The organism is Leucobacter fengyongliangi, from assembly GCF_050971685.1.
Taxonomy (GTDB): domain Bacteria; phylum Actinomycetota; class Actinomycetes; order Actinomycetales; family Microbacteriaceae; genus Leucobacter.
In genome coordinates this window covers 1-57,287 of record NZ_JBPCEU010000017.1, presented here as the reverse complement: position 1 = coordinate 57,287, position 57,287 = coordinate 1, and the positions used below count along the sequence as shown (strand labels likewise).

46 protein-coding genes and 1 pseudogene are annotated in these 57,287 nt (G+C 63.2%); 28 read left to right on the top strand and 19 right to left on the bottom strand.

Translation table 11 applies throughout. From position 1 onward, the window contains the following. Positions 1–81: 81 nt before the first annotated feature. The 5 genes from ACR0R4_RS12165 (at position 82) to moaA (ending at position 5,617) form a co-directional block, all read left to right on the top strand. Entirely contained in the window at positions 82–1,359 is a 1,278-nt protein-coding gene (locus tag ACR0R4_RS12165; RefSeq protein WP_433645643.1) for an integrase catalytic domain-containing protein, read from the top strand. Between the two features lie 142 nt (positions 1,360–1,501). Beyond that, the gene (gene modA / locus ACR0R4_RS12160; RefSeq protein WP_433647697.1) at positions 1,502–2,347 is read left to right on the top strand and encodes a molybdate ABC transporter substrate-binding protein; all 846 of its coding nucleotides are present in this window, start codon (positions 1,502–1,504) and stop codon (positions 2,345–2,347) included. A 383-nt stretch (positions 2,348–2,730) separates the two neighbouring features. Beyond that, the gene (locus ACR0R4_RS12155) at positions 2,731–3,144 is read left to right on the top strand and encodes a molybdate ABC transporter permease subunit (protein WP_433647700.1); all 414 of its coding nucleotides are present in this window, start codon (positions 2,731–2,733) and stop codon (positions 3,142–3,144) included. Next, entirely contained in the window at positions 3,141–4,271 is a 1,131-nt protein-coding gene (locus tag ACR0R4_RS12150) for a sulfate/molybdate ABC transporter ATP-binding protein (RefSeq protein WP_433647696.1), read from the top strand. Before ACR0R4_RS12155 ends, ACR0R4_RS12150 begins: the two co-directional genes overlap by 4 nt. Positions 4,272–4,432: 161 nt before the next feature. After that, the gene (gene moaA, locus ACR0R4_RS12145; RefSeq protein ID WP_433647699.1) at positions 4,433–5,617 is read left to right on the top strand and encodes a GTP 3',8-cyclase MoaA; all 1,185 of its coding nucleotides are present in this window, start codon (positions 4,433–4,435) and stop codon (positions 5,615–5,617) included. An 18-nt stretch (positions 5,618–5,635) separates the two neighbouring features. Here moaA and ACR0R4_RS12140 read toward each other — a convergent pair whose 3' ends face one another. Beyond that, positions 5,636–6,043 carry a molybdenum cofactor biosynthesis protein MoaE gene (locus ACR0R4_RS12140; RefSeq protein ID WP_433647695.1) on the bottom strand — a complete coding sequence of 136 codons (408 nt, stop codon included), beginning with the start codon at positions 6,041–6,043 and terminating at the stop codon, positions 5,636–5,638. Beyond that, positions 6,040–7,254, bottom strand: coding sequence for a ThiF family adenylyltransferase (locus ACR0R4_RS12135; RefSeq protein ID WP_433647694.1), 1,215 nt, complete (start codon positions 7,252–7,254; stop codon positions 6,040–6,042). Before ACR0R4_RS12135 ends, ACR0R4_RS12140 begins: the two co-directional genes overlap by 4 nt. Before the next feature lie 78 nt (positions 7,255–7,332). On the opposite strand from ACR0R4_RS12135, the gene ACR0R4_RS12130 reads away from it, so the two are divergent. The 7 genes and pseudogenes from ACR0R4_RS12130 to ACR0R4_RS12100 all read left to right on the top strand — a co-directional run bounded on the left by ACR0R4_RS12130 (position 7,333) and on the right by ACR0R4_RS12100 (position 12,196). Further along, entirely contained in the window at positions 7,333–7,581 is a 249-nt protein-coding gene (locus tag ACR0R4_RS12130; RefSeq protein WP_433647693.1) for a MoaD/ThiS family protein, read from the top strand. 2 nt (positions 7,582–7,583) lie between these two features. Further along, positions 7,584–8,855 carry a molybdopterin molybdotransferase MoeA gene (locus ACR0R4_RS12125; protein ID WP_433647692.1) on the top strand — a complete coding sequence of 424 codons (1,272 nt, stop codon included), beginning with the start codon at positions 7,584–7,586 and terminating at the stop codon, positions 8,853–8,855. Then, positions 8,848–9,336 (top strand): annotated as a pseudogene (moaC, locus tag ACR0R4_RS12120) (cyclic pyranopterin monophosphate synthase MoaC). Before ACR0R4_RS12125 ends, moaC begins: the two are co-directional and overlap by 8 nt. After that, positions 9,333–9,842: a MogA/MoaB family molybdenum cofactor biosynthesis protein gene (locus tag ACR0R4_RS12115; RefSeq protein ID WP_433647691.1), complete on the top strand. Its 510-nt coding sequence runs from the start codon at positions 9,333–9,335 to the stop codon at positions 9,840–9,842. Before moaC ends, ACR0R4_RS12115 begins: the two are co-directional and overlap by 4 nt. Positions 9,843–9,904: 62 nt before the next feature. Continuing rightward, on the top strand, positions 9,905–10,984 hold the full coding sequence (locus ACR0R4_RS12110) for a permease (RefSeq protein ID WP_433647690.1): 1,080 nt from the start codon (positions 9,905–9,907) through the stop codon (positions 10,982–10,984). Positions 10,985–11,041: 57 nt separating this feature from the next. Beyond that, complete coding sequence (locus ACR0R4_RS12105) at positions 11,042–11,281, top strand: thioredoxin family protein (protein ID WP_433647689.1); 240 nt, start codon at positions 11,042–11,044, stop codon at positions 11,279–11,281. Positions 11,282–11,344: 63 nt separating this feature from the next. Further along, entirely contained in the window at positions 11,345–12,196 is an 852-nt protein-coding gene (locus ACR0R4_RS12100; protein WP_433647688.1) for a phosphatase PAP2 family protein, read from the top strand. 1 nt (position 12,197) lies between these two features. On the opposite strand, the gene ACR0R4_RS12095 is transcribed toward ACR0R4_RS12100, so the two are convergent. Both ACR0R4_RS12095 and gap read right to left on the bottom strand, forming a co-directional pair. Continuing rightward, positions 12,198–12,779 (bottom strand): NADPH-dependent FMN reductase, encoded by a 582-nt coding sequence (locus ACR0R4_RS12095; protein ID WP_433647687.1) that lies wholly within the window; start codon positions 12,777–12,779, stop codon positions 12,198–12,200. 129 nt (positions 12,780–12,908) lie between these two features. Further along, complete coding sequence (gap, locus tag ACR0R4_RS12090; protein WP_433647686.1) at positions 12,909–13,919, bottom strand: type I glyceraldehyde-3-phosphate dehydrogenase; 1,011 nt, start codon at positions 13,917–13,919, stop codon at positions 12,909–12,911. A gap of 200 nt (positions 13,920–14,119) precedes the next feature. Between gap and ACR0R4_RS12085 the strand changes: the two genes are divergently transcribed. The 6 genes from ACR0R4_RS12085 (at position 14,120) to ACR0R4_RS12060 (ending at position 25,532) form a co-directional block, all read left to right on the top strand. Then, positions 14,120–16,573, top strand: a complete 2,454-nt coding sequence (locus ACR0R4_RS12085; RefSeq protein ID WP_433647685.1) for a glycogen/starch/alpha-glucan phosphorylase — start codon at positions 14,120–14,122, stop codon at positions 16,571–16,573. Between the two features lie 113 nt (positions 16,574–16,686). Continuing rightward, positions 16,687–18,879 (top strand): 1,4-alpha-glucan branching protein GlgB, encoded by a 2,193-nt coding sequence (gene glgB, locus ACR0R4_RS12080; RefSeq protein ID WP_433647684.1) that lies wholly within the window; start codon positions 16,687–16,689, stop codon positions 18,877–18,879. Further along, complete coding sequence (gene glgC, locus ACR0R4_RS12075) at positions 18,876–20,171, top strand: glucose-1-phosphate adenylyltransferase (protein WP_433647683.1); 1,296 nt, start codon at positions 18,876–18,878, stop codon at positions 20,169–20,171. The genes glgB and glgC overlap by 4 nt, the downstream gene beginning before the upstream one ends. Positions 20,172–20,218: 47 nt before the next feature. Further along, positions 20,219–21,667: a glycogen synthase GlgA gene (glgA, locus tag ACR0R4_RS12070; protein WP_433647682.1), complete on the top strand. Its 1,449-nt coding sequence runs from the start codon at positions 20,219–20,221 to the stop codon at positions 21,665–21,667. Beyond that, entirely contained in the window at positions 21,664–23,844 is a 2,181-nt protein-coding gene (gene glgX / locus ACR0R4_RS12065) for a glycogen debranching protein GlgX (RefSeq protein ID WP_433647681.1), read from the top strand. Before glgA ends, glgX begins: the two co-directional genes overlap by 4 nt. Next, entirely contained in the window at positions 23,841–25,532 is a 1,692-nt protein-coding gene (locus tag ACR0R4_RS12060) for a glycoside hydrolase family 13 protein (RefSeq protein WP_433647680.1), read from the top strand. The genes glgX and ACR0R4_RS12060 overlap by 4 nt, the downstream gene beginning before the upstream one ends. 68 nt (positions 25,533–25,600) lie before the next feature. On the opposite strand, the gene ACR0R4_RS12055 is transcribed toward ACR0R4_RS12060, so the two are convergent. Further along, positions 25,601–25,969: a RidA family protein gene (locus ACR0R4_RS12055; RefSeq protein WP_433647679.1), complete on the bottom strand. Its 369-nt coding sequence runs from the start codon at positions 25,967–25,969 to the stop codon at positions 25,601–25,603. 228 nt (positions 25,970–26,197) lie between these two features. After that, on the bottom strand, positions 26,198–27,535 hold the full coding sequence (locus tag ACR0R4_RS12050; RefSeq protein ID WP_433647678.1) for an MFS transporter: 1,338 nt from the start codon (positions 27,533–27,535) through the stop codon (positions 26,198–26,200). 274 nt (positions 27,536–27,809) lie between these two features. Between ACR0R4_RS12050 and ACR0R4_RS12045 the strand changes: the two genes are divergently transcribed. Continuing rightward, complete coding sequence (locus tag ACR0R4_RS12045) at positions 27,810–28,112, top strand: helix-turn-helix domain-containing protein (RefSeq protein WP_079941015.1); 303 nt, start codon at positions 27,810–27,812, stop codon at positions 28,110–28,112. A gap of 51 nt (positions 28,113–28,163) precedes the next feature. Here the strand turns inward: ACR0R4_RS12045 and ACR0R4_RS12040 are convergent, their stop codons facing one another. Together ACR0R4_RS12040 and ACR0R4_RS12035 are read right to left on the bottom strand one after the other, a co-directional pair. Next, positions 28,164–30,227, bottom strand: coding sequence for an ATP-binding protein (locus ACR0R4_RS12040; RefSeq protein ID WP_079941016.1), 2,064 nt, complete (start codon positions 30,225–30,227; stop codon positions 28,164–28,166). Next, complete coding sequence (locus tag ACR0R4_RS12035; protein ID WP_079941017.1) at positions 30,220–31,593, bottom strand: SIR2 family protein; 1,374 nt, start codon at positions 31,591–31,593, stop codon at positions 30,220–30,222. The genes ACR0R4_RS12040 and ACR0R4_RS12035 overlap by 8 nt, the downstream gene beginning before the upstream one ends. Positions 31,594–31,783: 190 nt before the next feature. Between ACR0R4_RS12035 and ACR0R4_RS12030 the strand changes: the two genes are divergently transcribed. The 3 genes from ACR0R4_RS12030 (at position 31,784) to ACR0R4_RS12020 (ending at position 34,044) form a co-directional block, all read left to right on the top strand. Then, positions 31,784–32,782, top strand: a complete 999-nt coding sequence (locus tag ACR0R4_RS12030) for a DNA-processing protein DprA (protein WP_200769278.1) — start codon at positions 31,784–31,786, stop codon at positions 32,780–32,782. 28 nt (positions 32,783–32,810) lie between these two features. Continuing rightward, entirely contained in the window at positions 32,811–33,581 is a 771-nt protein-coding gene (locus ACR0R4_RS12025) for a DUF6349 family protein (protein WP_079941020.1), read from the top strand. A gap of 88 nt (positions 33,582–33,669) precedes the next feature. Next, positions 33,670–34,044, top strand: coding sequence for a hypothetical protein (locus ACR0R4_RS12020; RefSeq protein WP_079941021.1), 375 nt, complete (start codon positions 33,670–33,672; stop codon positions 34,042–34,044). A 13-nt stretch (positions 34,045–34,057) separates the two neighbouring features. On the opposite strand, the gene ACR0R4_RS12015 is transcribed toward ACR0R4_RS12020, so the two are convergent. From ACR0R4_RS12015 to ACR0R4_RS11990, 6 genes are all read right to left on the bottom strand, one after another. Beyond that, positions 34,058–34,504, bottom strand: a complete 447-nt coding sequence (locus ACR0R4_RS12015) for a hypothetical protein (RefSeq protein ID WP_079941022.1) — start codon at positions 34,502–34,504, stop codon at positions 34,058–34,060. 62 nt (positions 34,505–34,566) lie between these two features. Beyond that, positions 34,567–38,145 carry a MobF family relaxase gene (gene mobF, locus ACR0R4_RS12010; protein ID WP_079941024.1) on the bottom strand — a complete coding sequence of 1,193 codons (3,579 nt, stop codon included), beginning with the start codon at positions 38,143–38,145 and terminating at the stop codon, positions 34,567–34,569. Positions 38,146–38,540: 395 nt separating this feature from the next. Further along, entirely contained in the window at positions 38,541–39,710 is a 1,170-nt protein-coding gene (locus ACR0R4_RS12005; RefSeq protein ID WP_433647677.1) for a thiolase family protein, read from the bottom strand. Between the two features lie 35 nt (positions 39,711–39,745). Then, the gene (locus ACR0R4_RS12000) at positions 39,746–40,900 is read right to left on the bottom strand and encodes an FAD-dependent oxidoreductase (RefSeq protein WP_079941027.1); all 1,155 of its coding nucleotides are present in this window, start codon (positions 40,898–40,900) and stop codon (positions 39,746–39,748) included. A gap of 12 nt (positions 40,901–40,912) precedes the next feature. After that, a complete protein-coding gene (locus tag ACR0R4_RS11995) occupies positions 40,913–42,115 on the bottom strand; it encodes an acyl-CoA dehydrogenase family protein (protein ID WP_079941028.1) in 1,203 nt (400 codons plus the stop codon). Next, positions 42,112–43,332: a CaiB/BaiF CoA transferase family protein gene (locus ACR0R4_RS11990; protein WP_433647676.1), complete on the bottom strand. Its 1,221-nt coding sequence runs from the start codon at positions 43,330–43,332 to the stop codon at positions 42,112–42,114. Before ACR0R4_RS11990 ends, ACR0R4_RS11995 begins: the two co-directional genes overlap by 4 nt. Before the next feature lie 199 nt (positions 43,333–43,531). On the opposite strand from ACR0R4_RS11990, the gene ACR0R4_RS11985 reads away from it, so the two are divergent. Then, a complete protein-coding gene (locus ACR0R4_RS11985) occupies positions 43,532–44,416 on the top strand; it encodes a LysR family transcriptional regulator (protein WP_079941030.1) in 885 nt (294 codons plus the stop codon). 183 nt (positions 44,417–44,599) lie between these two features. Here ACR0R4_RS11985 and ACR0R4_RS11980 read toward each other — a convergent pair whose 3' ends face one another. From ACR0R4_RS11980 to ACR0R4_RS11965, 4 genes are all read right to left on the bottom strand, one after another. Further along, entirely contained in the window at positions 44,600–44,848 is a 249-nt protein-coding gene (locus ACR0R4_RS11980; RefSeq protein WP_228145539.1) for a hypothetical protein, read from the bottom strand. A 126-nt stretch (positions 44,849–44,974) separates the two neighbouring features. Then, entirely contained in the window at positions 44,975–46,228 is a 1,254-nt protein-coding gene (locus ACR0R4_RS11975; protein ID WP_253035956.1) for an aminotransferase family protein, read from the bottom strand. A gap of 68 nt (positions 46,229–46,296) precedes the next feature. Then, a complete protein-coding gene (locus ACR0R4_RS11970) occupies positions 46,297–47,145 on the bottom strand; it encodes a 3-hydroxyacyl-CoA dehydrogenase family protein (RefSeq protein ID WP_079941037.1) in 849 nt (282 codons plus the stop codon). 4 nt (positions 47,146–47,149) lie between these two features. Then, entirely contained in the window at positions 47,150–47,908 is a 759-nt protein-coding gene (locus tag ACR0R4_RS11965; RefSeq protein ID WP_228145543.1) for an enoyl-CoA hydratase/isomerase family protein, read from the bottom strand. A gap of 311 nt (positions 47,909–48,219) precedes the next feature. Between ACR0R4_RS11965 and ACR0R4_RS11960 the strand changes: the two genes are divergently transcribed. Next, the gene (locus ACR0R4_RS11960; protein ID WP_079941038.1) at positions 48,220–49,602 is read left to right on the top strand and encodes an NAD-dependent succinate-semialdehyde dehydrogenase; all 1,383 of its coding nucleotides are present in this window, start codon (positions 48,220–48,222) and stop codon (positions 49,600–49,602) included. A gap of 586 nt (positions 49,603–50,188) precedes the next feature. On the opposite strand, the gene ACR0R4_RS11955 is transcribed toward ACR0R4_RS11960, so the two are convergent. Then, entirely contained in the window at positions 50,189–51,325 is a 1,137-nt protein-coding gene (locus ACR0R4_RS11955; protein WP_079941039.1) for a tyramine oxidase subunit B, read from the bottom strand. A 237-nt stretch (positions 51,326–51,562) separates the two neighbouring features. Between ACR0R4_RS11955 and solA the strand changes: the two genes are divergently transcribed. The 4 genes from solA (at position 51,563) to ACR0R4_RS11935 (ending at position 57,246) form a co-directional block, all read left to right on the top strand. Continuing rightward, positions 51,563–52,723 carry an N-methyl-L-tryptophan oxidase gene (gene solA, locus ACR0R4_RS11950; RefSeq protein WP_079941043.1) on the top strand — a complete coding sequence of 387 codons (1,161 nt, stop codon included), beginning with the start codon at positions 51,563–51,565 and terminating at the stop codon, positions 52,721–52,723. A gap of 99 nt (positions 52,724–52,822) precedes the next feature. Next, complete coding sequence (locus tag ACR0R4_RS11945) at positions 52,823–54,205, top strand: flavin monoamine oxidase family protein (protein ID WP_375237648.1); 1,383 nt, start codon at positions 52,823–52,825, stop codon at positions 54,203–54,205. After that, positions 54,202–55,854: an APC family permease gene (locus tag ACR0R4_RS11940; protein ID WP_433647675.1), complete on the top strand. Its 1,653-nt coding sequence runs from the start codon at positions 54,202–54,204 to the stop codon at positions 55,852–55,854. The genes ACR0R4_RS11945 and ACR0R4_RS11940 overlap by 4 nt, the downstream gene beginning before the upstream one ends. Before the next feature lie 135 nt (positions 55,855–55,989). Continuing rightward, the gene (locus ACR0R4_RS11935) at positions 55,990–57,246 is read left to right on the top strand and encodes an integrase catalytic domain-containing protein (protein WP_433645266.1); all 1,257 of its coding nucleotides are present in this window, start codon (positions 55,990–55,992) and stop codon (positions 57,244–57,246) included. Positions 57,247–57,287 lie beyond the last annotated feature (41 nt).

Below are 57,287 nucleotides of genomic sequence, written 5' to 3'. Positions count from 1 at the left end.
CGGCGTACCTTACGTATATTGATCGCGTAGCCCGAGTCGTGCCTCACATACTTTGATCGCATACTCTTACGCTGAACCGGTATGAACAAGGGTGTGGTGTCAGTGCCGACACGAATCGAAGTCACCAAACAACTCAAACAGGCCTATAAGACCGCGAGCAGGTCCGAGAAATCGAAGATTCTGGATCAGTTCTGCGCAACCACCGGTCTGTCTCGGGTGTCAGCCAGGCGTTATCTCACCAGACCGCATTTGGGCGTGAAGAATGTCTCCCAGCTCGATCGTCGCCGTCACCGCCCAACGACGTACTCTGCAGCATCGAAACGGGTGCTGGTGTGGCTGTGGAAGGTCATGATGTACCCGTGCGGGAAATATATGCACGAGATGATCCCCGCGTGGATCCCCCAGCTCGAAGCCCATGGTGAGCTCCGCAATGGTAAGCACGACTACAGTCCCGAGGTGCGTGCCGAGCTCTTACGCATGTCCGCCGCGACGATCGATCGCTACCTGCAAGAGCACCGGCGAGCACTCGATCTGAAAGGGATCTCGGCCACCCGCTCTGGCGCGCTGCTACGTACCTCGATCACGATCCGGAAAGCGGGCGACGAGGCAGAACACGAGCCGGGATTCATGGAGTGCGACACGGTCGCGCATTGCGGCCCAACACTGAAAGGCGAGTTCGCGAGGACCCTCACCGCGACCTGCGTGCACACCGGGTGGACGCACCTGGAAGTGTTGCGGAACAACGCGCGCGTGCACATGATCACAGCTCTCGAGCGTCTCGAGGCTGCGTTACCGTTCGCGATTGCCGGGTTGGACTGCGATAACGGGAGCGAGTTCATCAACGACAAAGTCGTTGAATGGGCCCGCGGCCGAAAGATCTTCTTCACGAGGTCTCGGCCATACAAGAAGAACGATCAAGCGGTCGTGGAATCAAAGAACAACCACATCGTCCGTAAGTACGGCTTCTACTACCGTTACGACACCACCGACGAACGAGAAGTCCTCGAACGGCTTTGGCATGTCGTGATGCTGAAGATGAACTTCTTCACGCCCACGAAGAAACCAGTGGGGTGGGAAGCTGATGGGCAAGGGCGTAGGCGGCGAGTGTATGACGCTCCCCGGACCCCGTATGAGCGGTTACTCGAGTCCGGCATACTTTCCCTGCAGCAAACGCGAGAGCTAGAAAAGACGTATGCGAAGCTCAACCCGGTCGAGCTGAGCCGTGACATTGTCAGGTATCAGGGCATGCTCATGACCAAAGCCGGGTGGAAGACCGAGGTCCTGACGGCCGAGGTCGAAGAATCGAAGAGACGACGGCGCGGGCGACAGTCGGGCGGGGTGAAACTCCGCTCGGCTTGAACGCGGGGTTACGCGATCAATCTATGTGAGGCACAAGATGAACTACGCGATCATCTTGACATGAGGCACTACGGAGTTAGAGTCACAGTGACAAGTGTCCCGCTTGTCACAAGTGGTGACGCAATCAGCTGGAGAAGAATCCATGAAACGCACTGCGGGTGTTCAGGTGTTTGCACGGCTCGGCCCCTTGACACTGATTCTTGGCGCGCTCCTTCCGCTCTCTGCCTGCTCAGCGTCCTCGTCAGAGACGGGTCCTACGTCGCTCCCCTCGGCATCATCGTCGACGCAGGAGTCGACGGTACAGGGTGAGATCACCGTTTACGCAGCCGCATCTCTCACTGCGGCCTTCAACGTGCTCACAACAGAGTTCATGGAGTCTCACCCGGGTGTCACCTTCACACCCACCGTTTTCGACGGTTCTTCGACGCTCGCAACTCAGATTGTCGCGGGCGCACCGGCAGATATTTTCGCCTCAGCTGACGAGCGCACCATGAGCACGGTGGCTGATGCGGGACTCGTGGCTCATGGGCCATCGCTGTTTGCCACGAATGAACTCGTGATTGCCGTTGCGCCCGAGAACCCGCTCGGTATCGACTCACTTGCCGATCTTTCGGACACTGAGAGTGGCGCTCCACTTGTGGTGTTGTGCGCCGCGGAAGTCCCGTGCGGCAACGCATCTCGGTCACTTCTTCGTCGCGCAAATGTGTCGGTCACTCCAGTCAGTGAAGAACAGTCAGTCAGTGCGGTACTCTCCAAGGTACGAAACCTCGAGGCCGACGCTGGCCTGGTATACCGAACTGATGTTCTGAGTGCTGCGGGAGAAGTCGAGGGCATCACTATTGCAGGCGCGGAGAATAACCTGAATCACTACCAGATCGGCGTGGTGCAAGGCGCAGCGTCTTCCGAGGCTGCGCTCGCATTCACTGCATTCGTGCTATCTGCCGACGGCAAACGAATCCTCGCCGAATTTGGCTTCGGCACGCCGTGAACACTGGGCAGACGCGCTTCCCAGTATTTTTGTGGATCCCCGCGACTATCGCACTTGCAGTGCTTGTCTTGCCACTCCTGGCCATTTTGTTGCGCATCAACTGGGCTGAGGTTCCGCGCTCTCTCCAGGCTCCGGAAGCGCTTTCTGCTTTGCAACTCTCCCTCACCACCGCGGCCTGCGCCACGATGCTGTGCATCGTTCTTGGGGTGCCCTTAGCTCTGCTATTGGTTCGACTGAGCGGGCTTCCCGCGGCCGTGCTCCGGGCGCTCGTCATGCTGCCCCTGGTGCTCCCCCCCGCTCGTAGGTGGTATGGCACTGCTGCTCCTGCTCGGCCGCAACGGAGTACTGGGTGACGCGCTCGCCGTGCTCGGGCTGCGAATCCCATTCACCACCGCGGCCGTAGTGATTGCACAAACATTTGTTGCTTTGCCGTTCCTCGTCATTTCCGTCGAGGGGCCCTCCGGAGTGCCGATACCGGGTTCGAGCGTGTCGCCGAGAGCCTTGGCGCCAGCCCGTTCATGGTGTTGCGAAAAGTTACCCTTCCACTCATTGCACCAGCACTCATCGCCGGAACCGTATTGAGTTTCACCCGCGCACTCGGCGAGTTCGGAGCAACAGCCCTGTTCGCTGGAAACGCCGCCGGAACAACACAGACAATCCCCCTCGCGATCTACACCGCGTTTAATGGCTCAGGCGTCGGGCAAGACACCGCCCTGGCACTTGCACTTCTGCTCATTGTGCTCGCTATCGCGGCTCTGGTGTTCCTGCGCAGCAGAAGGATGCCGGTGACGCAGTGAGTGCGATTGATCGAGATATGAACCCTGGAGATTCCTTCCAGGCAGAGATCACGCTTTCTCGCGGTTCCTTTTCGCTCTCGGCAGCGCTCGAAGCACCACCAGGCAAGACCGTGGGCATCATCGGCCCCAACGGCGCCGGTAAGTCGAGCCTGCTCAAAGCTATCGCAGGGGACATCACAATCCGCAGTGGATCGGTGCGTATCGGAGAGCGAATCCTTTCACAGGCTGGTGAGCGAATACGCAGCCAGCATCTCCCCCGCGCGCAGCGAAAACTCGGGTACCTTGACCAGCGCGCCCGCTTGTTTCCCCACCTCTCGGCTCAGGAAAACATCGCTTTCGGGCCTCGAGCCGCTGGAGTCTCCCGCCGACACGCGTTTGCGTTGGCAGACCAATGGCTCGAGCGCGTGGGGCTCCCTGGGAGAGGGGCAGCCCGCGCGCATGAACTTTCCGGTGGTCAGCAACAACGAGTGGCCATCGCCCGCACACTTGCTGCGAAACCTGCAGCGGTGCTGCTTGATGAGCCGTTTGCAGCGCTCGACGCGAGTACCGCGGGCAGCATTCGTGGTCTGATTGCCGCCGAACTCTCCAGGCTTCAGATTCCAGCGCTCCTCGTGACTCACAACGCTGTTGACCTGCTGGAGCTTGCCCAAGAAGTCTGTGTGCTTGAGCACGGTCGTATCACTCAGCAGGGTCCGGTTCACGAGATCCTCAGCACGCCACGCACCGATTTCGCGGCCAGGTTTTCAGGTCGCGTGCTCATTCGCGGATCCGCATCGGCGCGAGGAACACTTCAGCTGGCACGGGCGCCGCTACCAGAACTCCGAGGTGTCGGAGACCTTCCCTGCCCGTCAGGCGATGCCGTCGCCTCGTTTGACCCGAGAGATGTGCGCGTATCGCCGCAGGGCGACAGGCAAGCTGAGGGCAGCATTCAATCGTGGACAGATGATGTCGGAGAGCTCACAGTCACTGGCTCAGGGGTGCGCGTCACAGGCAGAAACTGGACGGGGTCGGTCGCCGAGGTTCCGCTTTCTCGCGCGCACACCTTTGGGTTGAGTCCAGGCCAGACGCTCATTTTTGAGCTTCCTCCCCACGCTGTCAGTTTCGCACCCGGCACGGAAGCCCGATAACACGAGACCCGGGTCACGCGCAGGCTGACTTTCCAGCAGTCCGCGCGATTCTAGCCTGTTAGGGTGGACGCACTAAGGGAGGGTCCATGCATGTCTCGGAAGACTCACCACACGAGTGGATCCCAGCCTCTCCCGAGAAGGTACTGGATCCTGCTCAATCAGTGACGCACGCGAAATCGACTATTCGCCAGCTCAAAGGGCAAGCTCCCGCGGTGTCGACACGTATTCAGCGCCTGCCGGCACTGGGCTTACGTGATACGCGGAACCGGCCACTGCGCGATCTGCGGATCTCGGTCACAGACCGGTGCAATTTTCGCTGCGTGTACTGCATGCCTAAAGAAATTTTCGGGCGCGACTACCAGTTTCTCGAACGCAGAGAACTGCTGACCTTTGAAGAAATCACTCGGCTCGCCAGTGTCGCCGCACAGCTCGGAGTCGAGAAGATCCGCTTAACAGGTGGGGAGCCACTGTTGAGACGAGGTATTGAGACACTGATCGAGATGCTCTCAGCACTGCGCACGCCGAGCGGACGCCCTCTGGATTTGGCCCTCACCACGAATGGTTCGGCGTTACCCGTAAAGGCTGCGGCGTTGCGTGCAGCTGGGCTCAATCGAGTCACCGTATCGCTCGATTCCTTGAACGACGCTAAGTTTCAACAGATGAACGATGTCCGCTTCCCCGTATCGCGCGTGCTTGCTGGCATCGATGCGGCGCAGCAAGCCGGATTACACCCGGTTAAGGTCAATGCGGTCATCAAGCGAAGTGTGAATGATGATGAGATTCTGACACTCGCCCGGCACTTTCGAGGGAGCGGGCACATCCTCCGATTTATCGAATATATGGACGTTGGTTCGACGAACGGCTGGGTACTTGATGATGTGGTTCCCTCCGCCGAGGTAATCGCGCGTATCCACGCGGTGTATCCCCTGGAGCCGTTCCCTGCCACCAGCGAAGGTGAGACCGCGAAACGCTGGAGGTACCAGGACGGTGCTGGCGAGATCGGCGTGATCTCAAGTGTGACAGAGGCGTTTTGCGGTAACTGCACGCGTGCACGCGTTTCTGCCGAAGGTCAGCTCTTTACCTGCTTATTCGCCACTGAGGGGGTGAATCTTCGAGACCTCATGCGCACCGACCCTGAGGGTCAAGACGGCGATAGCGCCCTGACCCAAGCACTCGCAAAAACTTGGAACCGTCGTGACGATCATTACTCAGACCAACGGGCTCAGAACGCTCACCCTCACTCGGGTGAGCACAAACCAGACGCGTCGGGATCCACAGTGAAGGAAGGTGAGACCGCTCAGATTTCCGGTAGGCGCCGAATCGAGATGTCGTATATCGGGGGGTGAACTCGCGAACAGAACCAGCTAAACACCCACCCACTCTGAGAGTCCATCTGAAAATTCCTGCCGTTTCCAAATGGGAACTTCGTGCTTAATACGGTCGACGAGTTGTTCGACCGCCGCGAAAGCCTCGCCGCGATGCGCGGATGCCGCCGCGGCAATGAGCGCCACCTCTCCGACTTTCAATTGGCCGATCCGATGCACCGCCGCAAGCGAGAGCCCCGTGCGCTGCTCCTCCGCTCCGACACATTCCGCAAGAAATCGCTCGGCATCAGGGTGTGCGTGGTATTCGAGTGCGAGCACTCCCCGGTCGTCATCGTGGTTTCTCACCACGCCATGAAACACCACGAGGGCACCGCAGTCGGGAGACATCACGCTTGTATGCAGTGAAAACTCTGAAATGGGCTGATCGGTGATGCGAGCGAAACTCATCGTTTTTCGTCCTTGGTGAGGTACTGATTATTGGTGGAGGGTGCGCTTCGGGCTGAGGGTTCGGAGCCGGACTGCAGCAGGTCTGGGGCATGGGCCGCGAAGGCGCGAATCCCACCCGCGAGGAACCACGCTTCAGTTCCACCTCGTTCCCGCAGAATCTGAGCCGCGCGTATCGATCGAGGACCGTTCTCGCAGTAGAGGATCACCGGTTCCTGGAGCGAAAACTCCGACGCTTCAAGATCGGTAAGTGTCAGTGATTCTGACGAAATGATGTGTCTCAGCGATCGCTCTACATCGGTACGTACATCGAGAAGCCGGGTCTTGGCACCCGACCGTAATCGTGCGGCGAGATCAGTCGCCTCGATGCTGGGGGGAAGCTCGGCTGGTCCCGCGCAGAAAACCTCATAGTCGACGAGTTCAAGCACTGGTTGCCGATCGGGGTGACGCTGAAACGGCAACTCCGACATCCGCGCACTCAATGCGTCATAGATCAACACGCGCCCGAGGAGAGGATCACCCAACCCGGTAATCAACTTCAGGGCTTCGGTGGCAAGCAAAGAACCGATCGTGCCGCACAGGCTCGGCAGAACACCCCCCTCGCCACAGTTCAGCACGTCTCCGGGCGCTGGTGGCACCGGAAACAGGTCACGGTATCCGGGGCCGTGCGGCTGCCACGCAACGCTCACTTGACCGAAGGTTTGAAAAATTGCGCCCCATACGAGGGGAAGGGCGAGCAGCTCGGAGGCATCGCTCACCAGGTACCGGGTGGGGAAATTATCGCTGCCGTCGATGACCAGGTCGTAGTCGCGAAAGAGGCGGAGTGCATTTTCCGAATTCAACCTGAGCTGGTGTGTCTGCAACCGTACGCCAGGATTCAATGCGTGCACCGCGTCAGCAAACGACGCGGTTTTTGCCCGGCCTACATCTTTCGTTCCGTGCAGAACCTGGCGGTGCAGATTCGACAGTTCGACCACATCGTTATCGACCACTCCGATGGTTCCTACCCCTGCGCCAGCAAGGTAAGGCACGCAGGCACTCCCCAGTCCGCCCGCACCGATCACGAGTACGCGCGCATTCGCCAATCGTCGTTGTGCGATTTCACCGAAGCCCGGCAAGATCATTTGGCGCTGCGCACGAGCGGCCTGGTCGTCGGTGAGCTCTGCACTGGGCTCTACCAACGACCCGGGGTGGTGGGGCCGGACATCACTCATGTGATTGATTCTAGGGTCGTTCGGTGCGAAGGGGCCTGCGACCAAAAGTTCTCCCGAAGTCCGGCTAACATGACAGCTATGACCGACTTCACCGTTCGATATTTTGCCGCTGCGGCCGAGGTCGCTGGAGTCGACGCCGAACAGTGGGATTCCGAATTCGTGTCGTCTCTCGCATCGCTCCGAGTTGCTCTGTGTGAGCGGCATGGCGATCAGATGACGCGCATCGTGCGTTCCGGAACTTTCCTCGTCAATGGTGTTTCCAGGGAAGAGACTGAGCTTGAGAATGGGTTCGTGGTCGACGTCCTTCCCCCCTTCGCGGGCGGCTAAGGATGGCACGAAGTGTCGCCGAGCACCTGGTCGAAGTCCGCGCGCTGCTCGCGCCAGTTGTTGCTCGAATCGAGCAGGATCCGCCCGAATTTGTGCGCATCTCCGACCCTGACCTGCTAGATCGGGTGACCGCCAACGCCCTCTCTTCCTCGTTCCCACTTCCTCCCTTTGACAATTCGCAAATGGACGGGTACGCGGTGCGGCTGGAAGACATCATCGGCGCACATATCGAGCAACCGATCTCGCTTCCCCTGGGCGTCGCGACCGCAGCGGGCGATCCGCCCCTTCGTCACCAACCCGGAACCGCCTCGCCCGTGATGACCGGAGCGGCGATCCCTGAGGGCGCCGACACTGTTATTCCCGTTGAGCACTGCCAGCCCGCATCGTTTCCGCCCCTTGTGCGAGCGAATGATGGAAACCCATCTGGTGAGATCCACATCGTCAAGACCCCACCCATTGGGCAGTTCGTTCGGCGACAGGGTGAGGATCTCCCATCGAACAGTGAACTGGTCGGGGCTGGGGTGCGCCTGACCCCCGCTCTCATCGGTTCACTCGCTTCAGCGGGGATCGTCAAAATTCCCGTGCGCAGAAGGCTTCGTGTGTTGCTGTGCGCGACCGGCGACGAACTTTCACGCGCAGGAGAGACGCTGTCACGCGGCCGCATCCACGATGCGAACACGCCGATGTTGGCAGCGGCGCTTCGTGCGACCGGTGCTGAAGTACGCACGGCACGTTTAGGCGACCACAAAGAAGACCTGTACGCGCTCCTCGATCACGAGGCCGCCGGGGTAGATCTGCTGGTCACCTCGGGTGGGATTAGTGCTGGGGCGTTTGAGGTCGTGCGAGAGGCCTTCAACCCGCTGGGTGCTCAATTCGTCGGGGTAGCCATGCAACCCGGAGGCCCACAGGGCCTCGGCACTGTCGCACCGCCTTCGGGTGGTCCCACAGTAGTCGCACTGTGTTTTCCGGGAAACCCGGTGAGTTCATTCTTGTCAGCTGAGCTGTTTTTGTTGCCGACGCTGCGCCGTCTCGCAGGCAGAGCGCCTGACAGAACCCGTGTGCTCCGAACGCTCGCCGAAGATGTGCACTCACCCGAGCACAAGCTGCAGTTACGCCGTGGTCGGGTCCTCGCTGATGGCACCGTTACCGTGTCGCCCCCGGGCTCACACCTACTCAGCGATCTTGCCGGGGCTGACCTGATTGCCGAAATTCCCGACGGGGTCGCGTTCGCACCCGCGGGTTCTCAAGTGAATACCTGGAGCATTCATGAATGACAACTTGCCCCCTTCCGAACTCACCCACATACGTGCAGACGGAAGCGCGCACATGGTCGACGTGACCGACAAACCAATCACGCGCCGTTCCGCACGGGCGCAGGCCGTCCTCGAGACCCAGCCAGAGGTGATCCAGCTCTTGGTCACCGGCGCGCTACCCTAGGGCGAGTCGCTCGGTACGGCTCGGATCGCGGGCATCATGGGCGCAAAACGCACGGCTGAACTCATTCCGCTGTGCCATCCGCTCCCCCTCACAAAGCTTTCTATCGATTTTGAGCCCGAGCATGATCGAGTGCGCGTGATAGCTTCGGTCACCACACAGGGCGTCACAGGTGTGGAGATGGAGGCACTTACCGCCGCCAGCATCGCCGCGCTGACTCTCTATGACATGATCAAGGCAGTCGACCGACATGCCCGCATCACTGATATTCAGGTGCTCGCGAAGTCTGGCGGGAAGAGCGGCGACTGGGAGCTTTCGTGAGTTCCTCCGAGCCTCGCAGCGGCGCAGTGATTGTTGCGTCAACCTCGGCCGCCGCGGGTGTGGCTCTCGACACCACCGGCCCGGTGATTGCGCGGTGGCTGAACGATTACGGGTACCACACAGGCACTCCACATGTCGTGGCTGATGGGACTGAAGTGGGACAGGCGCTGAAGGCGGCGCTCGTCGGCACCCCCAGTGTGATCATTACCACGGGCGGTACCGGAGTTTCACCCGACGACACGACGCCCGAAGAGACGGTTGTTCTGCTCGACATCCAGATTCCCGGCATCATCGAGGAAATCCGGCGTCGCGGTGTCGGCGTCACCCCGATCGCGATCCTGACACGTGGAGTTGCGGGCTTCGCTGGCAACACATTGATCGTCAATCTCCCCGGTTCGCCAGGCGGTGTCGACGACGGGCTCGCTGTTCTTGCACCCGTATTGGATCACCTCGTTCAGCAACGCACAGGCCGAAAGGGCCACTCGGGTCGGGCAAATCATTCATAGCTGACCACGCTCAAATTCTGCATCGATTAGAATCGAATCAGACACGACGAGAGGAGTGGGCAGTGACGCTCGGCACGACCCCCACCTCGCCCGCCTCTCGGACTCAGCGCTCGCGAGACGATCTGCGCGTATGGGCATTTCTCGGTGCACTCGCCGCAGCCTGGGGCGTGATATTCGCGGCGAATGAAGTGCTGTGGCCATGGCTGCTGGGCGATGTGTTGCGCGTGGATCTGGTCTCGACGCTCGGCGCCGCGGTCGAGTTTTTCCTATACGACACCGTCAAGATCTCGCTCCTGCTGCTCGGCCTGCTGTTTCTCGTGGGCCTCGTCAACACGCAGATTTCACCCGAAAAGGTGCGCGGAGTGCTCGCTGGCAAGGGGCTAATCGTAGGAATTCTACTCGCGGTGGTGCTCGGTGCGATCACTCCGTTCTGTTCCTGCAGCTCGATCCCGATCTTCATCGGCCTTGTCGCCGCCGGCGTGCCGCTCTCGGTAACGCTCGCCTTCCTCGTCTCGTCACCACTCATCAGCGAGACCGGCATCATTTTGATGGGCGGTACCTTCGGGTGGGATATTGCGGCAGGGTGGGCGCTCGCTGGTGCCCTGGTTTCGATCGCGGTCGGGCTTGTGCTCTCGCGTTTCAAGCTCGAGAAGTGGATCGAGCCATTCGTATTCACTAGCCGCACCGCGCAGCTCGCGACAGCTGGCACGAGACCCTCTATGCGCGACCGGGTCTCGGCCTCGTGGGACGAAACCCGCGACATGCTGAAGAAGATCCTCCCGTTCCTCCTGCTCGGGGTGCTGATCGGGGCCGCGATCCACGGCTGGGTACCTGACGAGTTCTTCGCGACCGTCGCGGGGCCAGATAATCCCTTCTCGCTCCTCATTGCCACATTCGCCGGTGCCCCGCTCTACGCGAACCCGGCCGCCGTCGTGCCGCTCGCCTCCGCGCTCTACGCGAAGGGGGTCGCCCTCGGCACCACAATGGCATTCATGATGAGCCTCGTCGCCCTCTCTATCCCGTCGCTCATCATGCTGCGCCGGGTGATGAAGTTGCCGCTCCTCGCAATCTTCACCGGGGTCGTGCTCGCCGCGATCTACCTGATCGGTTTCATCTTTAACCTGATCCCCCTAGCCCGCTAGAAGGCCAGTTTGGCTTCTCAGCGTATGGCTGGCTGATCCTCATCGAAAGGTATGCACATGGAAATCAAGATTCTCGGGCCCGGGTGCCGAAACTGCGCCACCCTCGAAAAGCGCACCAAGGAGGCCCTCACCGAGTTGGGGCAGGATGCTACGGTGTCGAAGGTGACCGACTACGCCGAGATCGCCGCCTACGGGGTGATGCAGACTCCCGCGCTGGTGATTGACGAGCAGGTGGTGGTTTCGGGCAAGGTGCCCCTGACTCGCGCGATCCGCGAGCTCATCGTCGTGGCCAAGTAGCTTTCGCGGCGTCCCGACCCAGGTAACTCACCCGTACGTCTACCCTTGAGTCATGGAGCGCACATGACGAAGCCCGACTCGCCAAACGTCCACGGCACGCCAGACAGTCTCGGCGAGCGAGGCAAACCAGACAAGGGTGTCTCGGGCGAACTCGCCAACGACCGGCAGACACCACCGGCACCCGCGGCAACACTCTGGGCGCGCATCGCTGACACCACGACCGCGCTGAGCCGACGGCTCGGCCCCAACGGCATGCTGCTCATCATTCTGGGCATCGGCCTGGCCGTATTCTTCGCCCTGAGCGTGGCCGCGGCGGAGGTCTACGACGCGGTCACCGACGAAGACGGTGTGGCGGGCCTCGACCGGCCGATGCTCGACCTCGCGATTTCGCTCCGATCACCCGGGGCCGATGCCGCCCTCACCTGGTACACGAACATCGCCGGCACCTTCGGCATGCCACTGATCGCCGTCGCTGCGATCCTCATTTTCTCACTGCGTCGCAGGTCATGGACACCCGCGATCCTCATCGTCGCCGCGGGCTCAGGATCGCTGCTCATGACCGTGGCGGGCAAGCTCATCTTCGGCCGCGACCGCCCCCCGCTTACCGACGCCGTGCCCCCCTACGAACACTCGGCGTCGTTCCCGAGCGGCCACACGCTCAACGCCGTCGCGATCATCGGCATCATCGCGTATCTCGTAGTTCTGCGCCAGAAACGCCGATGGGCCCGGGTGATCACGCTGAGCGTCGCCACTCTGTTCGTGATCACCACGGGCCTCACCCGGGTATTTCTCGGCCACCACTGGTTCACCGATGTGCTATTCGCGTGGATCCTGGGCCTCGCCTGGCTCGTGGCGGTTATCACCGCCCACCAGTTGTACCTCGCGGTGCGCGCCCGGCGCGAACAGCCAGACTGACCTACGCCGAGGCGCCGACCAGCGCACCTGCGCGCACGGCCTCAAGCGCGCGGGTCCACACGACGAGCTGATCCAGCATCGGAGCGACGGACTCAGCCTGCAGTTCAGTCGGTGCGAAGGTGGAGAAGTTCTCGAAGTCGGTGAAGAGCGAGAACATGCCGGTCTTCTGCACGTGCGCAATCTGCAGCTCGGAGAGGATGCCGCGCAGGTGCTCAACCGCGCGCACACCGAAGGCCGAGCCGTAGCCGACGATTCCGGCGGCCTTATTCGCCCACTCGGCGTTCAGGTATGACAGCGCGTTGGAGAGCGCAGGGACCACGGTGTGGTTGTACTCGCCGGCGATAAACACAAAACCATCAAACTCGGCGATCTTCGCCGACCAAGCCTTGGTGTGGTCGTTGCTGTACTGCTGGTATGCAGCCGGCATGGCCTCATCGAGCAACGGCAGATTGAAGTCGGCGATGTCGACCAGCTCGTAATCTGCGTCACCGCGCTGCTGCGCCTGAGCCAACACCCACTCGGCAACGCCGACGTTGTTGCGGCCGGGACGGGTCGAACCGGTGATGATCGCGATCTTGGTCATGTAGTGCTCCTCGAATGTTCTGTGACAAGTGGCGGCGGATCCGGCCTCCCGAAATCCCCCGCGCGCATGTGGCGCTATCGAGTACAACAACTTGACGATTCAACTATTCCCAGGAGTGTAAAGGTATTTTTAGCCGGCGAGCAGCGCCAGGGTCTCCGCCGCGCGGTGTGAGAAGCCCCACTCGTTGTCGTACCAGGCCGAGACCTTGACCTGCCGACCCAAGACCCGCACGAGCCCAGAATCAAAGATGGAGGACGCGGGGTCGCCCACTATGTCGGACGAGACCAGCGGCGCCTCTGAGTACACGAGCACCCTGGCGAGTTCACCGGCGGCTGCCTCGCGGTAGGCAGCAAGTACCTGCTCGACGGTCACCTCGCGGCTCACCAGTGCGGTGAGCTCGACGATCGAGCCGACGGGCACAGGCACGCGAAGCGCATCGCCGGCGAGTCTCCCCTCGAGCTCGGGCAGAACCAGGCCTATGGCTTTGGCTGCGCCGGTCGAGGTGGGCACAATGTTCAGCGCGGCGGCTCGTGCCCGGCGCAGATCGCGGTGCGGTCCGTCCACCAAGTTCTGATCCTGCGTGTAGGCGTGCACGGTCGACACGAACCCCTGTTCGATCACTGCCAGATCGTGCAGCACCTTCGCGAGCGGGGCAAGCGCATTCGTGGTGCACGACGCGGTCGAGACGATCCGGTGCGCGACCGGATCGTAGCTGCCCCAATTCACTCCCCTCACCAGCGTGGCATCCGCGCCCGAGGCGGGCGCGCTCACGAGTACCCGCTCGGCACCGGCATCGAGGTGCGCCCGGGCAGCTTCTGCCTTCGCGAAACGACCGGTCGATTCAAGCACCGTTCCCACCTGCAGCGCGGCCCAGGGCAGGAGAGATGGGTCTGGCTGTGTGAAGAGGCGGATCCGCCGCTCCCCCACCACCAGCTCCTCGCCATCCGCACCGCGTTCGACACGCGCGGCCTGGGGCGCCCGACCGTAGACCGAGTCAAAATTGAAGAGTTGCGCGAGGGTTTCGCCATCGGTGAGGTCATTAATGGCGACCAGGTCAAGTTCGCTCTCCTCCTCGAGGAGCACGCGCAGCACGCTACGACCGACCCGACCAAAGCCGTTGATTGCAATTCGCTTGTTCATTGTGAGTTCACCCTCCGCAAACGAGTTCGGCACGAGCCATCCCGAGCCTTCGACAACAGTCTCGCCTTTAAGCGAAGCTTCTCACGATCACGTGACAACTGCGTGACAAGTGTGTGACATTTACGGAACGTGCGGCCGGGGCGTCGGGTTCCCTAGGATGAGAACTGACGCGTCCAAGGCACACGACCTCCAGGAGTTCCATGCTCGAGAGCCCCGAGGCCCATCGCTTCGAGATCACCGATCCATCGACGGGTGCACCCACACCGGAACGCTTCCGCGACTGGTTGTTGCACCATGTGAAGTACACGGTCGGCACCGACCCCGATCATGCTTCCATTTTTGATTGGCGCACGGCCCTGTCGCACACGATCCGCGACTTCGCCCTCACCCCCTGGTTCGCAGCAACCCGGCGCACCTGGGCCGAGGATCGCAAGCGCGTCTACTACCTCTCGATGGAGTTCCTCATCGGGCGGTTGCTGGAGGACACGGCGATCAACCTCGGCCTGCGCGATGTCGCCGCTGAAGCTCTCGCAGAGCTCGGCCAGAGCTTCGACATCATCGCCGAAGACGAGCCGGATGCCGCCCTTGGCAATGGTGGCCTCGGCAGGCTCGCCGCCTGCTACCTCGAATCCATGTCCACGCTCGGCTGCCCCGCATACGGTTATGGCATTCGTTACGAGCACGGTCTGTTTACCCAGCGCTTTGAGCACGGGCAACAGGTCGAGTCACCCGAAGACTGGCTCACAACCGAAAACCCATGGAACTTCACGCGACCCGAGTCAGCGTATGACATCGGTTTCCGCGGCGAGGTGAGCGTGGAAGAGGGTCGCAGCGTCTGGCGCCCCCGCATGCAGGTGGTCGCGGCTGCACACGACACCCCGATTGTTGGATACGGAGGAAAGTGGGCGAACACTCTGCGTCTCTGGGCCGCGCTTCCCGACGCAAGGCTCTTCGATCTCGATCGTTTTAACGCGGGTGACTTCACCGCCGCCGCCGAACCCGAGGCCTGGGCCCGCACGATCAGCCGCGTGCTGTACCCCAACGACACGACCGATCGCGGCAAGGAGCTTCGCCTCGCGCAGGAGTATTTCCTTACCTCCGCCTCAGTGCAAGACATTCTGCGCCGCCACCTGAAGTCGCACGAAGACCTCAGCACGCTGCCCCAGCACGTCGCCATCCAAATGAACGACACTCACCCGGCGATCGCTGGGCCCGAGCTGATCCGGCTGCTCGTCGACAATCACGACTTTGGCTTCGATGCGGCGGCCACTCTCGCGACCAAGGTGCTCGGCTACACCAACCACACCCTGCTGCCCGAGGCGCTCGAGCAGTGGTCCGTCGGGCTCATGCGCAAGGTGTTGCCCAGGCATCTGCAGATCATCGAACAGCTCGACACGCAACTCGTCGAGCTGCACGGCGAGCTCTCCGCAGACGTGCGGCTGATCCACCATGATCACGTCAAGATGGGCAATCTGGCGTTCGTGACGAGTCACAAAGTCAACGGCGTGTCGGCCCTGCACACCGAGCTGGTGAAACAAGACCTCTTTCCCGAGCTCGACCGGGCATTCCCCGAACGCATCGTCAACATTACGAACGGCGTCACACCCAGGCGGTGGATCAAACTCGCCAATCCTCCGCTGGCAAGGCTCATCACCGCAGCGGTCGGTGAGGGGTGGGAGACCGACCTTGAGCGTCTCCACGCTCTGGAGGATTTCGCCGACGATGCGGGGTTCCGCGACGCGTTCGGAACCACGAAGCGTGCGGCCAAAGAGCGGCTGATCACCTGGCTGGGCGAAGAACATGGCATCAGCGCGCCGGTCGATGCCCTCTTCGACGTTCACGTCAAGCGGCAGCACGAATACAAGCGCCAACTCCTCAATATCTTCTGGACCATCGCCCAGTGGCAGCGCATCAAACAGAATCCGGGCGGCGACTGGGTGCCGCGCGTGAAGGTGTTCGGCGGCAAGGCTGCACCGAGTTACCACACCGCGAAAGAGATCATCCGACTCATCAACGATGTCGGGGAGGTCATCAATCACGACCCCGACACCCGCGATCACCTCCGACTCGTGTACCCGCCCAACTACAACGTGTCGATGGCGCAGAAGCTCATTCCCGCGGCGGATTTGTCGGAGCAGATTTCGACCGCCGGCATGGAGGCCTCGGGCACCGGCAACATGAAGTTCGCCCTGAACGGTGCCCTCACCATCGGCACGCTGGATGGCGCGAACGTCGAGATCCGCGAACGGGTAGGGGCCGAGAACTTCTTCCTCTTCGGCCTCACTGCCGAAGAGGTCGCCACCCGCCGCGCAGAACCAGATCACGCGCGCACGGCGATCGAACAGAGCCCAGCGATGCTCGGGGTGCTGCAGGCCATCGCCGAGGGAACGTTCAGCCCGGGCGATCCGCACCGATACGGCGCGATAGTGGATCAGATGTGGAACAGCGACTGGTTCCTCGTCGCGTCCGACTTCGACACCTACGATGCCGCGCAGGCCGAGGTCGACCGCACCTACGTCGACGCCGAGACGTGGCAACGCAAGGCGATCCTCAACATCGCCCGGATGGGGTATTTCAGTTCCGATCGGTCGATCCGCGAGTATATGGATCAAATATGGGATATCACCCCAGCCCTGCCGGATCCTGCCCGGTAGCAGACACGCGTCGACGTGTCAGTTGAAGAGGAGGGAAACTCGCGCGATGCGCGTCACCCGACGAGCCTGGATTGTGCTTGGATAGCGGTAAAGGCTTCGTGAAGGAGGCTCGTTTGGCAGTTGAAGGCGCGACACCATCGGTGCTGAGCGCCGGAGAAGCCATACAGCTCTCGCACGGTCTGCACCCGGATCCCTTTTCCGCGCTCGGCCCGACCAGCGACGGTCGCCATGTCGTCGCGCACCTGCCCGGTGCCGAGTGCGTCTGGGTGGTGAATGACACCGACGAGGCCCCGTTGCAGCGTCACCCGGTCAGCGAGGCCCTCTTTGTCGGCGCGATTCTGCCGCACTACCGACTTCGCATCCGGTGGCACAGCGGGTTCGTCGAAGAGCGGGAGGATCCGTACCGGTTCGGCCCGGTGATCGGCAGTATCGACGAGTACCTCATTGGTGAGGGCACGCATCGCCGCCTGTGGGAGGCGCTCGGCGCCCACCCCATCACTCACGAGTTGGTTGACGGGGTGCACTTCGCCGTCTGGGCGCCGAACGCACAGCGGGTGTCCGTCGTCGGCGACTTCAACAGCTGGAACCCCACCGCTCACCCCATGCGCGCGCGGGGAGCCACAGGGGTCTGGGAGATCTTCCTCCCGGGCCTTACCGAGGGCACCGTCTACAAATACGACATTCTGGGTGCCAGCGGCGAGCGCCTCCCACCCAAAGCCGATCCGGTCGGTTTCGGCAGCGAGCATCCTCCGGCGACCGCCTCGGTGGTGCGCCGTCTCGGCCAGCACGTGTGGCAAGACCAGGCCTGGGTTCAACACCGCAGCCAAACCAACGCGGCCGAGTCACCCATGAGCGTCTACGAGGTGCACCTCGGATCTTGGCGGCACGCGGCCGGCGGCGAGCGCCACCTGTCGTACCGGGAGCTGGCCGTCGAGTTGGTCGAGTACGCGGCCGATTTGGGCTTCACCCACATCGAGGTGATGCCCATCAGCGAGCATCCGTTCGACGGTTCGTGGGGCTACCAGCCGATCGGCCTGTTCGCCCCGACGATCCGTTACGGAACCCCGGAGGAGTTCGCGGCGTTCGTCGACGCCGCACACGCCCTCGGCCTCGGCGTCATCGCCGATTGGGTTCCCGGACACTTCCCCACCGACCAACACGGGCTTGGCCACTTCGACGGCACGGCCCTGTACGAACACCTCGACCCCCGCGAGGGTTTCCACCCCGACTGGAACACCCTGATCTTCAACTATGGGCGCCCGGAGGTGCTGAACTACCTGGTCTCTAACGCGCTGTATTGGCTTGAGGAATACCACCTCGACGGGCTGCGCGTCGATGCCGTCGCCTCGATGATCTACCGCGACTACTCGCGTGAGGCTGGCAGCTGGATCCCCAATCGCGACGGGGGTCGCGAGAACTACGAAGCCATCGCGCTTCTTCGCGAGACCAACGCCGTGGCCGCCGAGGAATACCCGGGCACCGCGATCATCGCCGAGGAGTCCACCGCGTTCCCGGGCGTGACCCGGCCGGTCGACCAGGGCGGGCTCGGCTTCGACTACAAGTGGAACCTCGGGTGGATGAACGATTCGCTGCGATACTTCGGCAAGGATCCGATCTACCGCAAGCATCACCACAACGAGCTGACCTTCGGGATCACCTACGCGTTCTCGGAAAAATTCATGCTGCCCATCAGCCACGACGAGGTCGTGCACGGCAAGGGTTCGATGTATGGGCGCATGCCGGGCACTCACGCCGACAAACTCGGCAACCTGCGGGCCTTCTACGGATACATGTGGGGCTATCCCGGGAAGAAGCTGCTCTTCATGGGCCAGGAGTTTGGGCAGCCGAGCGAGTGGAACCACAACGCCGAACTCGACTGGGGCGTGCTTCAGGATCCCGGTCATCTCGGCGTGCAATCTGTCGTGCGCGACCTCAACCGGTTGTACCGCGAGCAACCCGCGCTACACAGGGGCGACAGCCGCGGCAACAGATTCCAATGGCTGCTGGTTGACGCGGTCGACGACCAGGTCTTCGCCTGGGTGCGCCGCGGCGATCCCGGTGACCCCCACGTGGTCGTCGTGCTGAACCTCACCCCTGTCGCGCGCACCGGCTACCGGGTCGGCTTCCCGATGCCCGGCCGCTGGCGTGAGGCGCTCAACACCGACTCGGCACTCTACGGCGGTGGCGACCGCGGCAACACCGGCGCCATCGAGACCGAGCCGGTTCCCGCCGGTACCGAGGCGCAGTCGGCCATGCTTACACTCCCCCCGCTCTCGGCAATCTACTTTGTGGAGGATCTGACATGATGCACCCACCTCGTTCCGCACCGCCAGCCGCCCCCGGCGAGCGCTTAGCTGGTCAGGCCATGGCTTTTGTACTGGCCGGCGGCCGCGGGAGCCGGCTCGAAGAGTTGACCGACCGACGCGCGAAACCCGCGGTGCACTTCGGCGGCAAATCCCGCATCATCGACTTTCCCCTCTCGAACGCGCTCAACTCCGGGGTGCGCAAGATGGCGGTCGCGACCCAGTACAAGGCACACTCACTGATTCGCCATATGCAACGCGGCTGGGGGTTCTTTCGCGCCGAGCGCAACGAGTACCTCGACATCCTTCCGGCCAGCCAACGGGTGAACGAGGGCAAGTGGTACCTGGGCACCGCCGACGCGGTGACGCAGAACATCGACATCGTCGACGACTACCAGGTGAAGTACGTCATCGTGCTGGCCGGCGATCACGTCTACAAGATGGACTACGAAATCATGCTGCGTCAGCACGTCGAGACGGGTGCCGATGTCACCGTCGGGTGCCTCACCGTGCCGCGGGAGGAGGCCTCGGCGTTTGGTGTGATGCACGTAAACGAGACCGGCCGCATCGTCGACTTCCTCGAGAAGCCGGCCGATCCACCCGCCATGCCCGGCGACCCAGACAACTCGCTCGCGTCGATGGGCATCTACGTCTTCGACTGGGCATTCCTGCGCGATCTACTGCTCGCCGATGCCGAAGACCCAGATTCCCGGCACGACTTCGGCCACGACATCATTCCGGCGCTCGTGCGGGGTGGCAGCGCCTACGCGCACAAGTTCGCCGATTCGTGCGTCATGAGCGGGCTCGAGACTGAGCCGTACTGGCGCGATGTCGGCACGGTTGATTCCTTCTGGCAGGCCAACATCGACCTCACCGAGTTCGTGCCCCCGCTCGACCTGTACGACAACGCCTGGCCCATCTGGACCTATGCCGAGCTCACGCCTCCGGCGAAGTTCATTCACGATGACGATGGTCGGCGTGGGCAGGCCATTCAGTCGCTCATCTCCGGCGACTGCATCATCAGTGGATCCGACGTGCGCAACTCGCTGCTCTTCACGGGCGGGCGGATCCACTCCTACTCCTCGCTCGACTACGTCGTGTCGCTGCCCTACGTCGAGGTCGCTCGGAACGCCCAGCTCACCAAGTGCGTACTCGACCGCGGGGTCCGCATACCCGAAGGGCTCATCGTCGGCGAAGATCCCGCAGAGGATGCGCGGTGGTTCCGACGCACGGAGGGTGGGGTGGTGCTCATCACCCAGCCGATGCTCGATCGACGCGCCGCCGCCCTGGAATAGGCGGAGCCTCGCCCGAGACGACACTCCCGCAGAGAAGAGATTGAGCCATGGCCCGAATTCCCCGTCGCATCCTCTCGGTGGCCTCCGAGTGCGCTCCGCTGGTGAAAACCGGCGGGCTCGCCGATGTGGTGGGCGCGCTCCCGGGTGCGCTGCAGCCTCTGGGCTGGCGCACGCGGATCCTCATGCCCGCTTACCCCGGACTCATCGAGCGGGTGGGCAAGACCCGACGGATCTGGCGAGACGATGACCTCTTCGGCGGCCCCGCCGTGATCCACTACGGAACCTATCAGGGGCTTGACCTGCTGCTGCTCGATGCGCCGCACCTGTTCGACCGGCCCGGCGACCCCTACAGCGACGGCGGTCAGGAGTATCCCGACAATCACGTGCGCTTCGCCGCACTGTCCTGGGTCGCCGCGCGGCTCGCGATCGAGGGTACGAGCGATCGCTGGCGGCCCGATATCGTCCACGCCCACGATTGGCACGCCGGCCTGGTGCCCTCGTACCTGAAATACGCGGGCGAGCGGGTGCCGAGCGTGATGACGATCCACAACATCGCCTTTCAGGGCATCTTCGGCCCCGACCAGCTCGATCGGCTGCGCCTGCCGACCTGGGATTTTCACCCCGAGGCCCTCGAGTACCACGGCCTGGTGAGCTCCCTCAAGGCTGGCCTGATGCACGCGACCCGGGTAACCACGGTCAGCCCTACCTACGCCGAGGAGTTGACCACGCCGGAGTTCGGGTTTGGCCTCGAGGGGGTGATCGCGGCCCGGCGCGACCGCGGTGAACTGACGGGCGTCATCAACGGCATCGACACCACCGTGTGGAATCCGGCGAGCGACCCGCACGTGCTCGCCTACTCCGCCGATAAGCCCGGCGCCAAGGATCGCAATCGGCGTGCGCTCCTCGATGAATTCTCGCTCGAATCCCCAACTGGCCCGCTGGCCGTCGTCGTCACGCGACTCACGCATCAGAAGGGGGTGGATCTGCTCCTCGAGGCGCTGCCGCAGTTCCTCGAGGCAGGTGGCGCCGTCATCGTGCTCGGATCGGGAGACGCGGGCTACGAACACGGCCTGCGCGAGCTGGCATCCAGGTACCCGAGTCGCATGGGCGTGCGGATCGGCTACGACGAATCGCTCAGCCATCGGATGTATGCCGGCGGCGACCTCGTGCTCGTGCCGTCGCGCTTTGAGCCGTGCGGGCTGACCCAGTTGTACGGGCTGCGGTATGGCGCGCTGCCGCTCGTCGCCTCGACCGGGGGGTTGCGCGACACGGTCGTCGATGCCTCACCCGAGCACCTCGCAGACCGCACCGCCACTGGCTTCACCTTCACAGACATCGACGCGGCCGGGTTGGGCTGGGCGCTCACGCGCGCCCGCGAGTTATATGCGGATCGCCCGGCCTGGCTGAGGCTCCGCGACCAGGCCATGCGCACGCCCGTGGGCTGGGAGCCGTCGGCGGCCCGCTATGCCGAACTGTTTTCGGATCTGGTGCGATGACTGGCACAACCATTCGCACCGTCGCCCCGGGTCGGCCCTGGCCTATGGGTGTGACGCTGGAATCCGGCGGGGTCAACGTCGCCGTGTGGGCGCCCGAGGCCACGCTGCTCGAGTTTTGCCTCTTCGACGCGAACGATGCCGAGGAGCGGATCGCGCTTCCCGCGCGCGACGGCGGGATCTGGCACGCGCACGTCTCGGGCGTCGGCCCAGGTGCCCGGTATGGGCTGCGTGCCACAGGCCCGTATCTGCCGGCCGAGGGGCTCAGATTCAACCCGAACAAGCTACTCATCGACCCGTATGCGCGTGCGCTCGACGGCACGCTGACCTGGGATCCGCTGCTCGCCGGGTACGACGCCGCTGATGGCTCCGATCTCACCTTTGACACGCGCGACAGCGCCACGGTCGTGCCCAAGTGCGTGGTGACCGACGCTCATCCGGGCAGAACGACCGCGCCCGATCCCGCATCGAACCGGCCTCACCACGCGCCCCACGACCTCGTGATGTATGAGACGCACGTCAAGGGCATCTCGGCGGCGCATCCCGGCGTGCCCGAGCACCTGCGCGGCACTTACGCCGGCATGGCTCATCCCGTGATCATCGAGCATCTCGTGTCGCTCGGGGTGAACGCGGTTGAACTGATGCCTGTACAGGCATTCTTCGACGACCAATTCGTGGTCGAGCGAGGCTTGAAGAATTACTGGGGGTACCAGCCGATTACCTGGTTCGCGCCTGAACCACGCTACGCGCACCGCGATGCCGAGGCCGAGCTGCGCCACCTGATCCACACCCTGCACGAGGCGGGAATTGAGGTGATCATCGATGTGGTGTTCAATCACACCGGCGAGGGCGACGAGCTCGGCCCGACGCTCAGCTACCGCGGCCTCCACAATCGGGGGTACTACAGGCTGCTCGATCAGGGGCGTCACTACGTCAATGACACGGGCACCGGCAACACCCTGGCCGTGGATCAGCCGATGGTGCTGCGCCTGGTGCTCGATAGTCTGCGCCACTGGGCCCAGCACTATGGAGTTGATGGATTTCGGTTTGACCTGGCCGCAACCCTTGGCCGCACCGCGCACGGGTTCGATTCCGCAGGCGCTTTCTTCCAGTCGGTGCAGCAGGATCCCGTGCTCTCCACGGTCAGGCTTATCGCCGAGCCGTGGGATCTGGGGCCAGGCGGGTTTCAGCTTGGCCACTTTCCTCTCCCGTGGGCGGAATGGAACAGCCATTTTCGCGACGGCGTGCGCCGCGCCTGGAAGGGTGATCCACTCGGGCAGGTCAACCTCGGGTCGATACTGCTCGGCTCCGCCATCCTCTTCGACCATTCGGGGCGTGACACCGCTGCATCGGTGAACTTCATCACCGCGCACGACGGATTCACCTTGGCCGATCTGGTCTCGTATTCCGAGAAGCGCAACGAGGCGAACCTGGAGGAGAATCGCGACGGCCACGACGCGAACCACTCCGACAACCTCGGCTTCGAGGGGCCGAGCGACGACCACACCGTGGTCTCGGCGCGGGCGCGACGTGTGCGCGGAATGCTCGCGACCCTGTTGCTCTCGCAAGGGGTGCCGATGCTGCTCGCCGGTGACGAGATCGGCAACGTCCAGGGTGGAAACAACAACGCCTACCCGCAAGATAACGAGCTGGGATGGGTCGACTGGGCCTCGCCCGACACCGAGCTGCTCGACCTGGTACGGCGCCTGACTGAGGTGCGGCGCCGGCTCCCGGTGCTGCGTCAGCGCCACTACCTGCACGGTGCCCTGCGTCAGGATGGGCATCAAGACGTGGTGTGGCGCCTGGCGGACGGCAGCGAGCCCGGGCCAGAGGACTGGAATGATCCGGAGTGCCGGTTGATGGCCGCAGAATTGCGCGGAGCGGCCGGCCATGCGCACGGTGAGTCGCTCACCGACGCGGTGTTCCTGATCGTCAACGTGGGGGGCGCGAGCGAGGTGCACCTGCCGCCAGCTGGCGCTGGTCTGAGTTGGCACCTCGAAATCGATACGGCTCGGCCCTTGGCGATGGATGCCGCGACGAGCACCCCATCGGGCAGCTACCCGACACTCGCGCAGTCGGTCGTGCTGTTCTCCACGGTGCCTGGCGTCAGTTCCGACCAAAGCCAAGACACGAGTCACCGCACCCACACCGCCCCCACCACCCGAAAGGTCACTCCGTGAGCGAGTCCCACCCCCCGCGACCACCCGCGCGTTCACCGGTGCACGCGGCCGCCGCAACCGATGAGTGGTGGCGCAGCGCTGTCATCTACCAGGTGTACCCGCGCTCGTTCGCCGATTCCGATGGCGATGGGGTCGGCGACCTGCCGGGCATCACCTCCCGGCTGTCGTACCTGGGGGAGCTCGGCGCAGACGCGGTGTGGATCAGCCCGTTCTTTGTCTCGCCGCAGGCCGACGGCGGATACGACGTCGCCGACTACTGTGATGTGGATCCCGTCTTCGGAACCCTCGCCGATGCCGACGCGCTCATCGCACGCGCCCATGAGCTGGGGCTGCGCGTGCTCGTCGATCTCGTGCCAAACCACACGAGCGACAAGCACCCCTGGTTTCTCGCGGCGCTCGCCGCCACACCGGGCTCCCCCGAGCGCGACTGGTACATCTTCCGCGATCCAGACCCCGCCGACCCGGAGCGACTCCCCAACAACTGGCCCTCGGTGTTTGGCGGGCCGGCGTGGTCGAAGGCGCCCGATGGGCAGTGGTACCTGCACCTATTCGATTCCGGACAGCCCGATCTCAATTGGGAGAATCCCCGCGTGCGGGCGGCGTTCCTCGATATTCTGCGCTTCTGGCTGGACCGCGGGGTGGATGGATTCCGCGTCGACGTCGCCCACGGCATGATCAAGGCTCCGGGGCTCCCGGATTTCGCGCACACCGCAGAGGATCTGCAGGCCGGCGTGATCCCCACGCACGCTGCCCCCTTCTGGGATCAGGATCGCGTGCACGAGATCTACCGGTCGTGGCGCCAGCTGCTTGAGAGCTACCCGGGCGAACGCGCCATGGTGGCAGAAGCGTGGGTGCAGCCGCACGACCGGCTGGCACGCTACGTGCGACCCGACGAGCATCACCAGGCGTTCAACTTCGCGATTCTCAGTTCGGCCTGGAGCGCGGATGCGCTGCGCACGAGCATCACCGATTCCTTCCGCGCGAACGATTCGGTCGGTGCCCCCACGACGTGGGTGCTCTCGAATCACGATGTGATCCGCCACGCTACCCGGCTCGGGTGGGTGGGCGATGAAGCGACACCGCAGCTCGGCACCCGCGTGCCGACTCCGAACCCCGAGCTCGGCCTGCGGCGTGCGCGTGCGGCAACCACGCTGCTGCTCGCGCTTCCCGGCGGCGCATACCTGTATCAAGGCGAGGAACTCGGTTTGCCCGAGGTGCTCGAACTCGATGCGCACGTGCGGCAGGATCCGACATTTCGCAGAACGGAGGGCGCAGTGCTCGGGCGGGACGGGTGCCGCGTGCCGATCCCGTGGGAACGACACGCACCGGCCTTTGGCTTCAGCCCATCGGGACAGTCCTGGCTCCCCCAGCCGACGGGTTTCGGCGAGCTTGCGATGGATCAGCAGGAGGGGGTCAGCGGATCCACCCTGGAGCTGTATCGCGCTCTGCTCGCCACGCGCCGCTCTCGGAGCCTCGGCACGGGAGCGCTGGCGTTCGTCGAACTCGGCGAGCAGGTCGTCGCATTCGACATCACGAGTGAGGTGGGCGTGACCCACGTGGTGCTGAACCTCGGCGTGGCAGATTGGCCGATCCCCGCGCACTTGCAGATCCTCGTGTCGAGTTCGCCGACGGTGACGGACCGCCTGCCCACCGACTGCGCGGTGTGGCTCGCCGACCACTCCGCGTGAACGAGTTACGGCTCCGCTGCACTCACTGTGTCGTCACTCACTGTGTCGCCGCGTGTAGTTGCCTGAGCTCAGATCAGCGCGTCGGCTTCGATCTCCACCTTGAGACCGGGAGCTGCAAGGCCCACCACCGCGAGAATCACGATTGACGGGCGGATCTCGCCAAACACTTCGCCGTGCACGTCGCCGACGGCATCGAAATCCGCGATATCTGCGAGGTAGACGCGGGTGCGCACCACATCACTCAATGAGGCACCGGCTTGCTCGAGCGCGGCGCCGATGCGGCGGAATACCTCGCGAGCCTGATCCGCCGCGTTCTCACCCACATCACCGGCCGTAGTGCCCGAGACGAATACGAAGTCGCCCTTTCTGACAGCGCGGGAGTAGCCCATCTGCGCTTCGTAGGGTGAGCCGGAGGAGATATTGATGCGATCAGACATGCACGTGCTTTCTGGTGAGGAACGATTCAGCGGGGTTTCGCTGGTTCCTATTTTGGCGGATCCGCGGCGCATCGTTTGACACTCACACTCCTCGCTCCTCGTGCTTCACCTCTCGTGTCGAAGATCGCGAATGCGCGACTGTGTGCCTCGGGACTAACGTGGCATTCTTCACTGCACCGCGGTCGCGGTTCCTTCATCTGCAGATACCACGAAGTCGGTGGATTTGGATCACTTCGACCAGGATTCCTCAGAGGGTCTCTGGGAGTTCTCCGGTTTTCCGGGGCGCCAGGTCGACCAGGCGAGCAACGCAGCGACAAGACCAAGAGCAGCAAGCGTGAGTGCGGTCAGCGGAAGCCCGAAAGCCGCACCCATCGCGCCTGCGAGTGGATAGGTGAGGATGAAACACGCGTGAGACAGGGAGAACTGTGCGGCAAAAACGGCGGGACGATCGACTTCGACTGAGTTACGCCTGAGAAGTCGGGCCGACGGCGTAAGGATCATTGATGTGGCCATGCCAAGAATCGCCCACACAGCAAGCATTCCAGCCCAGACGGCAGCGCTCGGTTGGATGTTGATCAGTGCGCCTGATGCGAGGAGGCCCACGGGGAGGATGAGCGCACCGGCGATCATTACCGGCCGATCTGCAAACTTGTCCAGTACAGGTGGGAGTGCGAGCGCTACCATCATCGACCCCGCCCCGTAGAAAGCAAGCATCACCGCCACGTCAACTTGAGGGCGTGCGAGCACACCCTGCACAAGCACGACGGTGTTGACGATCACCATCGCGGTCGAGGCTGCGACAACGAGGTTCATCGCGAGCAGCGCGCGAAGTTCTCGGGAAAGCCAAAAGATTCGTGCACCTCGCGTGAGCCGGTCGATGAATCGTGTCGGCGGAACAAACGCCATTTTTGGGAACGGAGTGAACGACACCAGGAGGGTTGAAGCAAGGAAACCAATGATGGTTCCAACGAAGAGGTTGTTGTAGGTCGTCACGGTGAGCAGAGCTGCGGCAATCATCGGACTGAGCAACGATTCCAAATCATAGGCGAGACGAGATAGCGAGAGGGCTCGCGTGTACTCACGTTCGTCGGGCAGGACCTCGGGAATCACCGCTTGAAACGCGGGCGTAAACGTCGCTGACGCAGCTTGGAGCAAGAAAATCAGAATGTAGATCTGCCACGCGTCGGTCACAAACGGGAGCCCAATGGCGACCGCGGCTCGCACCAAGTCTGCAGTGATGAGCACCGCTTTTCGCGGCACATGCGCGGTGACGGCGGCAACAACTGGCGACACGGCCACATATGCGACCATCTTGATAGTCAGCGCGGTACCGAGAACGATTCCCGCATTTCCACCAGCAATATCGAATGCAAGCAATCCCAACGCCACGGTGAGGAGACCGGTACCGAGCAGCGCAATAACCTGCGCGGAGAAGAGCTTTGCGTAGCTCCCGTTTCGCAGCACGCTAAGCACGACACTGCCCAAGCTGGGTGATTGCACGCGGGCGAACCCTGTGATGATGCGCTTGCCGCGCAGCTCCCGAGCGACTCGCCCGATGCGGTGCATCGGTGACCATATGACACACGTTAGCAGCCGCGTCCGCCACGACCGGGCTCCCGGAGCCGGGATTTTCAAGCCCAACGCCATCCACTATTTCTGTCCTAAAAGCCAAAAAGAACATCCCCGCATGAGCGGGGATGTTCAGCGAGTGGAAGTAAGGGGAATACTGTCGAAAAGTGCCCCGCCCTTGCGCCGCATAGTGAGTACCCATCATCTCATCCGACAGCGACCTCTGCTACAGCGTCGCCACGGCCGGAAACTCCCCACTCATCTCCCGCCTTTGAGCGAGGAGAAGCTGGTCATCGCTGAAGCTCGATACGAAGCAGGCGCGACTCTCAAGGCGATTGCTTCAGACCTTGGAATCAGCCGCCAGTCACTTGCGCACCAGCTACGCAAGCGCGGGTTGAAACTCCGAGGCCGTGCTCCTGAGCCGCACGAGGTCGATGAGATGCGTCGCCGATACGAGGCTGGCGACTCGCTTGAAACGGTCGGCAGCAGACTTGGGTTCTCGGCGGGCACAGTGCGCACCTGGCTCATCGACTCAGGAGTCGCAATGCGCGATACCCACGGTCGCAGCAAATAAATCGTCCACTGCACGTGAATACTCCGGGATAGGTCGCCTGTCCGAGCCTAATTAGGCGTGGCCTTGCCAGTCCACTACGACCCGGTCAATGTGCTGAGGTAGCTCGGCAATCCTCTCCTCATCAGTCCAACTTGCGATGAAATCGGGGTCGTTGCTCTTAGGGGCGTCCACAACATCTCGAATACGCACCGCTACTGGCACTCCGGTACTCACCCCGGTAACCAGAGCATGTTGCTGAGCAAGGCCCGGCAGTTGATCGAGAAGGGCACGAGAACTCAGCGCAGTGGCGTGACGAAGCAGTGCTTGATCTGACTCGTGGGTAAGTCTGTGCGCGATTACTGTGCCACACTGCGCAACGACAGTCTCACTCAGCTCACTCGGACGCTGGCTCGCGAGCAGAAGGGATATTCCGAACTTTCTGCCTTCTTTTGCGATGCGTTCGAAGACGGCAGTTGAGCGGCTTCCGCCTCCGTTGCTGTCATGGCGAGCCGGGATGAAGCGGTGTGCTTCTTCGAGCACCAGCAGCAATGGGTGTCTCGCGCGAGGATCACTGCGCACAGCAAAGTCGAAGAGGATACGACCAAGCAGCGCCGTTACGTTCTCAAGTACATCACTGGCGATAAGGCTCAGGTCGAAGATAGTAACCGACGGGCCAGAATCGTGGTTCTTCGTTTGCTCTCGATAATTTGCGGCGGCGGGCCAATCTGATGAATCGTTGTCCTTCGTCGGGTCGGCTCCCATCACTGCACGCAGATAGGTACCAAGGGGGTCATCGTGTTTCTCGACCCTGGTCATGAAGTCGTATCTGCCATCGGCAAGGAGGCGGCTGAGGCGCATCTGCAGTGTCGCGACGTATCCAGCGATCTTGTTGTCATTAGCCTGTTCCAGCTGGATACGGTTCGGCATGAAGAAGTCACAGAGCTGTTGCAGATCATAGAACACCGGAGCGTCGAAGTCTGCACCGGTCGCACCGCTGCCGAGACCAAGTTCACTCAATGCAGTGGTTATGTGCTGTTTGAGTTCACGGACGAGTTTCCCGACTATCTCTCGATGTTTTGGCGTGAGCGCTGCCCACTTCGGATTATTGGTCAGTCCAGAGTCGGCTATAGCTTTAGTGACGAGAGGAGCCATTGCCTCCCAATGTGACTTAATCGGCGAGGCCTGTTTTGCCTGGAACTCAACAAGTCGAGAAAGATCGGTGAGCTGACGGAAGGTCGGCCCTTCCGCATCCTTGTCGTTCGAGAATTGCGCCTCAACTATCGCGAGAGTATTCCGCACGTTGTCGAGCCGATCTGCTTCGACGTGGGAGGTGGCACCGGCGATTCTTGCGTCTGCAACCGCGCGCTGAAGCACTGGAGCCTGTACGCCTTCGCTGGCGCGCAGGAGAGCTAGGTGCTCTTCGTTGTTCATGAACCAATGCGGCAAGAACAGACCCGACTCAGTACCTGGCTCAGGGCCGAGGACAATGGTGCGCGTTTTCTGCCCACGAGAGCTGTCGTTCGCAAAGGACTGAGCGTACTCTCCGTTGATATCGAAGATGACTATGTGGCCGCTGCTGATCTGATTATCGAGAAGGCCGTCGATTAGTGCGGTGACTGTGCACGATTTCCCTGATCCAGTGGATCCGACAACAGCGCAGTGGTGCCCAAGAAGGAGATTGGCATCGAGATAAACGTCTTGTTCTGAAGCAATTGCTGACGAGCCTAAACGGACTGAAGGCACCTCCTTGGGAAGAAATATGTTCTTGACCTCGGCAGGAGTCGCCGTCCTGACCGGCGCGTGAAGCGACGGATAGGCAGTCAGCCCCGATTTGAACTTCTCCCCTTCGAAACGACCAACCACCGACGCCTCAAGCTCATAAGAAGCTTGGTCGTCCTCGCTGAGCAGTCCGCGACCAGGCGCTATCTCATTGCGCCTCACGATGGAAACACCTGTAATGATCGCTACTACCCGATGAGCACCGGCCGGTGCGGTCACATATGAGTTGACAACTCCCACAGTCTGAAGACCGTCAGGCCCTACTTTGGTGAAACCTTTCGAACCAATATCCAGCGACACTTTCAGAGTCGTGCTCTGCACGGCCGTCACCCGGCCGATAACACCTACCTCACTCATCGCCTGAAGAGTCTTCCTTCTTCTGCGCGGAGGTGAAGTTCTCGAGCGATTCAATAAGGTTCATGATCGCAGCTGGGGCGTTGACCTGCAGATCGAGTCCCGACTCGGGCAGCAGGTCAACCATGTGAATGAACTCTCCGGCTTTGCCAGTCAAGACGGCGATACGCGAGTCATCTCCGGCAGCCAGAGCAGCCAGCGGAGTGTCCTTCGTCTCAATTCCCTGCGTCGCCAGGGTTGTACCTACGAGGTCATCGTCGAGGACAGCTTTCAGCAGCGATTCCTGTTCCAAAATGGCACAGGGATCGACCGCCAGAACATTGATCGCTGGGTTGATCGCCAAGCTGCGCAGGAGAATCCGGTTGATGTGAGGGTCACCAAATCCATAGCCGATCGTCACTACCGCGGTGTCATTCTGTTGAACTGCATCGCTCAGCAAGCGCATGAGATCGGAATACGGATATGAAAGGGAATCGCCTTCTTTTGCGGCCGTGGGATAGATAAGTACGGGCTCTTGTATCGAAGCGCTGCCCTCTGGAACCTGCACGACCTCGAGCGTCGTGACTCCGGTCTCAGCGCTGATGCGTGGCTTCCAGTTCAAACTGCCGTGGATCTTGTGTAAATAGAGCGCGCTGTCGGCTCGGGCGACCACTTGTTGCGAAGTTGTCTCGACGCGGTGGAAGTCCAGTCCGTAGTAAGCAAGGTTCAGACGCCGTTCGACCGTGCCACTGAACCCGTCAATATAGGGGTATCCCAGTTCATCGAGTGACCGTTCGAGAACGAGATCATAGTTCGTCGTGAACAGCTTGGGCCTTGGGAGGTTGGCTCGTCGGCTTCGAACGATCCGCGAGAGGAACTGCCGATGAGCCGCGAGGGGATCTTCAAGATGGCAGTCTGAGGTAGGGAGTTCACAGGCATGAGCAAAAGCAACGTTGATCTTGCCCTTGAGCTGTTCGATTTGCTCCTTGGTGAAACTCTTTACATTGTCTCCGCTGCTAAAAGTCACCTCCGCGAGTCCGGTTTGATCGGCAAGCGAGGCTCCCAGTTGTAGCCCGTTGAGCAGCTTCTCCAGGTCTCCGTCATCTTTGGGATTGAGGAAAGCTAGAAGATCTGTGTCCGTCTTGTCCAGCTGTTCCCCGGCGTCTTCAATGAGTGATTGCACTGCATCGTTATTGAGATTACGCGTTTGCGGCGACCCCAGATGGAATGATGCGCCCGAGCCGATAAGCAATACAAGGTTTTGAACCTGTAACAGTGAGGCAATGTGGTCTTGCACGACGTGCCGGTCTTGGTCGGTAAGCCGTGACTTCACGGTGCCGCCGACAAGAAATAGCCCTGGAACTGAATTTCCCGGATCGAAACTACTCATGCCAGCCCTGTCTCTTCACTCAATGCCCCGATGGGCATGGCTCCTCACCGTCACGTTATCAGTTTGTAGAGCGCGGATCGTCTGCCCTGAGCAGGTGCCCTTCTGGTCTGCTCTGGGCAGACAACGCCTCAGTTGCTCGTCACCGTTGTCGTACCTTCCCGACACACTATCCGTGTATCAGGAGGGCGACATGGCCGATATGACGTTTGAGAACGTAACCGATGAGCGAACCGCGCGGGCGGTGATCGCGTCAGTAACCGAAACCGGCGATTTTCAGACCAACACCGTGCTTCGGCTCGCTGGGAACGGTCTCGATACACTCCGGCTTGCCCTGAGCAACGAGTTGATCGTCGGGATGCAGCGCGCTGACTTGCACCTGTGGCGGCGACGATTCGATGTCGCCGACCCCGTGCAGGTGTTTGAAGGAATCGAGCAAAGCGAACGGCTCGGGCAGCATATTCTGATCCCCGGCGATCCTCATTGGCCTGCTGCGCTTGATCCTCTCGATCACCGCACGCCGCTCGCGCTCTGGACGCAGGGAGACACGACCTTGCTCGCAGACTCGTTGGCGAGCCGCGCCGCGCTTATTGGCACCCCCAACCCATCTCTATATGGACTGCAGATGGCCACAGCACTGGCCGCTGATCTCGCCGCAGATGGGCGCACTATCGTTTCGTTCCCCGATGACGGCATCGCTGAGGCCGCAATCACCTCCGCACTCAAGCACAACGACCGCGTGATTCTCGTCATGCCCGATCCGATCAATCAATCACAGATCGAAAACTACGACTGGCTGGAGCAGGCCGCAACGACCAGCCTGCTCGTCACTGATCGCCCGCCGAGCGACATACGACATACCAGCGCGTTGACCGCGAACGGTCTCCTTGCTGCGCTCTCCGGCATGACGACCGTTGTTGAGGAACAGGCCGGCTGGGATTACCGCTGGACTGGCGCCCCGTTCCATGCGGCAGCCTATGGCAGACCTGTTGGCGCGGTGCCGGGGCGTGCAACCGATGTTGCTAGCCACGGCACCAACGCGCTCATCCGCGAGGGTCGCGCGACCCTCGTGCAAAGTCACACCGACATCACCGAACTCTTAGATGCATCGCCGCGTGGTCTTCTCACGGCGACACTTGCGCAGAATACCCCGCAACACACCGTTGCTCGTGAGTACAGTCTCACCAGATAGTCCAGGCTCCGAGTGGTGGTAATAGACGTTGAACAACGACAGTCAGCTTGCGTTCGATCTTGACGAGCTCGTGCGTGAGGATCTCCGCGCGAACCCACCCGAGTGGCAGGGCGCGCCACTGCACTTCACCACCGACTACTTCTCGCCGGGCGAGCTACAGGCCGCGTTTGAGCATTGGCAGCTTCTCAATGGCCGTTTCGGGTCGATCCCGCATAGCCGTATGTGGCACACCGGATACGGATGGCTCAATGGTGGCACCGAGTACGGCGATCACCGCCTCGTCATGTTCTCAGCTGACCTGCGCCCCGAGCCGAAGTGCGAGGGGCCGGGCGACCTCATGTATCTCGCGGTCTGCGAACCATGCGAGTGGCATCAGGTCAGCGACTCGGAAATCGATAGCGTCGAGGGGTGGCACAATCACGCGATCCCGAACTGGCGTGAGCTACCAGTCGTGCCCGCGCAGATTCGGGTGCGCGATGGCGGCGGCTTCACCAAGTTAGGCCGCAAATGGATCGCAGCGCACTACCCGGCCGAGATGCAAGTGTCTGGTGCACCGATCATCACCGAGCGCGCACGCTACGCGACTCGACACGTCGCCGAATACTCGCCCCGGGGCGGCTATGACCTCTCATCAACCGCTCTTGATCGACCCTTGCCTGAGCCGAGTACTGAGGCCCCCGCTGCACATCTCAAGAGTGCTGCGCCTGTGCATACACCGAGGCACAGGGTCTCAGCCGTTCCTGAACATGCTGTGCTTTTCAGGCCTTCAGGCGTACAGTTAGGAGCACACGGCAAATAAGCCCCGCCTGGGGAATGACGGAGCAGCCTGAGCTGCGAAGTGCTTTTACACGAATCTGACCGCCGGTAGATCTGTAAAGGACTCCGTCATGCTCACTATCATCTGGCATCTCAGTAGCTTCGCGAACGATCTGTTGCAGCGGTACGCTCCGACGAACCGGCTGATCTGGTTCCTGCACCGCCGCGAAAATCTCCGCTACGGTGTACCGGCGATGCTGCTCTCGATCCCCTACCTGTTGATCGCACGCGGCGCTCTCGCTCTGATCGAGGTGAGTGCTCCCGAGTGGCTGTATCTCGTGTTCATTCTCTGCATCTGGAACGCGATCAAGTTCCTCGTGTGGGGGCCGATCAGCCTGACGGTACTCGGCAAAGCGAGGTTGCGCGAGGCGCGCGAGCTGAAGCGCATGGCGCAAGAGACAGTTATTGACGAGTGCGGCGCCGAGCCTGCGACTTCTCGTCGGTAGCGGGGCCGTCTACTCAGAACAGTGTCGGGCCGTCGTACTTTGGTGCGGCGGCTCGACGCGCGCCGGATGCCGTTCGAGCGGTTCGCGCGGCACGCGCGGTCTGAGGTTCGGATGGGTTCAAGCGTTCGGCGAGCACGGCTTTCACGTCGCTCCAGATGTCGGGCCGTTCAGTATGGCGGTCTCGGTCGCACGAGCGGCGCAGGTCAGTGAGGAACCTGGTGCGCCGCTCTGGTGTGGAGAGTTGCTCGTAGTAGAACCCTGCACGGTCGTAGTGGGCGATGAACCCGAAGTAGCCCGAGTTGTAGAGGCCCTCGTAGAGCTGGTTCGTGAATCTGTCCTCCGGGTAATCGTCTGCGATGAATCGGAGTAGCGCGTTCACGAATCGTGCTTTGCGCGCTGCAGTTCCTGACGGATAGCCAGAGTCGAGGAACTTGTCGACGGGTGCTCGCTTCACGGCCATCGCTCACTCCTCGCTCACGGCTCTCGGGATGAGAACGAGGTGCGCTTGACTGACCGTGTTCGCTATCGTGTCGGGCCTCGATGCTCGCGCCCGGCTGTCGGCCTCGGCGCGTCAGACTGCGCTGTTTGGCGGGCGATCTGTTGGGCACGGATGAGCGCCACCCCGGCGCGTTCGTAGTCGATGCGTTGCCCGATGCTCTCCGGCTCGGCTCCGAGCGGCTGCGCCTCCCTGGGGTCGATGCTGTGCCGGTCTCGGTATGCGGCGATGGTCATCAGCCCTGATCGCCAGCGCGCCCGATCCTGCTCATTCTCCGGCGCGGCACCGACAGCGATCACCCACTGTTCGCCGCGTTCGAGGGCGGTGTCGATGATCGCGGCGGCGCGCGCTTCGATGAGTTCCCGCCGCTCATCGAGTGCGGCACGCATATCCGCGCTCATCTCTCCGACCGCCTCGGGCAGTAGTCCTACGATGAACCGAGCGCGCGGCAGCGCACTACCAGCGCCGAGCCTCGTTACGGCTTGTTCGAGTCGGTAGTGCAGTACGGAGGCGATGTCGTCGGCATCCGCGAAGCCACGCGCCCGCACAATCCTCGGCATGAGCGTATCGACCGGGTGCCCGCTGGCCTCGGCACGTCGGAGTTCGGCGACGAGCGCCCCGAACGTCTCCGCACTCACCGCCTCGTCTACCTGCGCGTCGGTCAGCCCGGATACCGCAAGCAACCGCGCCCACCTGTCCTGTTGCGCGGCGGCGGCGATCGTCTCGTATTCAGCGGCAAGCTGCGCGATCCCGCCCCATCGTTCCTGCTCGGCAGTGATCGTCTCGTGTGCCGAGAGTTCAGCCCCGACATGCTGAAGCACGCCCTGGAGCACGGTGCGGGCAGTCGCGTCGGGGTTCTCGCCGGGCTGCGGCACGCTGTGCGCGGGATCGAGCCGATCCGTGGCGACATAGGCTCGGTTCGAGTATCTGCCGCGCGTCATGGAGACGTAGAGCACTTCCCTGGTCGTGGTGGCTTCGACGAGTGTGTGTGCGGTATCGACGGTGACGCCCTGGGCACGGTGCGCGGTGACGGCGTAGCCGAGGTCGAGGTGCTCGGCAACGTAGGCGGCGGGCAACAAGATCCCGCCCCCGCGCCGCATGGTGGGTGGCCGCACGAAGACCGAGCCGTCATCGCGCACGTTCGTCACGACCCAGCGTTCACCGTTGCGCACCCATCCGTGTGCCGAGCGCAGGCGGCGGTCGTTCTTCCTCGTGATGATCGTGTCTCCCACACTCACGCGGCTGCCGTCGCCCAGTTCGATCTCGCGTTCAGCGGCGACGTAGCCGTGGGCGATGAGGTCGCGGCGTGCCCGCTGGTTCAGTTCGGTGACATTCTCGACGGTTTCTGCGATCAGGATCGTTCCTCGCCCGGCCTGCCGGTCTTCCCACCAGGCCCAGTACGCAGCCTCGGCCATCTCGTCAATGGTGCCGCCCCTAATCCTGCCATGCTCCATATAGGTGTCGATCACGGGGACGCGGCCGTGGCGCAACTCGAGCGAGGCGCGTTTCTCCCAGTCGTGTTTCAGCCGCCACACCTCCGTCAACTCCGGCGTGCCCTCAGCGCGGTCGTTCACGATCAGGGTGAACGCGCCGCCCACGCCGACCGACTGCAACTGTGCCGGGTCACCAACAAGCAGCACTTTCGCTCCGACCCGCTCAGCCTCACGGGTGATGAGGTCGAGCGAGTGCGTACCCGCAAGCGACGCCTCATCAAGAATCACCAGCTGACCGCGTGTGAAGGTCTGCCCGGTGCGCTCGAACACTTCCCGCCATTTCGCGGTGTTATCGGTCGGGACGCCGAGTTCATCAGCGAGCACTCCTGCCGCGACTGCTGACGGGGCAAGCCCAACCACTGACCCCTCACCGTGCTTCCATTCCCAGGCACGACGCAATGCGCCCAGCGTCGTAGTCTTCCCAGTACCTGCAGGCCCCACGAGAACATCGACGGTGCGGCCTGAGACCGCGATCCGGGCGAGTGCGTCGCGTTGGTCGGGGCCGAGCGTGCGCCCCTCATTATCGGGTTCGTTCGCGAAGCGTTCGATCGTGTCGAGCGCGAGCCTGGGGCCGGCCATGCCCCGCGCTCTCGCGATCAGCCGATCCTCCGCCGCAAGCAACGCTGTCGATGAGAACAGTGTCGAGTGCTTCGGCCGGAATCTTGTGGAGCCATCAGCGCGCCGGAACTCGGCGGGTGTGACGGCAAGTTCGGGCGGGGTGAGCCTGAGCGATGCTTGCTCGGCGGCATCCGCGATCATGCCGACGATGACCTCGCGATCCTCGCTTGACGCGAACCTGAGCCACATGGACTGCCGGGCTGCTTCGGCCATGAGGTTCCAGCGTCGCCAGGTCGAACGTTTCTCGCCCACGGTCTCGATCACTTGCTTCCCGAGGGCTGCGATCATGTCGAGTGGTACATCATCGGCGCGCAACAACCGCACGCCCGAGCTTCTGGGGTCGTGTTGCCACGCAACACTGATCGCCCACGCCGTCGCATCTTCACCGAGGATCACTGTTGCACGATCCCGCCACTCGCTCGTGAGGTCATCCAGCGATCGCACGTCTTTCTCGGGGCGTGTTGCGAGCGTGGCCTCCTGCAACAGCTTGATGACCTGAGCCGACGACGGCCTGCGGCCGTGCCGTGCCACGAACTCCGCAATAAGGCGTTCTTTCTCGACCTCAATATCGCGTGCGCGACTCGAGAACGCTTTGATCAATTCCTCCGGCACATCACTGATCGCCCACGACTGGTTCCGACCAGCAGCTTGCTCGCGTGACTCCCACGAGACCCCAAGCAGCCGGGTGAGTGAGTCAGCGAAGATCGCCTCATGAAGTTCGCTCAGCGCGACCGTCGCTGCGTGCAGAGGTCGCCCGTCAAGCGCGAGCCAACGCATGGTCTGGGCGTGCTGCACCTTGTTCGACACCACCACATGCGTATGCAGGTAGGGGTCTTGCAACCTGGAGTCGTAGTGGTCATACGCGGCTGCAACAACCCCAGCGACGTCGAGTTGCAGCACCGCACCGTCAGGGCCGCGCGCTCCTCCCCGTGTTGCAGTGACCTCGCGCTCCATGAACTGCAACACATCAGCTATCGCGGCATGGTGCGCTTCCCAGATGAGTTGTTGCGTGCCCCCATCAGCCACCGCCCACAACACGGATGCTGACTTCGGAATCGAGAAAGTGAAGTCGTAACCAGCGACCGCCTTACGGCTCTTCTTCGCCGCTTCCTCCGCCTCAATCACCGTGACCGCTTCGGCGCGCTGTGATGGCGTGAGTTCAGGATCGAGCGCGGCAATGCGAGCGGCAACGCGCTCATCGAGCGTCTGGAACTGGCTGTAAGGTCGCCCAAGCGCATCACCCGTCACGGGATCGCGGCCCATCCCGATGAGCAGTTGGAGTTGCGTCTCGGTCACCGTATCCCCGCCCACAATCTGACCGTCCGCGAGGCCACTCAGGCCAGAACCGAGCCATCTGCCGGGTGGGGTTCCCTCTTCGCTGTAGTAGCGAGTCAACGGGGTCGACAAGGCTCTATCGCCGTCGCCATACGCGACCGACTTCAGGAGGTACTTGTACCCATCGCCCGCCGTCATGCGACGCATCGAAACTGTCATCGGAGGCCACCTTTCACGTTCGATAGGTGGCCTCGACTGCCCCGCGCTACGCGGTCAAATCAGAGTCGAGTCGTGGCGCTTCAGCCATGTTTGCAAGATATGTGAGTCGGAAGATGAGCTCGAAGAAAGAACCCTGCAAACTTCAAGCCGCTCCCATGCTGCTGAGTGTGACAGCGAACCACCTACATTCATCGAGCTTGCTGCGGTACGGCTCTGAGCAAGATCCCCCTCTGCCATCCAACGCTGGCAAGGTCATGACGGAGGCCAAAGCCGTTTGATTAGGTACTCTTAAATCAGCCAAAAGGTAACCTGGCCGCTTAGAGTCCAGTGCAGCTTCTGAGCTGCGTACCACCCGAGACGAATGAACTGAACAGCATTGACACTACGGCCATAAGTTACCGCTCAAGAACAACGGCGAGCCCTTGGCCGACGCCGATGCAGATCGCGGCGACTGCGACTCCTCCGCCGCGGCGCTTGAGCTCGTGGGCGGCGTGACCGATGATCCGGCCGCCTGAGGCGCCGAGGGGGTGACCGATGGCGATGGCGCCGCCGTGGATGTTGAGCTTCTCCGGGTCGAAGTCGGGCCAGCCTTTGAGGCAGGCCAGGGACTGTGAGGCGAAGGCTTCGTTCAGCTCGACGAGGTCAACGTCCGCCCAGGTCCGTCCCGCGCGCGCCAGCGCCTTGTTCGCGGCCTCGATCGGCGCGATCGGGAAGATGTCCGGGTCGACGCCGTGGGCGGCACGTCCGGTAATCCGCGCGAGCGGTTCGGCGTCGAGGGTGTCCTCGGCGCCGAGCAGCACCGCGGAAGCACCGTCGTTGATCGAGGACGAGTTCCCGGCCGTCACGGTACCGTCGGCGGCGAACAGCGCTTTGAGACCGGCGAGCTTCTCAACGGTGCTGCCGTCGCGGATGCCCTCATCGCGCGCCATCTCAGCGCCGGGCACCTGCACGATCTCGGCGTCGTAGCGGCCCTCCGCCCACGCTTTCGCGGCGAGCTCATGCGAGCGGACCGAGAACGCGTCCTGTGCTTCACGGGTGATCCCCCACTCCTGGGCGATCTTCTCCGCGGACTCGCCGTTGGAGATGGTCCAATGCTTGGGCAGGGCCCGGTTTACCATGCGCCACCCGATGGAAGTGTTCCAGAGCGTCTGGTTGCCGACCGCCGGCCAGGGCTTCGGGGACTTCTCGAGAACGAAGGGCGCACGGGACATGGACTCCACGCCGCCGGCGAGGATCAGCTCTGCATCCCCCGACTCGATCGCCCGGGAACCCTGGATCACGGCCTCCACGGACGATGCGCAAAGCCGGTTGACGGTGACGCCCGTGACCGAGGAGGGGAAGCCCGCGAGGAGGGCGCCGAAACGGGCGACGTTGCGGTTGTCCTCACCGGCCTGGTTCGCGTCTCCAAAGATCACGTCTTCAATACGTGCGGGATCGACGCCGGTGCGCTCGACGGCGGCTTTCATGACGACCGCGGCGAGGTCGTCAGGGCGGATCCCGGAGAGCGCACCGGCGGCGCGTCCGAAAGGGGTGCGGACGGCATCGTAGATGAACGTCGAGGTCATGGGGTGAACCGTGGTCTTTCTGTGAGTAAGGTGGGTCAGGCTGCGGAGCGCCTGGAGTGATACGCGGCACGGAACTCGTCAGGGACGGTCCCGGCGCCGGTAGCAAGGTCGGCGGCGAGCTCGCCGAGCAGCGGAGCGAACTTCGCACCACGGCCGGAGCAGGCGGACAGGACGACGATGCCTTCGGCCTCGTCAATCAGAAAGTCGCTGCTGGGCGTGCTGGTGAACATGCACGTCGCTTCCGCGTAGGAATCCGGTTCGACACCGGGCACCCATTCCTTGACGTAGTCGCGAGCTCGTTGCCTGGCCTCCGGCCGGATCTGGCCGGTGCGGTCGAAGATGCTCGGGATTACGGTTCCGCCATTGAAGTGCGCGATCTTGAGGCCGTGGTATCCGGCGTCGCGGCCGCCTGGCAGACCGTAGATGTCGACCGTCTCGTTCTCGTGCATGAACGTCGGCCAAGCCGGATAGGGTGCGCCGGAAGCGCCGGCGTCGCGGTAGGGGAAGTGGAACGCCTGCTCCTCACGCACTTCGAAAGACGGCAGTGAGTGGATGAACCCGGCAGGCAGAGCGAGCGAGTCCAGAAGGGTTGGAAGCCACGGGCCGGCCGCGACGACCACTTTCTCGCCTTCGACGACGTCGCCGACCGTGGATTCGACGCGGAAGCCGCCGGTGCGCCGCTCGATAGAGCTGACGGTCCAGTTCGTGAGCAGTCTGACCCGCCCGGTTGCGGCGGCCAGGCGAACGAACGCCTCGACCGTGTTGCGGGCATCAAGCACTCCAGCGCCGGGGTGATAGAGTACCGCGCCGTCGAAGCCGTACTGCGGCCAGCGCGAGCCCGCCTCCGCCTCTGGCAGTAGCTCATGCTCGACACCCAGCGCGTCCAGGACACGGGCGAGGCCGACGGGATCGTTCACCGCGCCATGGTCGAGGGCGCCGGTGGGTTCGATCAGACGTGCACCGTTCTCCCGTTCGAGTTCGTCCCACAGCGGCTTGGAACGGATAACGAGCCCTGTGTAGAGCTCGCTCGGGTAGGCGTAGCGAAAGATCCGCGCGGAGCCGTGCGAACTGCCGTACGGGTTGGCTGGTGCCGACCGCTCCAGCAGGGTCACGTCTTGCCCGCGTTGGGCGAGACGCCACGCGGTGGCGGCGCCGGCGAGTCCTGCGCCTATGACGATGTACTCGCCCATCTCGCTCCGTCCTTACCGCTTGAACGCGGAGACCCCAGTGATCTCGCGGCCCACGATCAGGGACTGGATGAAATCGGTGCCCTCGTAGGTGTGGACGACTTCCATGTCCGTGAGATGGCGGGCGACGTGGTTCTCGAGCAGCAAGCCGTTGCCGCCGAGCAGGTCGCGGGAATCGCGGCATAGCTGCCGCGCTTTATCGCCAGTGAACATCTTCGCGAGCGAGGCCTGCTCGTTGCTTAGGCGGCCTTCGTTCTGCAGGGCGCCGGCACGGAAGCAGACCAGCTGCATCGCTGTAAGGTCAGCGAGCATGTTGGCGAGCTTGTTCTGGACGAGTTGGTAGTGTGAGATCGGGCTGCCGAACTGGACGCGCTCGGACGCGTACTGCACTGCCGCCTCGTAGGCGGCGGTCGCGTGTCCCAACGATTCCCAGGCGACGGTGCTGCGGGTGCGGTTGAGCACCGCCCCGACATCGCGGAACGACTGAGACTTTTCGAGTTTGTTCTCGGCGGGGATCCGAAGGTCTTCGAAGGTGATTTGCGCCTGCTGGATCGCGCGCTTGGCGATCTTCCCTTGGATGGCTTCCGCGTGGTATCCGGACGGGTAACTGCCGTCCTCGTTCTTCTCCAGGATGAACGCCTTGACCTTGTCGTCGGCGGTGTCGCGCGCCCAGATGATGACGAGATCTGCGACGTGGCCGAGGCCGATCCACCGCTTCGAGCCATTGAGAACGTAGTGGTCGCCGTCGAGGCGGGCGCTGGATTCAAGAGCCACGGAGTCGGAACCGTGATCGGGTTCCGTCAGCGCGAACGCGCCGAGCTTCTCGAGCTTCGCCATCTGGGTCAGCCAGCGCTGCTTCTGTTCGTCGCTGCCGAGTAGGTTGATCGTCCCCATCGCGAGGCCGGAGTGCACGGCGTTGAACGTGTTGATGCTCCCGTCACCGCGGGAGAGCTCCATGGCGACCAGTCCCGCCTGCAACCGGGTCAGGCCTGGGCAGCCGTACCCTTCGATCGCGGTGCCGATGATGCCAAGCTCCCCGAACTTCGGGAGGATCTGGTACGGGAAGTCCGCCTGTTCCCAGTACTCGTTGATGATCGGGGTGACCTCAGAATCGACGAAGGCTCGCACCTTCGCGACGAGCGCGCGATCCTCCTCACCGAGGTAGTCCTCGACGCCGTAGAAATCCACGTTGACGCCTGACCTGTTGAGTGCACTCATGCTGTTGCTTCCTTTGCTGAGATCGATGCGAGCGGCGAGGAGCCCGCGAGCCAGCGCCGCACCAGCTCGGTATCTGCGCCTAGCTCGGGGGGCGCCTTGTCGTAGGTCGCCGGGGTCTGTGAGAAGGTGATGGGGTTGCGGATCCCGGACAGAGAGTCATCCCCGGATCCGGCTTGAATGATCGGATCCAGGCCGATGCGCTCGGCGAACTGGACACCGGCTGCGACGTCCTGGATCGGCGCGCACGGGATCCCCGCTGCGGTGAGCCGTTCGAACCACTCCGTGGCGGTCGCATGCGAGAGCGCGGCTTCGAGTAGCGGACGCAGATCGAGTCGGTTGCGGCTGCGGTCGGGCGCGAACGCGAAGCGCGGATCCTCGACGAGTTCAGGCGTGCCGAGCTCCCGGCAGAGCACCCGGAACTGCCTGTCGTTGCCGATCGCGAGCACGATCTCCCCGTCTCCGGTGGCGATCGGCTCGTAAGGGTAGATGCTCGGATGCTCGTTGCCCATGCGGGTCGGAACGACGCCTGCGATGGCGTAAGCGCCGGTCTGGTTCACCAGGCCCGACAGTGCCGAGCTCATCAGATTGACCTCCACCCGCTGCCCTTCACCGGTCACTCGCCGGTGGTTGAGGGCGGCGAGGATACCGATGCAGGCGTGCATACCCGTGAACACATCGACGACCGCGACGCCGGCACGGAACGGCTCGGTCTCCGGCGCCCCGGTGAGACTCATGAGCCCGGAGGCAGCCTGGACGAGCAGGTCGTATCCAGGAAGGCTCGCCCCGCCCGCGGTACCGAACCCGGTGATCGAGGTGAAAATCACGTCCGGGTTCTGAGCCGCCACGCTCTGATAGTCCAGCCCGAACTTCTCGAGACCGCCGGGCTTGAAGTTCTCGATTACGACGTCCGCGCGAGCTGCGAGCTCGCGTGCGGTCGCGAGATCCCCGGGGTCGCTGAAGTCCAGTTCGATCGACAGCTTGTTCCGGTTGATCGAGAGGTAGTAAGTCGACTTGCCCTCATGCTCCGGCGGCATCCAAGCACGGGTCTCGTCCCCGATCGGACTCTCGACCTTGATGACGGTCGCCCCCATGTCCGCCAGCAGCATAGTGCAGTAGGGCCCGGCCAGCACCCTGCCGAAGTCAGCGATGATGGTGCCGCTCAACGGCCCCTGCCCCGAACGCGCGAGTAGTTCTTCAAGTCTGTTGTGATCTTCCACCGTCTACCTCGGGACCGTTCTTCCGTTGAACCGTTTTCGATGTTTTCACCTTGTCAGGCGCGATTAGTGCACGTCAAATACCTATTTTCACGTTATTGATACCTTCAGCACATATGTCCCTCTCCAATCGTTCGTCGCACTGAGACCTGAAATGAAGCAAATACGACACGATATATGATCCTCGTGCTATCATTGGCGAGTGGAAATTCAGGACCTCAGAGCATTCGTCGCCGTCGCGGAAGAACTGCACTTCGGGCGAGCGGCCGAACGCCTCCATTTGGCGCAGCCTCCGGTAAGCCGCACCATAAAGGCACTGGAGAAGGAACTGGGCGCGGAGCTGTTCCACCGCACGACGCGCTCCGTGGAGGTCACTGCGGCCGGGGAGGCTCTGCTCGGCCCGGCCCGCCGCATTCTCAACGAACTCAAGCATGCCGCGCACGATGTGCGCGCCGCTCAGAGCGGCGAACTCGGGCATGTCGGTATCGCCTTCGCTGGCGCCTCCACACAGATTCTCGTCGGCCAGCTCTCCCGCGCTGCGCGTCTCAAACATCCAGACCTATCCCTCGAGCTCTCCAGCCAGAACTTCGCCCAGCCCGCCATCAACCGGCTCCTGAACGATGAGGCGGACATCTCCATTGGCCGCTGGGACTACGTCCCAGCCGGCATCAGAACCCGCACTCTGATCAACGAGCAACTCGTCGTCGCCGTCCCGAAGACCCACACCTTGGCCGGCGCTGACTCGGTCCACATGGATCAGCTCTCCGCCGACTACTTCGTGACGCTCCCCCCGCAGCCCGGATCAGTACTTACAGACCGGCTGCTCCGACTCAGCCACGCTGCCGGCTTCGACCCCCTCATCGCGCAGGTCGCCCCCGACACCTGGACGGCGCTGTCACTCGTCGCAGCCGAGGTCGGCATTCATCTCACGATCTCATCGGTCGCAGAGAACACCCACACCGACGGGTTCTCCTTCCTCCCGGTCGCAGACCCATTCGACGAGGTGCTCCTGCGCATGGCCTGGCGCGCCGATTCGCGGAACCCCGCACTCGCCACGGTGCTGGCACTCGCCGACGAAGTCCTGTAGGCGCCGCCAGCTGTACTGCGCGCATACCCAACTGCCTCACCGGTCGGCGGCCGCCTCGATTCCTCTGAGCTAATCGATCTGGATGGTCGTGGGCGCTTCGCCGGAGAAGTCGAGCTTCGGGACGGACTCACTGAGACCCGGCGTCTCGGTAGCGGCGATGGTCAGCCAAATGCAGCCGACGAGTCAGGTCGAGGGCTCCAGCGACGTCCACAGCCAGACCGTGAGCGCGAACCCGATCAGCGGGCAGACCAGGTGCAGCAGGACGCCTCCCTTCGCGCGGTTCCCCGTCCTGTCTTTCCGGAGGAACTCGTCCTTGATGGCTGACAGGTTTACCATCGCGAACGCCGCGAGGGCGCCGAAGCTGATCATAAACTCCGCCGTATTCAAGTCGAGTACCAGGCTGGCCAGTGCGAACACCGACACGACGATCACTACGACAAACGGTGTGCTGAACCGGGGTGCAGCTTGGTGAGCGGCCGGGGCAGCACACCGTCGCGCCCCACAGCGATTAGCAACCGCGAAACGGATGCTGTCTTCCCCGCAGGGCAGCCACCTGGCTTATCTGCCGTGTACGGTGTCGAGGGCGTCGCGGATGCCGCGCACGATGGTGCGGATCTCCTCGGCCGTGACGATGAAGGGCGGGGAGATCTGGAGGATGTTGTTCGGGAGGTTCCGCAGGTGCACGCCGCGACCTTCGAGGACGGCGACAACGTCGAGCCCGGAGACGCCGTCGGCGAGGTCGACGCCGCCCATGAGTCCGATGTGCCGTACGTCTTTCACGCCGGGGTGGTGGCGGAGCTGTTCGAGTTCCTCGACGAGGACCGGTTCGAGCTCGCGGACGCGGCCGAGGAGGTTCTCGCGCTCGATGATCTCGAGGTTCTTGAGTGCGACAGCCGCGACGGTCGCGTGGCCGGAGTAGGTGAGGCCCTGGTGGAAGATGGGCGCGTCGTTTCCTGCGTAGAACTGGCTGGATACGCTGGGGGCGACGATGACGCCGCCCAGGGGCAGGTAGCCGGAGGTGATGCCTTTCGCGAAAGTGATCATGTCGGGTTCGAGATTGAAGCGCTCGGACGCCGTCCAGGTGCCTAGACGACCGAAGGCGGTGACGACTTCGTCGGCAATGACGAGGAAACCGAACTCTTTCGCGAGTTCCTTGATCCGCTCGAAGTAGCCGGCCGGGGGCGGAACGAGACCGCCGACGCCCATGACGGGTTCGGCGATGAACGCGGCGATCTTCTCTCCGCCGTGTTCGCGGATGGTGCGCTCGGCGGCGTCGATGTCCCACTGATCGACGAGCAGTGTCTCCGGGATGAGGGTGCCGGGGCCGAAGCCGTCGCTGTTGAAGGAGAGGCCTGCGACGCTGGTACCGTAGGCGTGGAGACCGTGATAGCCGTCCTGACGGGATACGACGGTGAGCTTCTCCGGCTGTCCCTGGAGCTGCTGGTGACGGCGTGCGAGTTTGAGTGCCAAGTCGACGGAATCGGATCCGCCGCTGGTGAAGATGACCTTGGCGTCGTCGAACGGGGCGAGCGTCGCGATCTTGTTCGCAAGTTCGAGTGCCGGCTCGTTCACGTACCGGCCGAAGATGTGCCAGGTCTCGAGGGTGCGTATCTGCTCGGCGGCGGCCTGTGCGATCTCGTCCCGGCCGTGGCCGATGTTGGCGTACCAGAGGCCGCCGGCGGCGTCGAGGAGACGGTCCCCGTCCGCAGTGGTGATGTAGGCGCCGTCGCCTTTGACGATGACGGTCTGCGGGTTCGAGAGCACGGTCGGCATGTGCGCCTGGGCGCTCCACAGGGCGTTGGTCTGGGGCATCTGCATCCTCCTGGGATCGTGTGTGTGGTTCGGGCCAGCCGTTGGGGTGCGGCGCGTGACCCAAGCGTTCAGCTGTAGTCGAAGAAGCCTGTGCCGCTCTTGCGCCCGAGCTCTCCGGCAGCGACCTTGTCGCGCAGGATCTGCGGGGGTGCGAAGCGCTCGCCAAGCGTGGAGGCGAGGTACTCCGCGATGCCGAGCCGCACGTCCAGACCGACGAGGTCGGTGGTTTTGAGCGGGCCGGTGGCGTGCCGGTACCCGAGCACCATCGCCGCATCGATGTCCTCGGCCGAAGCGACGCCCTCTTCGAGCATCCGCATCGCTTCGAGTGCGAGGGCGACGCCGAGCCGGGAGCTCGCGAAGCCGGGTGCGTCATGCACGACGACGGGGGTCTTCCGCAGCCCCTCGGTCCACTCTCGCGCTGCGGCGACGAGGCCGACGCCGGTCTGCTCGCCGACGACGACCTCGATCAGGGTGGAGGCGGGAACCGGGTTGAAGAAGTGCAGCCCGAGGAAGCGGGACGGGTGGGAGAGTTCTGCGGCGAGCTTCGTGACCGACAGCGACGACGTGTTCGTCGCGATCGCGGTGGTCTCGGTGACGCGCCCCTCGATCGCGCGGAGGGTGTTCACTTTGAGCTCGAAGTCCTCTGGGACCGCCTCGATCACGAGGTTTGCTTCTCTCAGGAGCTCGTAGTCCTCGGACACGGCGAGGCGCCCTAGGAGCACGTCGAGGGCGGGGGCCGCGGGATCCTTCGCGACCGCTTTCTGCGCGATGTCATCGAGCCGCGCCCGGGCGGCGTCCACCGACGCGGCATCGCGTTCGAGCACGGTGACCTGCGATCCGCCGATGGCGAGGCTGAGCGCGATGCCCGCCCCCATCCGTCCGCCTCCGACGACGGCGATGTGATTCGGCAATGCCATGGGTTCAGCGTCCTTTCCGCGCGTTGCGCTTCAGCAGAAAATCATCCATGCGCCGGGTCTTCTCCGGGGATTCGAAGAGCAACGCTTGCGCAAGGTTGTCGATGACCGGGTGCGCCGCCCGCGGCGCGTGGATCACCTGCTTGGTCACCTGGATCGCCAACGGGTCGAAACCGCCGATACGGTCCGCGAGCGCGTTCGCCCGGTCCAGGAGCTCGTCCGGCTCGCAGACTTCGCCGACCAGCCGAATCGATAGCGCCTCGTCTGCGGTGAGGACGCGGCCGGCGAGCAGGATCTCTTTCGCGACGGGCTCGCCCACGAGCTCGACGAGCCGCCAGCATGCCCCCGCGGCGGCTATGATGCCGAGGTTGGGTTCGGGGTTGCCGATCTTCACCCGCGTCGTCGCGATCCGGAAGTCGGCGGCGTAGGCGAGCTCGGCGCCGCCGCCGAGGGCATAGCCGTCGATCGCGGCGATCACCGGCATCGGCAGGGCAGCAATCCGCGCGAAGATGCTCGAGTTGATCCCGCGCAGGGCGTCATGACGGCGCCGGTCGCGCAGCTGGGAGATGTCCGCGCCGGAGGCGAAAATGCCGCCCTTGTCGGTGCGGGTTCCCGTCAGGATGAGGATGCGCGGTTCGCGCTCGAGCTGGTCGCAGACCTCGTGGAGATCATCCACCATGGCCTGGTCGATCGAGTTCAGTGTCTGAGGCCGGTTCAATCGCACGATCGTGCGATCGCCGTTGTGCTCGGCCGTGAGCGTTTCCACCAAGCCCCACCTCTTTCGGATCGCGTCCAGGCACACTCAGTCCTGGTGCATGTCATGTTCCAGCTTGGTGCGAAATCCAATAACACACAAATACCTAATAGATCCTATTTCATGACACTATCGTCATAAAATCTCACATGGACTCCACTGGGCGCGGTAGAGCATTATTAATGCCAGCGCATGAGCGGGGGCGGATTTGGTATTGGACGCGACATGAATAGTGAGCAACAGTGATAGTCGAGGATCCGTGCGCACTGGTGCGCGCGGAGTTCCGCGATCACACACCGAACAATGAAGGAGCGTCGTCGCACATGGGTGTCTACACGACAGTGAATCCTGCAACCGGCGAGCAGCTGGCCGAGTTCCCCGAGATCACCAACAAGGAGGCACGGGAGGCTCTCGATCGCGCCGCGGAAGCCTATCCGCAGTGGCGGGATCGCGGGCTGCAAGAGCGGGTCGCCCTGGTCAAGCGCATCGCCGCGCTCCACCGCGAACAGCGGGAAGAACTGGCTGCGCTCATCACGCTCGAGATGGGCAAGCCCATCGTCCAGGCGCGTGGCGAGGTCGATCTCGTCGCGAACATCTACGACTATTATGCGGACCGCGCCGAGCAGTTCCTCGCGGACGAGGTGCTCGACATCTCCGGCCCCGGCACCGCCATCGTGAAGACCGAACCGGTCGGCGTCCTGGTCGGTATCATGCCGTGGAACTACCCCTATTACCAGGTGGCACGGTTCGCGGCCCCGAACCTGATCCTGGGCAACACGATCCTGCTCAAGCACGCGCGCAATTGCCCGCAGTCCGCCCTCGCTATCGAGCGGGTGTTCCGCGAGGCGGGGCTGCCCGATGGCGTCTACGCGAACGTGTTCGCCAACAACGGTCAGATCGCCGAGATGATCGCCGATCCGCGCGTGCAGGGCGTCTCTCTCACCGGTTCCGAGCGGGCGGGCTCAGCGGTCGGCGAGGTCGCCGGGCGGCATATGAAGAAGTACGTGCTGGAGCTCGGTGGATCCGACCCGTTCATCGTGCTCGACGACGCCGACCTCGACGCGGCAGCCGCCGCAGCCGCGGTCGGTCGCTTCGCCAACGGCGGGCAGGCCTGCACCGCGTCCAAGCGCTTCATCGTCCTGGACGCGGTGTACGACGCGTTCCTCGAGAAGTTCATCGAGCAGAGCCGCGCGTACGCCACAGGCGATCCGTCGTCGGACGAGACGAAGCTCGGCCCGCTCTCCTCCACCGCCGCCCGCCACGATCTCGTCGAGCTGGTCGACGACGCCATCGACCGCGGCGCGAAAGTCCACCTGGGCGGGGAGGCCCCCGACGCACCGGGCGCCTACTATCCGGCGACCGTGCTGTCAGGCGTGACCAAAGACATGCGCGCCTACGCAGAGGAACTATTCGGCCCGGCCGCGGTCGTGCACCGCGCCGCGTCCGAAGAGGAAGCGGTCCAGATCGCCAACGACTCCCCGTTCGGTCTAGGCGGCACGGTCTTCTCGGGCGACCTGGAACGGGCGCAACGGGTCGCCGACCGGATCGAGACGGGCATGGTCTGGATCAACAGCACGAGCAAGACAGCCCCGGATCTCCCGTTCGGCGGGGTCAAGGCCTCGGGCGTCGGCCGCGAGCTCGCGCATTACGGCATCAACGAGTTTGCCAACAAGAAGCTCGTCCGCGTCCCTGAGGCCACGAAATAGTACGCCGCGTGGCGGAGTGCACCACCGGAGCGATTCGAGGGATACACTCCGCCACTTCGCATGCCCCATCCCCATGCCCAGGCTGCACTCACAAGAAGTAACCTCGGGCAGGGCTCGGATCTCTTAGCCGATGGGGCCGGGCGTGCCGTACGCGCAGCATGAGCGGCATTCCGAGTCGCTTCATTTGACGTGCGTTCCGAGACCGTGTTCAGGGCCCCGCGGGTACATGACGTGCCGAGGACGACCTTTGGGCACCCGAAAGGCGAGACCGCGCACGCAGCGTTCGAAGAGGCGCCGGAGTTGACGGGTCACCTGGTCCTCGAAGCCTCCGTGGTTGACATCGGCGAACCAGCAAGTGGGCTGGCGAGCGGGCGAGAAGCTAGTCGACGGGTCGAACAGCATGAATCCTCGCGCGCATGTTCGTTCATACCGATGCGATAAAGAACATCCGTATTTCGGTGGTACCGGTGATCGCTGTGTCGAGCGATGCGACCCGAGAATCGGATTAACGTCTTGGCCGATCGGCCCCAATGGTTGCTCGCTACGATTGCCGCAGTCAGGAGCGCCGGGTAGACCGAAACCGCCTCTAGCCTAGGGCGGGCTGATCCCAGATCGGCAGCAACGTGCCAATGTCGCGGCGCTGCGCCTCCCAGAGGAGTTCGGTCGCCCAAGCGACGTCTTCGGCCGGGATCCCGCCGATGGAGAAGAAGGACGGCCGTGCCGGATCGTAGCCAGGTGCCCTGCCGTCGACGATGTCCCCGAACTCGGCGATGTCGGCAACGTTCAGGCGCCCGTCCAGGAGCATGTCCTGGTATTTGACACCGAGAGCCCCGAGTTGCTCGTGATACGGAGGGCTGAAGTTCGCGACGTAGGCTTCGTAGAGCGGAGTGTGGTCGACGACGTTACGAGCGCCAGTGCACAGGAACCCGGCATCGACTTGGATGTTCGAGGTCGCCGCGACATACGCACCCGGGCGCAGCCACTCCGGGTCGATGACCGGGTAGTTTGCGACGCCGGACAGACCGGTCGCGGCGACCGTGACGATGTCGGCCTCGGTGACCGCCGACCGGATCGAATCGACGATCTCCACCTCTTGGATCTGGGGGAACTCGGAGCGGACGAGTTCCTGGAAGCGCTGCGCGTTCCGGCTCGTGAGCGAACGCGCCGCGATCCGGACGCGGGCGATGGCGGGCCGTGTCACTAGGATCGCCCGGAACGCAACCTGGTTGATGAGCCCGGGGCCGATCACCGCGACCGAGTCAGCGTCCGTTCGGGCGAGGTGCAGAGTGCCGGCTCCGACGACCGCGCCCGTACGATAGGCGCTGATCAGGTTTCCCGGCATCACGGCGATCGGAGCGCCAGTCTCGGTGTCATTCAAGACCACCAGGTGCATAGACCGCGGCAGACCCTTCTCGCTGTTCTCGATATTCGAGCCATACCATTTGAGGCCAGTCGCACGATACTTCCCACCGATGTATGCAGGCATCGCCATGAAGCGGCGGTCCGAGGTATGGCGCGGCATACCGGGGAATGCCGGCTCGAGGGGGAAGTCGACCTTGATCCCATGCGAACTATGATTCGGACCACCCATGCGGTAGTCGCCGGTCGCGAGCAGCGAGAAGACCTCGCACATCGTGTCGATACAACGTGCCATGTCCGTGGCGCCGACGTCGATGATCTCGGGCTCGCTGAGGTAACGCAATCGGAGAGAAGTGTCGTGCATCGTTGCCCTTTCCTGCCCGCGGTCTCACCGCCGGGTGCCGTATTGGATATTGCGATGCTAACCTTCGATAACGTTTCCAGAACGCAAAAGAACCGCTTTTATTCAGACTAATAGCGCATGAATCTAGTGAGAACTGGTATCGAGGGACTCTTCGATTCGTTCCCCGGAGCTGGAACACTGAGGTCACCAGCTAATTTCACAACGGCTGCACGGTGCCGTGCCGCACGAGGAGAATCGATGTCCAGCACTGAGCAGGCGTCCGTCGCCGTCATCGGGATGGGCACCGTGGGTGCCATGGCCGCCTGGCAGCTGTCGAAGCTGGTGCCCGGACGCATCATCGGCATCGAGCAGTACGGCGTCGCGCACGCGTACGGCGCGTACGCCGGGGAGTCCCGCCTGTTCCGCACCGCAGCCTACGAGGGCGAGCACTATACTCCGTTGCTCGTCCGGGCGCAGCAGCTGTGGCGAGAACTCGAGCGAGAATCGGGGCAGAGCATCTACTTGCAGGTCGGAGCGCTCACGATCGCCCCCGGCGCTTCTCCGAAGATCGCTGGAACCCTCGAGGCCGCCGAGCGCTTCGTCCTCCCCCACGAGCATCTGGTGGGACGCGAGCTGCGACGTAGGTTCCCGCAGCACGACTTTGACGATGGCGACGAGGCGATCCTCGATCTCGGCGGCGGCGGCCTGCGCCCCGAGCGCGCCATTCTCACCGCAGCATCACTCGCCGAGCGCGGAGGTGCCGAGATCTGGGACGACACTCGGGTGCTCGGCATCGACGAGCAGCACGGGAGGCACCTAGTGAGCACCACCCGCGGCGACATTCTCGCCGAGAAGGTTGTCATCGCCGCCGGCCCCTGGAGCCAGCAGATCCTCCCTGAGTTGAAGACGTTCACGAAGGTGAAGAGTGTGCCGCTCACGTGGTTCATGCCGAAACGCGTAGACCAGTTCCTTCCCGAGCGGTTCCCCGTCTTCGTGCGGGACCGCGGAACCACCCACCTGTTCGGCGCCCCGAGCCTCGAAGGCTACGCCGTGAAGATCAGCCGTGCCGCGTTCCCGGACTGGCCGCTCGTCGACGACGTCGCGCAGCTGCAGCGTGAGCACACCCGGACTGAGCTCGCGCAGACCTCCGAGCTGGCGACCTGGTACTTTCCGGGCCTGCACCCGGAGCCGGTGCGCCACAGCATCCACCCGGACAGCTACACGGCCGATCTCACCCCGATTATCGACGCCTCGCCCGACGGCAGCCGCGTCGTCGTGTCCGGGCTGTCGGGACGGGGCTTCAAGTTCGCGCCCGCCCTCGGCCGTATCGCCGCTGACCTGATCCACGCAGGCGCCAGCGAACTCTACGACCCCGGCCGGTTCAGCCTCGCCGCTCACTACCGCGCGCTCGACCACTGACCACACGGGCGGACCGGGGCTCCTGCCGCTGCGCATCGCGCACGCGCCGGGAGCACAGTTCGCCATATTCATGAGAACCCCTTGAGAAGGAGAAGCACCATGCAGGAAATCACTCGCGACGTCGTCATCATCGGCGCCGGTCCCGCGGGACTCACCGCGGCGCGGCGCCTGAGCCAAACCGGGAAGACAGTCGCCGTGCTCGAAGCGCGCGACCGCGTCGGCGGCCGCACATGGTCGGACACGATCGACGGCTCCTTCCTCGAGATCGGCGGCCAGTGGATCGCGCCCGAACAAACCGCGATCCAGGATCTCGCGGCGGAACTCGGACTCGAACTCTTCCAGCGCCACCGCGACGGCGATTCGGTGTTCATCGACAAGGAGGGCAACCGCCACCGTTTCACCGGCGACTTCCCCGTCAAGCCGGAGACCCTCGAGGAAATGCGCAAGCTCCGCGCAGAACTCACCCGACTCTCCCTCGAAGTCGACCCAGCCGCCCCGTGGGAGCACCCCCGCGCCGCCGAGTACGACGAGATCACCTTCGACGCCTGGCTGCGCGCCCAGAGCGACGACGCCGAGGCGCGCCTCATCATCGGCAACTTCATCTCGGGGGCGATGCTCACCAAGCCAAAGCACTCGTTCTCCCTGCTGCAGGCTATCTTCTTCGGCGCCTCGGCCGGGTCGTTCGAGAACCTCGTGGACGAAGACATCCTCCTCGACAAGCGCGTCGTCGGCGGCATGCAGAGCGTCTCCATCCGCATTGCCGAAGAACTCGGCTCCGAAAATGTCTTCCTCGACAACCCGGTGCGCGAATTGCACTGGGAGGACACCGCCGAAGGCGCCCCCGCCACGGTCACCGCGATCACCGACCACCTCCGCGTGAGCGCCCGCCACGCGATCCTCGCGGTACCGCCGAACTTGTACTCCCGCATCCAGTACGTTCCGGCCCTCCCCCGCATCCAGCAAATCGCGCACCAGCACCACTCGATGGGCCTCGTCATCAAGGTCCACGCTTCCTATGACCGCCCATTCTGGCGCGAGCAGGGCCTCTCCGGCACCGGGTTCGGCTACTACAACGTAGTCCAGGACATCTACGACAACACGAACCACCGCGACGAGCGCGGCACTCTCGTCGGATTCATCGTGGAGCACGACGCGGAGAAGGTCTGGGCGCTGCCCGAAGATGAGCGCCGCGAGACGATCCTGAACTCCCTCGCCGAGTATCTCGGCGACGAGGCGCGCAACCCGCTCGCGTTCTACCTCTCCGATTTCGGCGCCGAGGAGTGGACCCGGGGCGCGTACGGCACCAGTTACGATCTCGGCGGCCTGAGCCGCTGGGGTGCGACCCAGAACCAGCCCGTCGGCCCGATCTTCTTCGCCAGCTCCGACATCCAAGGTTTCGGCTACCAGCACGTCGACGGCGCCGTCCGCATCGGGCAGGACACCGCCGCCCGCATCCTTGAGGCGGACCGCGCAGCACAGTGACCACCACACAGCGCGAGCCCGCCGCGACCACCAAGAGCCTGACGCTCAAGGGCCTCCAGAAAGGGAAGATCGGCGCCTTCGCCGGGGCGATCATCGGAATCGCGAGCATCGCCCCGGCTTACACCATGACATCCGGGAACGGGCCGACGATCTCGGTCGCCGGCCTGCAGACCCCGTTCATCCTGCTCATCGGATGCATCCCGATGATGTTCGTGCTCATGGGCTACCGTGAGCTCAACTCCTCGATGCCGGACTCGGGCTCCACGTTCACCTGGTCGTCGCGTGCGTTCGGGCCGTGGATCGGCTGGCTCGGCGGGTGGGGGCTCGTCGCGTCGACCGCCCTGGTACTGTCGAACCTCGCCGCGGTCGCCGTGGATTTCTTGTTCATCGCGCTGTCGCAGATGTTCGAGAACCCCGACATCGCCGACCTCACGGGCAATCTCTGGGTCAACATCCCGGTCGTCGCGATCCTAACGGGGATCGCCGCGTACATCTCGTATCGAGGCGTCGAGGAGACCAAGCGCGTTCAATACGCGCTTGTGGGCTTGCAGGCCATAGCCCTCGCCTGGTTCGTGATCGCAGCGGTCGCCAAGATCGCGAACGGCGAAGCCTACGACTACACCCCGGTGAGTCTGGAATGGTTCAACCCCGCGCTCCTCGGATCCGACGGGTTTAGCTTCAGCGCACTCATGGCCGGCCTCTCGCTGTCGATCTTCATGTTCTGGGGCTGGGACGTCATCCTCACGATGAACGAGGAGACCAAAGATCCCCGCCGCACTCCCGGACGGGCCGCACTGCTCACCATCGCCATGATCGTGATCACCTACCTCACCGTCACAATCGTGCTGCTCAGCTACACCGGCATCGGCACGACAGGGCTCGGGGCCGGAAATCCGGACATCCAAGAAGCGCTGTTCGCCGCCCTCGCCCCCGAGGTAATGGGACCATTCGCACTGATCATGTCGCTCGCCGTCTTCGCGAGCTCCGCCTCGGCGCTCCAGGCGACGCTCGTGTCCCCCTCCCGGACCTTGCAAGCGATGTCACATTACGGGGCCGTGCCGAAAACCCTCGGCAAGCTCTCCAAGTACCAGACACCCGGCGCCGCGACGGTGTGGGCGGCGGTCGCCTCTGTCACCTTCTACGTGCTGATGCGCCTCGTTTCCGAGGACGCCCTCTGGGACACCATCACCGCGATGGGCATCATGGTCTGCTTCTACTACGGCATCACCGGCTTGGCAGCGTTCTGGTACTTCCGCGGCACCTGGTTCGCTAGCATCGGGAACTTCTTCCGACGCTTCCTTCTCCCGCTCCTCGGCGGTATCGCGCTCGTCGTCATGTTCGTCAAGACGCTTTACGACTCCGCCACCGACCCGGACTTCGGGTCCGGGAACATGCTTTTCAGCACCACCCTCCCCGACGGCTCTACCGATGGCGGCGTCGGAGTCGTCTTCGTCGCCGGCGTCGCCATTATCGGCGGCGGCATCATACTAATGGTGATCTACTCCCTCATAAACCCAGGATTCTTCAAAGGCAAGGAAATCGAAGTCGGATCGGTACGCCAGGAAACCGATATGACACCTTTTGATGCCGCAGCAGATCACGCCTCAGCAGAGCGAGAAGAGCACTTGCAACATGAAACCGGACGCTAGTCAAGGTTACTCAAAAGTGTTATTACCGCAATACAGCGACGTGCCTCACCTAATATGCCCGCGAAACACTTCCGGTGCATCACGTAAAAATGCCCGCGAAACGGAATCATCAGTTTCATGGGAAGTGGGCTATCAATGCGTGCCAGACACGAGATCACACGAAAGTTCGCGAAGCAGTATGCCGCAGCGGCCAAGAAGGAGAAGAGCCGTCTCCTTGACGAGGTATGCGCGATCACGGGCTGGTCCAGAGACAACGCGCGCAGACAGTTACAAGCTGCGCTGAAACCGCGTCGGGTAGGGGCCCGGCAACGTAAGCCGCGCCCGCTGAAGTACTCACATGACGCGTTGAAAGTGCTGCAGAAAGTGTGGGCGTTCGCGGGCGGGATCAGCGGGAAATACTTGGCCGCGTCAATGGAACTCCAACTCATGCTGCTGGAAGCGCACGGCGAACTGGTCCCAGGCCGGGGCAGGTACAGTCACCACGTCGCGGACGAGTTGCTGGCAATGTCACCGGCCACGATCGACCGCTACCTCGCCCCAGCCCGCGCGAGGGACCCACTCCGCGGGATCGCCACCACCACGCCAGGCCCGCTGCTGCGGAACTCGATCACGATCAGGAAAGCCGGTGACGAGATCGAGGCCGTACCCGGGTTCTTCGAGGGCGACACCGTCGCACACTGCGGGCCCGTCTTGAAGGGTGAGTTCTGTCGCAGTGTTGATCTCACCGACATGCACACCGGTTGGACGTACACGCGCTCGATCCGGAACAACGCACACCTGCACATTCGTGACGCCCTCGACCGATTCATCAGCGAAGTGCCGTTCGAGGTGACCGGGGTGGATTTTGATAACGGGTCCGAGTTCATCAACTACGACGTCATCGGTTGGGCTGCAGAACTTGACATCTACTTCACGAGGTCCCGGCCGTACAAGAAGAATGATCAGGCCACGATCGAGTCGAAAAACAATCAGATCGTGCGCCGGTACGCGTTCTACTGGAGGTACGACACCGCGCCTCTGCTGAAGCTATTGAACGAGTTATGGCCGCTGGTGAACGATCGCCATAATTTCCTCACCCCCACGAAGAAACCCATCGGTTGGGCGACCGATCAAAGGGGGCGCCGTAAACGTGTCTACGATGAGCTCGCGACACCATTCGACCGGCTCCAGCGTTCCGGTGTGCTCAGCGCCGAGAAGACCGCCGAGTTGACCGGGTACCGTGACAGCTTGAACCCGGCCCACATCGCTCGCGAGATCGACCGAATCCAGCAGCGCCTCACCTACCTCGCGGCCGAGAAGACTCGCACGCTCGAAGCGATCGAACTCGCGAAAGCACCAAACGCGGCAGCCGGGGTCAAGCCGGCCCGCGCGAGCAGGAAACAGGCAAGCTAAGCTCGAGAATTACGCGGGCATTCTTATGTGAGTCACCGGTG

Coding starts and splice junctions, on each gene's coding strand:
- ACR0R4_RS12140 (WP_433647695.1), bottom strand. CDS start 6,043: ATGAGTTTCGCTCGCATCACCGATCAGCCCATTTCAGAGTTTTCACTG.
- ACR0R4_RS12135 (WP_433647694.1), bottom strand. CDS start 7,254: ATGAGTGATGTCCGGCCCCACCACCCCGGGTCGTTGGTAGAGCCCAGT.
- ACR0R4_RS12105 (WP_433647689.1), top strand. CDS start 11,042: ATGGAAATCAAGATTCTCGGGCCCGGGTGCCGAAACTGCGCCACCCTC.
- ACR0R4_RS12035 (WP_079941017.1), bottom strand. CDS start 31,593: ATGAGTAGTTTCGATCCGGGAAATTCAGTTCCAGGGCTATTTCTTGTC.
- ACR0R4_RS12130 (WP_433647693.1), top strand. CDS start 7,333: ATGACCGACTTCACCGTTCGATATTTTGCCGCTGCGGCCGAGGTCGCT.
- ACR0R4_RS12095 (WP_433647687.1), bottom strand. CDS start 12,779: ATGACCAAGATCGCGATCATCACCGGTTCGACCCGTCCCGGCCGCAAC.
- ACR0R4_RS12125 (WP_433647692.1), top strand. CDS start 7,584: ATGGCACGAAGTGTCGCCGAGCACCTGGTCGAAGTCCGCGCGCTGCTC.
- ACR0R4_RS12015 (WP_079941022.1), bottom strand. CDS start 34,504: ATGGCCGTGAAGCGAGCACCCGTCGACAAGTTCCTCGACTCTGGCTAT.
- ACR0R4_RS11945 (WP_375237648.1), top strand. CDS start 52,823: ATGCAGGAAATCACTCGCGACGTCGTCATCATCGGCGCCGGTCCCGCG.
- ACR0R4_RS12165 (WP_433645643.1), top strand. CDS start 82: ATGAACAAGGGTGTGGTGTCAGTGCCGACACGAATCGAAGTCACCAAA.
- ACR0R4_RS11935 (WP_433645266.1), top strand. CDS start 55,990: ATGCGTGCCAGACACGAGATCACACGAAAGTTCGCGAAGCAGTATGCC.
- ACR0R4_RS12000 (WP_079941027.1), bottom strand. CDS start 40,900: ATGGGCGAGTACATCGTCATAGGCGCAGGACTCGCCGGCGCCGCCACC.
- glgC (WP_433647683.1), top strand. CDS start 18,876: ATGATGCACCCACCTCGTTCCGCACCGCCAGCCGCCCCCGGCGAGCGC.
- ACR0R4_RS11960 (WP_079941038.1), top strand. CDS start 48,220: ATGGGTGTCTACACGACAGTGAATCCTGCAACCGGCGAGCAGCTGGCC.
- ACR0R4_RS12005 (WP_433647677.1), bottom strand. CDS start 39,710: ATGACCTCGACGTTCATCTACGATGCCGTCCGCACCCCTTTCGGACGC.
- gap (WP_433647686.1), bottom strand. CDS start 13,919: ATGAACAAGCGAATTGCAATCAACGGCTTTGGTCGGGTCGGTCGTAGC.
- modA (WP_433647697.1), top strand. CDS start 1,502: ATGAAACGCACTGCGGGTGTTCAGGTGTTTGCACGGCTCGGCCCCTTG.
- glgX (WP_433647681.1), top strand. CDS start 21,664: ATGACTGGCACAACCATTCGCACCGTCGCCCCGGGTCGGCCCTGGCCT.
- ACR0R4_RS11995 (WP_079941028.1), bottom strand. CDS start 42,115: ATGAGTGCACTCAACAGGTCAGGCGTCAACGTGGATTTCTACGGCGTC.
- ACR0R4_RS12055 (WP_433647679.1), bottom strand. CDS start 25,969: ATGTCTGATCGCATCAATATCTCCTCCGGCTCACCCTACGAAGCGCAG.
- ACR0R4_RS11970 (WP_079941037.1), bottom strand. CDS start 47,145: ATGGCATTGCCGAATCACATCGCCGTCGTCGGAGGCGGACGGATGGGG.
- glgA (WP_433647682.1), top strand. CDS start 20,219: ATGGCCCGAATTCCCCGTCGCATCCTCTCGGTGGCCTCCGAGTGCGCT.
- ACR0R4_RS12050 (WP_433647678.1), bottom strand. CDS start 27,535: ATGCACCGCATCGGGCGAGTCGCTCGGGAGCTGCGCGGCAAGCGCATC.
- ACR0R4_RS12085 (WP_433647685.1), top strand. CDS start 14,120: ATGCTCGAGAGCCCCGAGGCCCATCGCTTCGAGATCACCGATCCATCG.
- ACR0R4_RS11955 (WP_079941039.1), bottom strand. CDS start 51,325: ATGCACGACACTTCTCTCCGATTGCGTTACCTCAGCGAGCCCGAGATC.
- ACR0R4_RS12020 (WP_079941021.1), top strand. CDS start 33,670: ATGCTCACTATCATCTGGCATCTCAGTAGCTTCGCGAACGATCTGTTG.
- ACR0R4_RS12030 (WP_200769278.1), top strand. CDS start 31,784: ATGGCCGATATGACGTTTGAGAACGTAACCGATGAGCGAACCGCGCGG.
- ACR0R4_RS11975 (WP_253035956.1), bottom strand. CDS start 46,228: ATGCCCCAGACCAACGCCCTGTGGAGCGCCCAGGCGCACATGCCGACC.
- ACR0R4_RS12100 (WP_433647688.1), top strand. CDS start 11,345: ATGACGAAGCCCGACTCGCCAAACGTCCACGGCACGCCAGACAGTCTC.
- mobF (WP_079941024.1), bottom strand. CDS start 38,145: ATGACAGTTTCGATGCGTCGCATGACGGCGGGCGATGGGTACAAGTAC.
- solA (WP_079941043.1), top strand. CDS start 51,563: ATGTCCAGCACTGAGCAGGCGTCCGTCGCCGTCATCGGGATGGGCACC.
- ACR0R4_RS12040 (WP_079941016.1), bottom strand. CDS start 30,227: ATGAGTGAGGTAGGTGTTATCGGCCGGGTGACGGCCGTGCAGAGCACG.